Annotated in this window: 50 protein-coding genes, 3 pseudogenes and 1 riboswitch (2 of these 54 only partly in view); of the genes and pseudogenes, 39 read left to right on the top strand and 14 right to left on the bottom strand. The window is 35.9% G+C overall.

Annotated features, from left to right (window positions below; translation table 11 throughout):
- Nucleotides 1-1,317 carry the 3' portion of a glycosyltransferase family protein gene (locus BAQ49_RS17915; RefSeq protein ID WP_071746495.1) on the top strand. Its footprint begins 108 nt before the window's first position, so 1,317 of the gene's 1,425 nt are visible here — the last part of the coding sequence; the start codon falls outside the window, past its left edge; it ends in the stop codon at nt 1,315-1,317.
- A 271-nt stretch (nt 1,318-1,588) separates the two neighbouring features.
- Here BAQ49_RS17915 and BAQ49_RS34310 read toward each other — a convergent pair.
- Both BAQ49_RS34310 and BAQ49_RS17905 read right to left on the bottom strand, forming a co-directional pair.
- A pseudogene (locus tag BAQ49_RS34310) lies at nt 1,589-1,786 on the bottom strand (PCYCGC motif-containing (lipo)protein); the annotation flags it as partial.
- Nucleotides 1,787-1,858: 72 nt separating this feature from the next.
- Nucleotides 1,859-2,224 (bottom strand): YxeA family protein, encoded by a 366-nt coding sequence (locus BAQ49_RS17905; protein ID WP_071746481.1) that lies wholly within the window; start codon nt 2,222-2,224, stop codon nt 1,859-1,861.
- A gap of 112 nt (nt 2,225-2,336) precedes the next feature.
- On the opposite strand from BAQ49_RS17905, the gene BAQ49_RS17900 reads away from it, so the two are divergent.
- The 4 genes and pseudogenes from BAQ49_RS17900 to BAQ49_RS17885 all read left to right on the top strand — a co-directional run bounded on the left by BAQ49_RS17900 (nt 2,337) and on the right by BAQ49_RS17885 (nt 6,500).
- Complete coding sequence (locus BAQ49_RS17900) at nt 2,337-3,323, top strand: ParM/StbA family protein (protein WP_071746480.1); 987 nt, start codon at nt 2,337-2,339, stop codon at nt 3,321-3,323.
- Nucleotides 3,324-3,628: 305 nt separating this feature from the next.
- Nucleotides 3,629-4,500, top strand: a pseudogene (locus BAQ49_RS17895) (magnesium transporter CorA family protein).
- Between the two features lie 428 nt (nt 4,501-4,928).
- Nucleotides 4,929-5,403: pseudogene (locus BAQ49_RS34130) on the top strand (MarR family winged helix-turn-helix transcriptional regulator).
- Nucleotides 5,404-5,621: 218 nt separating this feature from the next.
- Nucleotides 5,622-6,500, top strand: coding sequence for a LysR family transcriptional regulator (locus BAQ49_RS17885; RefSeq protein WP_000423191.1), 879 nt, complete (start codon nt 5,622-5,624; stop codon nt 6,498-6,500).
- Between the two features lie 319 nt (nt 6,501-6,819).
- On the opposite strand, the gene BAQ49_RS17880 is transcribed toward BAQ49_RS17885, so the two are convergent.
- The 4 genes from BAQ49_RS17880 to ycaC all read right to left on the bottom strand — a co-directional run bounded on the left by BAQ49_RS17880 (nt 6,820) and on the right by ycaC (nt 10,746).
- Nucleotides 6,820-8,655 carry an amidohydrolase gene (locus BAQ49_RS17880; RefSeq protein ID WP_071746478.1) on the bottom strand — a complete coding sequence of 612 codons (1,836 nt, stop codon included), beginning with the start codon at nt 8,653-8,655 and terminating at the stop codon, nt 6,820-6,822.
- Nucleotides 8,656-8,668: 13 nt separating this feature from the next.
- The gene (locus BAQ49_RS17875; RefSeq protein ID WP_000806845.1) at nt 8,669-9,262 is read right to left on the bottom strand and encodes an antibiotic biosynthesis monooxygenase; all 594 of its coding nucleotides are present in this window, start codon (nt 9,260-9,262) and stop codon (nt 8,669-8,671) included.
- Nucleotides 9,259-9,903 carry a hydrolase gene (locus BAQ49_RS17870; RefSeq protein ID WP_071746477.1) on the bottom strand — a complete coding sequence of 215 codons (645 nt, stop codon included), beginning with the start codon at nt 9,901-9,903 and terminating at the stop codon, nt 9,259-9,261. Before BAQ49_RS17870 ends, BAQ49_RS17875 begins: the two co-directional genes overlap by 4 nt.
- A gap of 198 nt (nt 9,904-10,101) precedes the next feature.
- Nucleotides 10,102-10,746, bottom strand: a complete 645-nt coding sequence (gene ycaC, locus BAQ49_RS17865; protein ID WP_071746476.1) for an isochorismate family cysteine hydrolase YcaC — start codon at nt 10,744-10,746, stop codon at nt 10,102-10,104.
- A gap of 505 nt (nt 10,747-11,251) precedes the next feature.
- Here ycaC and BAQ49_RS17860 point away from each other — a divergent pair.
- The 7 genes from BAQ49_RS17860 (at nt 11,252) to BAQ49_RS17830 (ending at nt 23,326) form a co-directional block, all read left to right on the top strand.
- The gene (locus BAQ49_RS17860; protein ID WP_071746475.1) at nt 11,252-12,088 is read left to right on the top strand and encodes an alpha/beta fold hydrolase; all 837 of its coding nucleotides are present in this window, start codon (nt 11,252-11,254) and stop codon (nt 12,086-12,088) included.
- A gap of 112 nt (nt 12,089-12,200) precedes the next feature.
- The gene (locus BAQ49_RS17855; protein WP_071746474.1) at nt 12,201-13,841 is read left to right on the top strand and encodes a catalase; all 1,641 of its coding nucleotides are present in this window, start codon (nt 12,201-12,203) and stop codon (nt 13,839-13,841) included.
- Nucleotides 13,842-14,355: 514 nt separating this feature from the next.
- The gene (locus tag BAQ49_RS17850; RefSeq protein WP_244159109.1) at nt 14,356-15,933 is read left to right on the top strand and encodes a bifunctional metallophosphatase/5'-nucleotidase; all 1,578 of its coding nucleotides are present in this window, start codon (nt 14,356-14,358) and stop codon (nt 15,931-15,933) included.
- Between the two features lie 431 nt (nt 15,934-16,364).
- Nucleotides 16,365-17,630 (top strand): Y-family DNA polymerase, encoded by a 1,266-nt coding sequence (locus BAQ49_RS17845; RefSeq protein WP_071746473.1) that lies wholly within the window; start codon nt 16,365-16,367, stop codon nt 17,628-17,630.
- Nucleotides 17,627-17,971, top strand: a complete 345-nt coding sequence (locus tag BAQ49_RS17840; protein WP_071746472.1) for a YolD-like family protein — start codon at nt 17,627-17,629, stop codon at nt 17,969-17,971. The genes BAQ49_RS17845 and BAQ49_RS17840 overlap by 4 nt, the downstream gene beginning before the upstream one ends.
- Nucleotides 17,972-18,103: 132 nt before the next feature.
- Nucleotides 18,104-20,710: a phosphoenolpyruvate synthase gene (gene ppsA / locus BAQ49_RS17835; RefSeq protein ID WP_071746471.1), complete on the top strand. Its 2,607-nt coding sequence runs from the start codon at nt 18,104-18,106 to the stop codon at nt 20,708-20,710.
- A 228-nt stretch (nt 20,711-20,938) separates the two neighbouring features.
- A complete protein-coding gene (locus tag BAQ49_RS17830) occupies nt 20,939-23,326 on the top strand; it encodes an immune inhibitor A domain-containing protein (RefSeq protein ID WP_071746470.1) in 2,388 nt (795 codons plus the stop codon).
- 314 nt (nt 23,327-23,640) lie between these two features.
- Here the strand turns inward: BAQ49_RS17830 and BAQ49_RS17825 are convergent, their stop codons facing one another.
- Nucleotides 23,641-24,258 carry a TetR/AcrR family transcriptional regulator gene (locus tag BAQ49_RS17825; protein ID WP_071746469.1) on the bottom strand — a complete coding sequence of 206 codons (618 nt, stop codon included), beginning with the start codon at nt 24,256-24,258 and terminating at the stop codon, nt 23,641-23,643.
- A gap of 172 nt (nt 24,259-24,430) precedes the next feature.
- On the opposite strand from BAQ49_RS17825, the gene BAQ49_RS17820 reads away from it, so the two are divergent.
- From BAQ49_RS17820 to BAQ49_RS17800, 5 genes are all read left to right on the top strand, one after another.
- Complete coding sequence (locus BAQ49_RS17820; protein WP_071746468.1) at nt 24,431-25,612, top strand: YhgE/Pip domain-containing protein; 1,182 nt, start codon at nt 24,431-24,433, stop codon at nt 25,610-25,612.
- Nucleotides 25,613-25,815: 203 nt separating this feature from the next.
- The gene (locus BAQ49_RS17815; RefSeq protein WP_071746467.1) at nt 25,816-26,250 is read left to right on the top strand and encodes a ferritin-like domain-containing protein; all 435 of its coding nucleotides are present in this window, start codon (nt 25,816-25,818) and stop codon (nt 26,248-26,250) included.
- Between the two features lie 219 nt (nt 26,251-26,469).
- Nucleotides 26,470-26,934 carry a DUF2691 family protein gene (locus BAQ49_RS17810; RefSeq protein ID WP_071746466.1) on the top strand — a complete coding sequence of 155 codons (465 nt, stop codon included), beginning with the start codon at nt 26,470-26,472 and terminating at the stop codon, nt 26,932-26,934.
- Between the two features lie 23 nt (nt 26,935-26,957).
- Entirely contained in the window at nt 26,958-27,473 is a 516-nt protein-coding gene (locus tag BAQ49_RS17805; protein WP_071746465.1) for a GNAT family N-acetyltransferase, read from the top strand.
- A complete protein-coding gene (locus BAQ49_RS17800; RefSeq protein ID WP_071746464.1) occupies nt 27,474-28,352 on the top strand; it encodes an aminoglycoside phosphotransferase family protein in 879 nt (292 codons plus the stop codon).
- A 50-nt stretch (nt 28,353-28,402) separates the two neighbouring features.
- Here the strand turns inward: BAQ49_RS17800 and BAQ49_RS17795 are convergent, their stop codons facing one another.
- Nucleotides 28,403-30,211, bottom strand: coding sequence for an S-layer homology domain-containing protein (locus BAQ49_RS17795; RefSeq protein WP_071746463.1), 1,809 nt, complete (start codon nt 30,209-30,211; stop codon nt 28,403-28,405).
- A gap of 240 nt (nt 30,212-30,451) precedes the next feature.
- Here BAQ49_RS17795 and BAQ49_RS17790 point away from each other — a divergent pair, with 240 nt between their 5' ends.
- The 15 genes from BAQ49_RS17790 (at nt 30,452) to BAQ49_RS32660 (ending at nt 43,085) form a co-directional block, all read left to right on the top strand.
- Nucleotides 30,452-31,780 (top strand): YjiH family protein, encoded by a 1,329-nt coding sequence (locus tag BAQ49_RS17790; protein WP_071746462.1) that lies wholly within the window; start codon nt 30,452-30,454, stop codon nt 31,778-31,780.
- A 112-nt stretch (nt 31,781-31,892) separates the two neighbouring features.
- The gene (locus BAQ49_RS17785) at nt 31,893-32,480 is read left to right on the top strand and encodes a GNAT family N-acetyltransferase (RefSeq protein WP_071746461.1); all 588 of its coding nucleotides are present in this window, start codon (nt 31,893-31,895) and stop codon (nt 32,478-32,480) included.
- 332 nt (nt 32,481-32,812) lie between these two features.
- Nucleotides 32,813-33,445, top strand: coding sequence for a YdcF family protein (locus tag BAQ49_RS17780; RefSeq protein ID WP_071746460.1), 633 nt, complete (start codon nt 32,813-32,815; stop codon nt 33,443-33,445).
- Nucleotides 33,446-33,599: 154 nt separating this feature from the next.
- Complete coding sequence (locus tag BAQ49_RS17775; protein WP_071746459.1) at nt 33,600-34,748, top strand: acyl-CoA dehydrogenase family protein; 1,149 nt, start codon at nt 33,600-33,602, stop codon at nt 34,746-34,748.
- Between the two features lie 400 nt (nt 34,749-35,148).
- Nucleotides 35,149-35,385: a hypothetical protein gene (locus tag BAQ49_RS34305; protein ID WP_165616056.1), complete on the top strand. Its 237-nt coding sequence runs from the start codon at nt 35,149-35,151 to the stop codon at nt 35,383-35,385.
- A gap of 167 nt (nt 35,386-35,552) precedes the next feature.
- Nucleotides 35,553-36,230: a copper homeostasis protein CutC gene (locus BAQ49_RS17765; protein ID WP_071746458.1), complete on the top strand. Its 678-nt coding sequence runs from the start codon at nt 35,553-35,555 to the stop codon at nt 36,228-36,230.
- Between the two features lie 168 nt (nt 36,231-36,398).
- On the top strand, nt 36,399-36,950 hold the full coding sequence (lepB, locus tag BAQ49_RS17760; RefSeq protein WP_071746457.1) for a signal peptidase I: 552 nt from the start codon (nt 36,399-36,401) through the stop codon (nt 36,948-36,950).
- A gap of 156 nt (nt 36,951-37,106) precedes the next feature.
- Nucleotides 37,107-37,859 carry an IclR family transcriptional regulator gene (locus BAQ49_RS17755; RefSeq protein WP_071746456.1) on the top strand — a complete coding sequence of 251 codons (753 nt, stop codon included), beginning with the start codon at nt 37,107-37,109 and terminating at the stop codon, nt 37,857-37,859.
- Between the two features lie 14 nt (nt 37,860-37,873).
- On the top strand, nt 37,874-38,587 hold the full coding sequence (gene pxpB, locus BAQ49_RS17750; RefSeq protein ID WP_071746455.1) for a 5-oxoprolinase subunit PxpB: 714 nt from the start codon (nt 37,874-37,876) through the stop codon (nt 38,585-38,587).
- Nucleotides 38,578-39,567: a 5-oxoprolinase subunit C family protein gene (locus BAQ49_RS17745; RefSeq protein WP_071746454.1), complete on the top strand. Its 990-nt coding sequence runs from the start codon at nt 38,578-38,580 to the stop codon at nt 39,565-39,567. Before pxpB ends, BAQ49_RS17745 begins: the two co-directional genes overlap by 10 nt.
- 18 nt (nt 39,568-39,585) lie before the next feature.
- A complete protein-coding gene (pxpA, locus tag BAQ49_RS17740; RefSeq protein ID WP_071746453.1) occupies nt 39,586-40,347 on the top strand; it encodes a 5-oxoprolinase subunit PxpA in 762 nt (253 codons plus the stop codon).
- 173 nt (nt 40,348-40,520) lie between these two features.
- Entirely contained in the window at nt 40,521-41,216 is a 696-nt protein-coding gene (locus BAQ49_RS17735; protein WP_071746452.1) for a DUF969 domain-containing protein, read from the top strand.
- 1 nt (nt 41,217) lies between these two features.
- Nucleotides 41,218-42,180, top strand: a complete 963-nt coding sequence (locus BAQ49_RS17730) for a DUF979 domain-containing protein (RefSeq protein ID WP_071746451.1) — start codon at nt 41,218-41,220, stop codon at nt 42,178-42,180.
- A 16-nt stretch (nt 42,181-42,196) separates the two neighbouring features.
- Nucleotides 42,197-42,844: a pyroglutamyl-peptidase I gene (gene pcp, locus BAQ49_RS17725; protein WP_071746450.1), complete on the top strand. Its 648-nt coding sequence runs from the start codon at nt 42,197-42,199 to the stop codon at nt 42,842-42,844.
- Nucleotides 42,845-42,887: 43 nt separating this feature from the next.
- Nucleotides 42,888-43,085, top strand: coding sequence for a hypothetical protein (locus tag BAQ49_RS32660; RefSeq protein WP_131802722.1), 198 nt, complete (start codon nt 42,888-42,890; stop codon nt 43,083-43,085).
- A 388-nt stretch (nt 43,086-43,473) separates the two neighbouring features.
- Here BAQ49_RS32660 and BAQ49_RS17720 read toward each other — a convergent pair whose 3' ends face one another.
- Nucleotides 43,474-44,961: a peptide MFS transporter gene (locus BAQ49_RS17720; RefSeq protein WP_071746449.1), complete on the bottom strand. Its 1,488-nt coding sequence runs from the start codon at nt 44,959-44,961 to the stop codon at nt 43,474-43,476.
- Between the two features lie 585 nt (nt 44,962-45,546).
- Between BAQ49_RS17720 and BAQ49_RS17710 the strand changes: the two genes are divergently transcribed.
- The 3 genes from BAQ49_RS17710 (at nt 45,547) to lepB (BAQ49_RS17700) (ending at nt 49,288) form a co-directional block, all read left to right on the top strand.
- Entirely contained in the window at nt 45,547-46,272 is a 726-nt protein-coding gene (locus tag BAQ49_RS17710; RefSeq protein WP_071746448.1) for an NAD-dependent protein deacylase, read from the top strand.
- 225 nt (nt 46,273-46,497) lie between these two features.
- Nucleotides 46,498-48,672 carry a peptidoglycan D,D-transpeptidase FtsI family protein gene (locus BAQ49_RS17705; RefSeq protein ID WP_208610855.1) on the top strand — a complete coding sequence of 725 codons (2,175 nt, stop codon included), beginning with the start codon at nt 46,498-46,500 and terminating at the stop codon, nt 48,670-48,672.
- A 94-nt stretch (nt 48,673-48,766) separates the two neighbouring features.
- Nucleotides 48,767-49,288, top strand: coding sequence for a signal peptidase I (gene lepB / locus BAQ49_RS17700; RefSeq protein ID WP_071746446.1), 522 nt, complete (start codon nt 48,767-48,769; stop codon nt 49,286-49,288).
- Between the two features lie 154 nt (nt 49,289-49,442).
- Here the strand turns inward: lepB (BAQ49_RS17700) and BAQ49_RS17695 are convergent, their stop codons facing one another.
- Nucleotides 49,443-50,207: a class I SAM-dependent methyltransferase gene (locus BAQ49_RS17695; protein WP_071746445.1), complete on the bottom strand. Its 765-nt coding sequence runs from the start codon at nt 50,205-50,207 to the stop codon at nt 49,443-49,445.
- Nucleotides 50,208-50,403: 196 nt separating this feature from the next.
- On the opposite strand from BAQ49_RS17695, the gene BAQ49_RS17690 reads away from it, so the two are divergent.
- On the top strand, nt 50,404-50,895 hold the full coding sequence (locus BAQ49_RS17690) for a DUF2716 domain-containing protein (protein ID WP_071746444.1): 492 nt from the start codon (nt 50,404-50,406) through the stop codon (nt 50,893-50,895).
- Nucleotides 50,896-50,959: 64 nt separating this feature from the next.
- On the opposite strand, the gene BAQ49_RS17685 is transcribed toward BAQ49_RS17690, so the two are convergent.
- The 3 genes from BAQ49_RS17685 to BAQ49_RS17675 form a co-directional block, all read right to left on the bottom strand.
- Complete coding sequence (locus BAQ49_RS17685; RefSeq protein ID WP_071746443.1) at nt 50,960-51,730, bottom strand: DNA alkylation repair protein; 771 nt, start codon at nt 51,728-51,730, stop codon at nt 50,960-50,962.
- A gap of 33 nt (nt 51,731-51,763) precedes the next feature.
- A complete protein-coding gene (locus BAQ49_RS17680) occupies nt 51,764-52,069 on the bottom strand; it encodes an iron-sulfur cluster biosynthesis family protein (RefSeq protein WP_071746442.1) in 306 nt (101 codons plus the stop codon).
- Nucleotides 52,070-52,182: 113 nt separating this feature from the next.
- Nucleotides 52,183-53,649, bottom strand: a complete 1,467-nt coding sequence (locus tag BAQ49_RS17675) for an amino acid permease (protein WP_071746441.1) — start codon at nt 53,647-53,649, stop codon at nt 52,183-52,185.
- A gap of 112 nt (nt 53,650-53,761) precedes the next feature.
- Nucleotides 53,762-53,954: riboswitch (Lysine riboswitch) on the bottom strand.
- A 384-nt stretch (nt 53,955-54,338) separates the two neighbouring features.
- Here BAQ49_RS17675 and BAQ49_RS17670 point away from each other — a divergent pair.
- Entirely contained in the window at nt 54,339-54,788 is a 450-nt protein-coding gene (locus BAQ49_RS17670; protein ID WP_071746440.1) for a GNAT family N-acetyltransferase, read from the top strand.
- Between the two features lie 40 nt (nt 54,789-54,828).
- Here the strand turns inward: BAQ49_RS17670 and BAQ49_RS17665 are convergent, their stop codons facing one another.
- The gene (locus BAQ49_RS17665) at nt 54,829-55,731 is read right to left on the bottom strand and encodes a sulfite exporter TauE/SafE family protein (RefSeq protein ID WP_071746439.1); all 903 of its coding nucleotides are present in this window, start codon (nt 55,729-55,731) and stop codon (nt 54,829-54,831) included.
- Nucleotides 55,732-55,938: 207 nt separating this feature from the next.
- Between BAQ49_RS17665 and BAQ49_RS17660 the strand changes: the two genes are divergently transcribed.
- Together BAQ49_RS17660 and BAQ49_RS17655 are read left to right on the top strand one after the other, a co-directional pair.
- On the top strand, nt 55,939-56,736 hold the full coding sequence (locus tag BAQ49_RS17660; RefSeq protein WP_071746438.1) for a VOC family protein: 798 nt from the start codon (nt 55,939-55,941) through the stop codon (nt 56,734-56,736).
- A gap of 13 nt (nt 56,737-56,749) precedes the next feature.
- A protein-coding gene (locus BAQ49_RS17655; protein ID WP_071746437.1) for an aminoglycoside phosphotransferase family protein crosses the window boundary here: on the top strand, nt 56,750-57,671 show its 5' portion. Its footprint extends 17 nt past the window's final position; 922 of the gene's 939 nt are visible here — the first part of the coding sequence; it begins with the start codon at nt 56,750-56,752; its stop codon lies off the right edge, out of view.

Below are 57,671 nucleotides of genomic sequence, written 5' to 3'. Positions count from 1 at the left end.
ACACTTGCATTAAAGCAATATGACATATTGGCGATGCAGCCACATTTCCCGGGGTATCCTTTTTTTATTTTAGGGGGGATGATAACGCATGTTTTTATAGAAAATCCTGTGCAATCGTTAGGGATTTTTAATGCCATCATGGCACTCGGCGCAGCTTTTCCGATGTATTGGATTGCACGTTATTATGTAAGTAAAACGAGCGCTCTTATTGTTGTAGCTGTCTTACAAACGAGCGGGTATTTCTCTCTTTTAGTAACGCAGCCTATGTCAGAAGGTGCAGCGTTAGCAATCGTATGGTGGTATATATGGAGTATAGAACGTGCCTTTCGTACAAAGTGTTTTCAAGCTCAATTCTGGCCAATTCTTTTCTTTGCGCTATTAATGGGTATACGGTTATCATATGCACCGTTTGGAATTGTACTTATTTTATTATTATGGCAACAATGGCATGAAGAAAAATGGCGATTTATAATCTTATTTTGTACAGCTGTCCTTTCGCAACTAGTTTGGATTAGTGCTCTTATTTGGAACATTGGTGGCGTCACGGGGTTGTGGGAAATTTCTTTTGGATTTGTAGAAGGCCATTTTACCGAATGGGGTGGAGCAGTTACAGATACGAGTGAACCACTTATTTCACGCCTCTATCGTTTACTTTCTGAAAACATCATCTTTGCAGGAATAGGTATCCACTCTTATTATTTAGTAGGTTTCTTTTTGTTCTTTTTGTTTCTGTTTGTTTTACAATGGAAAAACATACGTTTCTACCCAAAGGTTTTGATTGCTCTGGGGATTTTCTATTTTCTTTGGAATTTATTTGGACAAAACATTGATAAACCTCGTCACTCTTATCCGATTGTAGCGATGTTACTATGCGTACTTGCTATTTCATGGTTAAAAAACAACCGTGGCATTATATTGCTTTTGTTTGCAACTAGTCAACTTCTGGTGAGTATACCGCTCATGAAAGAACAACAAGTGGAGGTACCAGCAACATATCAACTCGCGTCATATTTGGAGGGGAAACAAGAGCCGTTTATTGTATACACTTGGGAAGAGACGAGGGTTATGGAATATTTACAAGTGCCATATGAACATAAACGGTTTTACACATATTCATATTTTTTACAAGATAAAAAATATCATAAAAATGATAATATATACGTTACCAATCATCTTATTGAAGGGTTTCAAAAACAAGGGATTAATATAGAAGGACAAGTTGAAAAGGAAGCCGTCTTTTATTCGAATCCATTATTTGATCCTGTTTATCATAAAATAGTTTTATACAAATGGAAAAAGGATTCTGTTGTAAAGTAAGGTAATAAATATTGTTATACTTTCATTAAGTGTGTGGGTAGTATTTTCATATTCATCAACAGAAACAGGAAACATTATTGACATATTGTACTGGCTAGAGGGCCAGCAGCATTGCCATCAAGTAAAAAAACGTTCTTCTCAAAAATGAAAAAGCCATCCGAATTTAAATAAATAACTGTAGAGATACAAAATTTTCGTTTTGGGGATACTTCAAAATCTTAGCTTGATGGAGATGGAGGAGCCCTGATACGAAATACTCCTAACATATTCGTGATATCAAAAATATGTTAGGAGTATTAACATTAGATGTTGTTTCTAGCGTATCATCTTTGAAATGTTCACCTTTATTTTTTGTTTCTTGTAATTGATTTTGTGTTTCGTTATTCTTAGCAGGTGATGAATCATTAATGGAGCTACAACTAATTAATAGGTTTACTAACAAAACTACAGGTATGATCTTTGGTATCATAGGGTCGCCTCTCTGTAGAAATACCTTTATGTGTTATGTTTTAGAGTTTGGTAGGAACATACTAAGGAACTTTTATTTATCTTCTATTCCCAATTGTTTTCTTATTCCCTCCGGTACGTCCTTTTCAGAGATAGCATCGTAAGAATAGACATACTTTCCTTTCACATGAATTTTTAAGTAAGCTTTTCTTATAAAATCATTAGGAGTGTTCGTTCCTACTGTATATTCTTTCTCATTCCTTAATTCATCAACACCTTTTAGTGAGTACATAGCTCTTCCTTTATGATGGTAATTTGGAACACCATATCCTTTCGCAATGGCGTATACATTTTTTTCTTCAGCAATCGGATTAAATCTATCCAAATCCCCGCGTAATATGAAAGGTAGTAAGTATATAGGAAGGCTTATTCCTATTATGCAAATTACAAATTTCTTCATGAGTATTTCTCCTTTTGTTCATTTACATGATTTAGTATAGAAAAAAATTCTTATGAATATAGAGGGGAATTTCTTAAGGTTTTCTTAATAAAGTTTAACCGTGTGAAAAAAGATTACCTTGAGTATTCGACAGGGTGTAGATTCTGAGGTGACGATTAAGAGTGAAGCTTCCACACTGGCCCCTGTACCTAATCATGCTGAAAGTGAAGATTTAACAAAGGTAAGTTTTATAGACTTAGACTTTGCATACTACATGGGAAATGAAGCACATCAATCTGACGCTTCATTTCTTCCTCCATTTGACGAAGAAATAGAAAATTATTATGAAAGCGAACGGTTTAAACAACAAATATTTGGTTGCATTGCAAAGGATTATAAAGAAAATGTCGTGTTACCTTTAATTGTTACCGGGCTTCCCGTTACTTGTTTTGGTAGTCAGCATGAGCAATTACAACGTGCACTAAAAAAAGAAACTTCCGTGCAAATTGATGGGGAATTTATTAATATTACGGTGGAAAATGCTTTGATTCTTCAGCAACCGGTCGCTTTACATGCCTATTTCTTAAAAGAGGGAATCATTCAGGAACGAGATCGTATCTTAATTATTGATGGTGGATTTTGTACATTAGAAATGACAGATATGAAACAGAATATCATTTTAAATCATTATGAGACAGAACTAGGATGTAGCAAGCCTTTGAAAAATATTAAGAATATCCTGCAGAATCATGCGGGTGAAAGTAATCACTTGCATATTAACGACATGCCAAAAATCTTAGAAAAAGGATATGGAGGTCGAGAAGAAAATCCTCAGACAAGTCAGGTTGATACTTTGATTCAAAAAGAGTTGGACGCACACTTCCAAGACGTTATGCGTGTATTACAAGAACAATTTAAGTTAGACCAGTATGACACTATTATTTGGACAGGAGGAATAGTAGATATCCACAAAAAACGAATTGAAAAAATACAAGGGGAAATTTCTTCTTTCCGTATGGTAGACACTTCGAAAGAGGCTGCACTTCATGGATACTATATTATTGGAAGTCAAGTATTTGACGACATCACCAATCAATCTGCATATGAATCCAAATTATAATAACGACCGAAATGGAGTTCGTTGAATAGACGTGCCAAATTATGTAGCTTCTTTTCCACATATAATAAATTCTTTATAAGAAAAGATAAAAAATGCTTGTATAGAGGAAATGTTTAAAATTGAGAATAAAAATAGCTAATATATAGGGGGTCTTCCTTTTAACATAATAAGACCTCCTATGCCATTTATTTTGTAATTTAGTTGATCTAAAAACTTTTCCTCCAAGACATGAATACCTACATACAAATTTCATATTACGGATATTATTCGATCAAACATAAAACTATTCAGAAAGGAAGAATAATATGGAATGCATAAAAATGCCAAAATGGAGTTGGTATCATGTGAAAACTAGTGAGCTTGAAAAACTTTCTTCTATAATCCCTCTTGATGTAACATCTTATTTCTCTCAATTTGTAAAGAAAATAAGTTCTCCCTGTGAAAATGGATTATATGTTTATACGTTATCACCAAGTCAAACTTGTGTATATGGTTCGTTTTTATATGATCAAGATAAAAAGGACGCCAAAATTCAAAAATTTCTTCATTATTTCGTAGCTCATGAAATACTGATAACGGTCCAGGAAAAAGAGGAAGAGGATTTCCGAAAATTAATACATAATTTCCCTATAGGTACAAAAAATTGTAATAGTTCCGCTGAAGGATTATGTGCTATCTTATCAATGTTTATAACTCACTATTTGCGAGAGGTTGACTATTTTGAAAACCATTTTAGAAATGTATTATGGGATTTTTATCATCATAATAACATAGCAGTTTTAGAAAAGATTTATCATATTCGTCATGAATTATTTATGAACACACATGTGTTTCGCTTAATACAAGAAGTGTTACAAGGATTGGAGGAAGCTTGGTTAGAAAATATAACAAAAACTCTTTGTTATAAACAAACACACGTAAAATTAGAGCGTGGATTACAACTCGTTAAAGAGTACCAAGAAGAATTAGATACGATGATTCATTTACAAGAAGTTGTTTCTTCACATCGTGGGAAATGAATTTTAAATATATGCCTGAACTAGAATGGAAATATAGCTATTTAATTGCTCTCTTATTTATTATTTTCACAACAGGAGGTATGTATATGCGATTCAAAGGATGGACAGGTGATTTATTACGAGTAAAGAAAAAGAAATCTTTTTTTAAATCCAATTAATCCTGTTTATAAAAAATATGATAGATATTAACCTAGATATATGGTGAGTAATATTTATTAATTGAGGTAGTATCATATCCCCATCAAGTTAAAGTTTTGATGTCACCGCAATGATAGAAATGGTGAATATTTATATGAAAGATTAGAGCTCTTCTTCTTGTAGGAGGGCTCTAATCTTTGTTTAAAAACTATATCATACAAATGGGCAGACTCATTATCTGAAATTTGTCCCGATTCAATTTAGAATACGACAAAAGAGAACTTGTGTTAGAAAACAAGCTCTCTTTAAAAGAAATAACGTAATTGAGATACTTATATAGTAACAATTGTTTTCTTCTAATTCCATATGTCTTATGTTGAGAAATAAATTATAAGTGGCTTGATAAAGCTAAAATGAATGATTGACATAATATTTTGACGATAATATAATGAATCTCGAATTCAAGATAACTTGTAAAGGATTGGTAATTACGAGGGTGATTAACGATGAGAGCCTATCTTTAAAGTTATTTGTTATATTATCAAGGGAATTACAGTCAATCACTAAACGTATTGAAAAGAATATAAAAATTTATGGACTTAATCCAACAGAATTTGGAGTGCTTAAGCTACTATACAGTAAAGGCGATCAGCCTATACAAAAACTTGAAGACAAAACATTACTTGCAAGTAGTAGTATCACGTATGTAGTGAATAGGTTGGAAAAGAAGAGGTGAAAACCATGTCCTAAAGACTGCCGTGTCACGTATGCGTCAATTACTTCAGAAGGTATTGAATCGATGGATATTATTTTTCCTCAGCATAAAGAGGAGATTCGGCAAATATTTGGTAGTTTGGACTATATTGAGAAAAATGATAATGAAACAGTTGAAAAAGTTAGGATATTACGCACAGAAATTGTAAGTTTGTAGAGGCTATTTCTGTTTAGTAATATCCTAATTACATATAAATTAAATAAATAGGAGGAAAAATTAATAAGTGGTAGTAAATGTATTATAATACAAAATGAATAAATCGTATAATTTCAATCAGTACAGTAGGGAATGAAGTTGTTATATTAACGTATACATATCGTCCTTTTCATTATAAATCTTTCATAAAGCGGAGAGTGGGTATCAAGAATGGAATTACGTCATTTAGAGTATTTTATTCAAGTTTGTAATAATAATAGTTTTACTAAAGCTGCGGAAGTTCTAGGTATTTCACAGCCGACTTTAAGCCAACAAATCCGTGTGTTAGAAGGTGAACTTGATACACCCTTGTTTCATCGAGTTGGAAGAGGTATCAAAATGACAGAAGCGGGTAAGTTGCTATTTGATAAAGGAAAATTTATCATGCAACAATTTGATGACGTTTATAATGAAATTTTTGAATTAAAGGGGGTAAAAAGAGGGGTAATTACTATAGGAGGTTTATTAGAGGATCTCACTTATTTAACACCTTATATTATGAAGTTTCAACAACATTATCCTAACATCGTAGTAAAAATTATAGAATCTGAAGTTGCTGTAAATCAAATCGTTGATAAAAATATTGATATAGGCATCACGCGTAGTGCTCAAATTCCAGACACATTAACAAGCACCCTTTTGTATAGCGAAGAGCTTGTCCTTGCCATTCCAAAAAATCATCCTTTGAATGAAACATCATTTGTTTCTTTTCGAGAATTAGTAGGACTGAGTAGAATAATGGTTTCATGTAGTTGTCGTGAATCTATTAAAATATATTGTGAGAGTTTAGGGTTATCTTTATCTGAAGCAAATATAGAAACAAAATCTTCTATTTCTCTATTGAGCCTTGTATACAATGGACATGGGGTTGCTATAATACCTCTTTCACTGGTTAACTTCGTTAATAATGATACTTTGAGCATAGTTCGTATTATTGACCCAACACCAAGTCAAGATATTAATCTCATTCACTTTGATGATAAATTTTTAAGTTTTGCAGCACGTATCTTTATGCAGAAGTTAAATGAACCTAAAAAAGTATTAGTATAATAGAAATAATAATGATTATAGTGTGGGAATTAAAAATGATACATAATTCTTAGGATAAGACCTAAATTACAGTTAAAGGGCAAGTAGATTTATATGTGTGGTGTAGTCGCTTCAAAAGGGAATACCATGGACTTTTACCTAAGGGGAGAAGGGCAGACTTTGCAAGGAGAGAAGGCTGTTAAAAACAAGTCAAGTTAATCAATTAACTCTTCGGTCTTATCGCATGGTAATAGATTCCATTAGGGATATACTGCTATTTCTTTTTACATATTCTTATTGCATAAAGAAAACCACCGGGCATTATACCGGTGGTTTTGACTTAGAAAGCAAAGCAAGTACAACCAATACCCCATTTAGTTCCATCTTTTCCTATTATGGTATGAGTGTGTTGATGGAGAGGGTTACTGCAACTATGTAACTTGTGATCATGGGCATCGTGAGAAAGTATAGTGTGGGCTAGGTTAGCACCACCATAACCATAAACTCCCGTCGGTGACCAATTAGGTGATGCTGGCGGCAATTCAGGTGATAGACTTTTAAATTCATCATTTCCATAAACAACCTGCCCACCCATAATAGTGAGTAATGATTCAAGGTTCTTGATTTCTTCTTCTGGCACAGTAAAGTAGTCAGCAGACAATACAGCAATATCAGCAAACTGACCTACTGCAAGGGTTCCCTTTTTACCTTCATCACCAGAGAACCACGCACTTCCTTTTGAATATAATTCCAGGGCTACTTTTCTATCAAGTTTATTTTTTTCGTCGTATATCGAAAGACCACCAATGGTTTTTCCGGCAACCATCCAGTAAAGAGCGACCCAAGGGTTATAGCTGGAAACCCTAGTTGCATCACTCCCTGCGCCAACAGGTATACCTAAGTCTAACATACGATAAATCGGAGGAGTACGCTTTGCAGCTTCCTTTCCGTATAAATCAACAAAGTATTCACCTTGAAAAGCCATGCGGTCTTGGATAGCAATACCGCCATTTAAAGCCTTAACACGTTCCATACTACGATCTGAGATTGTTTCTGCATGGTCAAACCACCATCGTAGACCATTAAAAGGAATTTCTTTGTTGACTTCCTCAAATACATTTAAGAATCGTGTGATTGACTCGTCATAAGTTGCATGTAAACGGAATGGCCAACGGTTTTCTACCAATAGAGAAATTACTTTCTTTAAGTCAGCTTCCATCATCGTAGCTAGTTCGGGCTGTGGCATTTGAAATTTTTCAAAATCGGCTGCCGAGAATACTAACATTTCTCCGGCACCATTCATTTTATACTTATCATTTCCTTGACCTGGAGAAACAATTTTTGCCCATGAAGCAAAGTCTTCATATTCATGATTTGGATTTTGTGTAAATAGATTATAAGCAATACGCAAAGTTAATTGTTCCTTCTCGGCTAAATGTTCAACAACTTTGTAGTCATCAGGATAATTTTGGAAACCACCACCTGCGTCAATGGCACTTGTAATACCTAATCTATTTAATTCGCGCATAAAATGGCGAGTTGAATTAATCTGGTCGTCAACATTAAGTATTGGAGCTTTACCCAAACTTGAATAAAGAATAGAAGCGTTAGGATTTGCAATTAAAAGGCCCGTTGGATTACCTCGTTTATCCCGTTCAATTAAACAACCTGGAGGGTCTGGGGTATCTTTTGTGTATCCCAGTGCACGCAGCCCTGCACGATTTACAAGTGCTCTATCGTAAAGATGTAGCACAAAGACAGGTGTGTCTTCAGAAACAGCATTAATCTCTTCCAAAGTTGGCATCCGTCTCTCTTTAAATTGAAATTCAGACCAACCTCCAACTACTCTTACCCACTGAGGAGCAGGTGTACGCCTTGCCTGTTCTTTGAGCATTTCGAGAGCAATGGCAATTGAAGGCACACCTTCCCATCGTAATTCCATATTATAATGAAGACCGCCACGAATAACGTGTATATGAGAGTCATTCAGACCTGGAATAGCTCTTTTTCTTTTAAGGTCTATTTTTTTTGTTTTTTCTGTGGCGCTATCAAGAAGCTCATCTCCACCTATTGCAGTTATTAAACCATCAGTTATGGCGATAGCAGATACCTCAGGTTGAGAGGGATCAAGGGTAGTAATTTTTCCGTTATATAAGATCATATCCGGTAAATTCATATTCACACCTCGTCTACTTCCTATTATTTTGTAACCATGGATGAAATAATTTACCGAAAATCGGCATAACTACCCATGATAGCAAGGACACTATACATACAGAAACAAAAAAAGCGGACATAATAGGATTCATATGTTTTATGATAGGTCCTATCAATTTAGGAACTAACATGCTAAGAGGCCATACACCCAGAAGGGTAACGATAGACATTTTCCATTTTTGCGGTGGGACTGGCGTTTTCGGAGTAACAAACCAATAAGCCAAACTGCTTTCAGTTTTATAACTTGGATTAGTAACTTGAAATTGTTCTGCCGTTTTTAACAAATCTCGGCGAACATCTGATTCTTGCCAAGCACGTAGATGCTCATACGTATCAAAGCGAAAAATAACAGTATACTCTCTGAATTCGTTATTTGGGACTATTAGATTTACACCTAAATGCCCTGGGAATTTAGTAGCGGCAGCTTCGATTTCATGTCTCCATGTTTCAAACTGTTTTTCTTTACCCTGTTGAATTTCCCATGTAACAATCGTTGTTACTGGATCGGCAGCATCCATCGCGTTCCCTGTATAAGTCTCTTCGACAGCTACTCCTTCTTGTTTCATATTTTCCTGCTTGGAAGCGCACCATGCACCATAGTATATGCGTATTCTACACCTTGACCATAAGCACCAGTGTGTTCCTTTACAATCTCCATTACAGCATCATAAGTATCTTTGTGTGCCCAGTCACGTTGGTATTCAAGTAAAACTTGAATTGCTGTCACTGGAATTGCACCAGCTTGTTCTACACGACGCATAGCAGCGTTATGTGCTGTCAAACTAGTACCACCTGAAGCATCATCAACTGCATACACCTCATAGCCAGCTTTAATTGCTTCAAGCACAGGGAATGCAAGGCAAACTTCAGTCCAAAGTGCTGCAAATATTAATTTCTTTCTACCTGTTGCTTTAACTGCTTCAACAAATTTTGGATCTTCCCAAGAGTTCATTGAACTGCGTTCTATAATTTCATGGTTTGGGAATATGTCAAGAATTTGTGGCCAAAAATAACCAGAAAAGCTACGTGTCTCAACTGTAGTAAGAATAGTAGGTACGTTAAAAGTTTTTGCTGATTTAGCAAGCAGCATAACGTTATTAATCAATGTTTGTCTGTCAATGCTTGCAACTCCAAAAGTCATTTGAGGCTGAAAATCGATCAAAATTAATGCACTGTTCCCTGGATTTAACAATTCTAAATTACTCATAATAAAACACTCCTTTTTTAATTGTTTTAAAATGATTTTTTTGAAAAGAATATATTTTCTGTTAATTACAGTTGTAATCGTAAAAATAAAAGCTTTGCTATACTTCTTGATTTAAAAGAGAGCGCTGATTTAATCAGCGCTAAATTTATACTATCCACTTTTTAAAAAGTGATTTATAGCTATTTCTTTGGAATACATTTATGCATCTTGTTTACTAAGATCTCGCTGAGCTCCCCTATAGCTTCCAATTATATTTTGATAACCTGGAAGATTACTAGCAAGCAAATTGCCAAAACCTTCGACATCGTTGCGCCAATCGCGTTGTAATTCGCACGCTACGCTAAACCAGTTCATAAGTTGCACGCCACTATGTGCCATACGCGTATTGGCAGCATCTGCAACTTGTTTACTGAAAGTTCCTGAAGCATCAGTAACAGCAAATACTTCATATCCAGCTTTTATAGCGGAAAGTGCCGGGAAAGCAACACAAACGTCCGTAACTACGCCCGCGATGATAAGTTGCTTTTTTCCAGTTTCTTCGATTGCTTTTACAAAATCATCATTATCCCATGCGTTAATTTGTCCAGGTCGAGCTATTTTTTGTGCGTGAGGAAAGAGATCAACCAATTCTTGCATTAAAGGTCCGTTAGGTCCGTTTTCAAAACTTGTTGTTAAAATAACTGGTAAATCAAAAAACTTAGCAGTGTGAGCAAGAGCTAAAACATTGTTCTTGAATTCATCAACACCATAGTCACGTACTAGTCCGGACATAAGACCAGTTTGATGATCTACTAAAAGCACGACAGCATCATCTTTGTTAATACGAGAATAGAGATCAGTCATTATGTATTCCTCCTAAAAATTAAGTAATCGAAGAAAGTTTAAACAGTAGAATATTACCAAATTTCTTCGTTTGTTACGATTAGTTTGTAACTAAACTGACCGTTAATATGAGTTATAGCAGCATTCATAGAACATGAAGCGCTATACAAATTTATAGTATTTGAAAACGAATTGGTTAATCAATTCTAAATTATCTATAATTTGTATAGGTCGTAACTATAGTTGTTTTCACTATAAAATAGATTGATTTTACCTATACATTCTATAGATAGAACGATATTGATAGTCACCTATTTTTGTTATTAGAATTGAATAGGAGGAATGTTCAGCAAATACTTCGTGATGAAAAAGGTATAAGATGGGGAATTGTTCCATAAAGAGAAAATGAAATCATTGGAACAATAGAGTTTCATACATAGAGTTCACAATATAAATGTGCATAAATAGGTTATGAGATTCATCCGGATTATTGAAGAAAATGATATATATTAAAGGAGGTAGGAGAATGGCAAAAATTACTGTAGGAACCGAAAATCAAGCACCAATTGAGATATATTATGAGGATCATGGCACAGGAAAACCAGTTGTACTAATTCATGGTTGGCCGTTAAGTGGTCGATCTTGGGAATACCAAGTTCCCGCTCTTGTTGAGGCTGGATACAGAGTTATAACATATGATCGTCGAGGTTTTGGAAAATCATCTCAGCCGTGGGAAGGGTATGAATATGATACCTTTACTTCTGATTTACATCAACTATTAGAACAGTTAGAGCTTCAAAATGTCACACTTGTTGGTTTTTCTATGGGTGGAGGCGAGGTAGCCCGGTATATTGGAAGATATGGAACTAATAGAGTAGAGAAGGCTGTATTTGCAGGAGCTGTACCACCATTCCTTTACAAGTCAGCAGATCATCCTGAGGGTGTATTAGATGATGTAGCAATTCAAGGATTTGAAAATGGAGTAAAAAGTGATCGTCTAGCATTCCTTGATGAGTTTACGAAAGGATTTTTTGCTGCTGGAGATCAAACTGACTTAGTTAGTGAACCATTTCGACTTTACAATAGGGATATCGCTGCGGGTGCATCACCTAAAGGAACACTAGATTGTATCGCTGCTTTCAGCAAAACAGACTTCAGAAGCGATTTAGCCAAGGTTAATATACCTACCCTTGTTATTCATGGTGATTCAGATGCAACTGTACCATATGAATATAGTGGGAAATTAACACATGAAGCAATTCCTAATTCTAAAGTAGCATTAATAAAGGGTGGTCCACATGGGCTAAATGCAACGCATGCTAAAGAATTTAATGAAGCACTCCTATTATTTTTAAAGGACTGATTACAACTATATAATTGTTAATTGATAAATTATAAATAAGTTGCAATTCTATCATATTTTTCTAATAAATGGAAATACCTAAAGGTGAATAATTTTGAGGAGGTTTTCAATTATGGCAGAAAACCAGGACATGAATTCTCTAGATGAACAAGACGTGAAACGTGAAACATTGACAACACGACAGGGGCACCCTGTGAAGGATAATCAAAACATCCGAACAATTGGGAATCGTGGTCCAGCAACACTTGAAAATTATCATTTCATCGAAAAAATTTCTCATTTTGATCGAGAAGAGGTTCCGGAACGTGTAGTACATGCGCGAGGAGCTGGGGCATTTGGGTATTTTGAAACCTATGGAAAAGTTGGAGATGAGCCGGCAGAAAAATATACTCGTGCGAAAGTATTTTCAGGGGCTGGTAAAAAAACACCGTTAATGGTTCGTTTTTCTACAGTAGCTGGAGCCAAGGACTCACCAGAAACAGCGAGGGATCCACGAGGTTTTGCAGTGAAAATGTATACGGAAGATGGTAACTGGGATTTAGTAGGGAATAATTTGAAGATTTTCTTTATTCGTGATGCGATGAAGTTCCCAGATATGATTCACGCATTTAAGGTTGATCCGGTTTCGAACGTGCCGAATCCTCAGCGGATGTTTGACTTTGTTTCTCGTACCCCAGAGGCAACACATATGATTACATTTTTATTTTCTCCATGGGGTATTCCAGCAACATATCGCCATATGCAGGGATCTGGTGTGAACACTTATAAATGGGTAAATGAAAAAGGCGAAGCTGTATTGGTGAAATATCATTGGGAGCCAAAGCAGGGAATTCGAAATTTAACACAAGAAGATGCAAACAGTATTCAAGCAATGAATGTTAGTCATGCAACACAAGATTTATATGAAGCAATTGAGCGCAAAGATTATCCAGAGTGGGAGCTATTTGTACAAATTATGGAGGATGGTTATCATCCAGAACTCGATTTTGATCCTCTTGATGATACGAAGCTTTGGCCAGAGGAGCAGTTCCCCTGGTTACCAGTAGGACGTATGGTTCTTGATCGTAATCCAGTTGATTACCATTCAGAGATTGAACAAGCTGCTTTTGGTACAGGAGTACTTGTTGATGGCATGGACTTCTCAGATGATAAAATGCTACAAGGTCGTACTTTCTCTTATTCAGATACTCAACGTTATCGCGTTGGTGCAAACTATCTGCAATTACCTGTAAATGCACCTAAAGCGCCTGTTCGTACAAATCAACATCGTGGTCAAATGGATATGCGTAATCCGAAAGAGTCTGGAGAAAATCCGCATATTAACTATGAGCCATCTATGCTGGGTGGCTATAAAGATGCAAAACAAGAAAAGCATCATCCACATCAACCAACTTACAATGCGGCTGCTATGAGCGCACCAATCGATCGTCCTAATAATTATGGTCAAGCAGGTCACACATATCGTAGTTTTGAGGAGTGGGAACGAAATGAGTTGGTTAAAAATCTATCTGAAGCACTTGCAGTATGTGACAAAAGAATTCAGAATGCGATGATTGAACACTTCACACAAGCTGATGAGGATTATGGCCGTCGTGTTAAAGAAGGTATTGAAAAGAAAATGAAAGAAGCTAAAACGGAAAACAAACTTCCGGGCCGCGAAGTAAGTAAATCAAAATATGGTCAAGGTTCATTAGCTGCAAACGAAGCAACAAAAGATGCAGTAAAGAAAAGCCATGAATCAGATCCTTATTAATTAGACGTAAGCACAATAGAATATACTTAGAGGTGCCGTGAAAATGATTAGGCAGCCTTTCATACGATTACTAAAGTAATTTTATTTAAAAATATGAGAGGTACTAAATATCATAAGATAGTTGATAAACAAGTAAAAAATAAAGCTTTATAAAAGATGCTCTTGGATAAATCCAGGAGCATCTTTTTAAATGGTGATATTGAGATGTTAGGTTGATAAATCTCCATTAATTTTGGATTGAATATTCTTCTTAACAGCTAAAATGTATTGATTAGAGTTTTTTAGATTTCTTAGAAGTATTGTTATATTACTATCAAGATAATATTTTGAATAATCCTCAAAACAAAGAAATGTACATTTTTTTGAGGAAGAAATATCTTGTCAGAAAACAATGGGATTTTATTAATTTTTATAATTGGTAGAATTTTTATGGAAATAATTCTCTTAATATATTAAAATAACATCGTATTATGTCAGATTTTAATTAGGGGAGAGAAATTTTATGTAGAAAAAAATCATTCCAGTTGCTTTAGCATTAAGTACAGTTACTTTTACTAGTGTATTTGCTGCGCCTTCAGCCCAAGCAATTACAGAACCAAACCGCTACATAGATGTGCAAATGCTCGGTATTAACGATTTTCATGGGCAACTAGACACTGTGAAAAAAATTAACAATAAAGATGCAGGGGGAATTGAGTACTTAGGAGCTTATTTACGTGATCGTGAAAAACAAAATCCGAATACATTAAAGGTACATGCTGGCGATGTTGTTGGAGCAAGTACTCCTGTTTCAGCATTATTACAAGACGAACCTACAATTGAATTTCTAAATGATTTGAAATTCGATGTTGGAACTATAGGAAATCATGAATTTGATGAAGGTGTTGAGGAAATGAACCGCCTTATTTATGGTGGATACCATGAGAAAACAGGGGATTTTAAAGGAGCAAAATTCCCATATGTTGCCGCAAATTTCTATAATAAATCCACTGGTCGTTTATTTTTACCACCATTCACTATAAAAAAGGTACAAGGAGTTCCTGTTGGATTCATCGGAGTCGTAACAACGGATGTTCCTAACCTTGTTATGCCTACTATGCTAAAGAATGTAGAAATTACAGATGAAGTTGAAGCTATTAACAAATCTGTAAAGCAATTAAAAAAACTAGGCGTTAAATCTATCGTTGTTCTTGCGCATAACGGGGGGACAACAGATGGGAACGGTGTAACAAATGGTGATATCGTCCGATTAGCAAATGAGACTGATCCGGAAGTCGATGTTATTTTTGGTGGGCATAGCCACACTTATGTAAATGGAACTGTTAATAATAAACTTGTCGTACAAGCAAATTCTTATGGTATGGCTTTTGCTGATGTTGATGTAAAGATTGATCGTAAGACACAAGATATTGTTGAGAAAAAAGCAGAAATTGTTACAACTTACCATGAAGGCATGGAGCCTGATAAAAAAATAAAGAAGAAGATGGAGAAATATCAAGCAAAAATCGCACCTCTTGTTAATGAAGTTGTAGGTAAGTCTATTGCTCCACTAGATCGCAAACTCAATACGGCTGGTGAATCTACTCTTGGGAATTTAGTTGCTGATGCCCAGCGTACAACAATGCAATCCCAAATTGCACTTATGAATCCTGGTGGTATTCGTAATGACTTAGATGCTGGTGATATTACATGGGGAGAGATATATGGTATTCAACCATTCGGAAATCAATTAATAAAGGTAAATTTAACGGGTCAAGACATTCGTGATATTTTAAATCAACAATGGCAAAAAGACATAACAAGAATGCTTCAAATTTCAGGGATCCAATACACTTGGGATGCGAACAAACCTAATGGAGAAAAAGTAACAAGTATTCGCTTAACAGATGGAGAAGAAATTATTCCTTCTAAAACTTACAGCGTCGTTGCGAACGCATTTCTAGCTTCAGGTGGAGATGGATTTGTATCCTTTAAAAACGAGAAAGATGCTGAAACAGGACCAACTGATTTTGAAGCATTAGTAGATTATATAAAAAAATCAAAAGAACCAATTCAGTCTGTTATTGATGGAAGAATTCAAAAAATAAATTAGTTTTTTATTAATCTCAAAAACAAATAGATTACCTGTGCGCTATACTTTTTAGTGTGCAGGTAATCTATTTTTTATGGGTTTGAAATAAAGTCTTACTGTGGCCAATTAATAGTGACGGTGAATTTTGCCCCTATGGAACATTAAAATCAGATGATCCAAACAGTTAAAACTACATCTTTGGACAAGTTAAAAAGGTCAATTTATATAAATTATGTTTTGATAATAAGGGTTTAATTGGTTTGTTTTAGTAGTTATATACTTATGAGTTAATTGAAATTCTAGCGGTTTTGTATACAAAGTTTCTCCTGCCTTAAATGATAGCGCATAGATATGACGGTTATTTTAACCAAAATTTTCATAAAAATACCTTTAAAAAGAACAAGAGTTCGTATATAATAGGAACTCTTGTTCTTTTGTTAGGGGGGATTACCTTGTATGATTATTCTCTTTTACCGAATCGTACTATTCTTTGTGTAGATCTTCGTAGCTTTTATGCAAGTGTTTCCTGCATTAAAAAAGGACTGGATCCACGTTATACAAAATTGGCCGTCGTAGGGGATGCGAATCAGAGCGGATCAATCGTATTAGCGGCAACACCGCCATTAAAAGCATTAGGGATAAAGAAGATGGCAAGATTGTACGAAATACCGAAGCGACCAGATATTATTATTGTGAATCCAATTATGCATACGTATATGAAGTGTTCAACTTACATAACTGGTTTAGCTTTACAATATGTTGCACCGGAAGATTTCCATCAATATAGTATCGATGAGTTTTTTATGGACATGACCGCAAGTATTCATTTGTTTGCGAGTAATCCGCGTGAGTTTGCATTAAAGTTTAAGAGAGAAATATATGAACGTACACGGATTGAAAGTACGGTTGGCATTGGTCCGAACTTATTATTGAGTAAAGTAGCGATGGATGTGGAAGCGAAAAAGAATAAAGACGGAATAGCGCAGTGGACATATGACGATATACCCGAGAAGTTATGGAGCATTAGACCGCTCAGTAAATTTTGGGGTATATCGTATAAAACGGAAATGAAATTGAACCGGAAAGGTATACATACAATTGGAGAATTAGCGCAGTATCCTTTGAAATATTTAAAACAATCGTTTGGTGTAATAGGAGAAGAATTACATTTACATAGTAACGGGATTGATTTTAGCAGAATAGCAGAAAAATATGTTCCCGCAACAAAATCTATAGCGAAAAGCCAAATATTATTACGCGATTATTCTGTAGACGAGTTCGTCATTATTTTATTAGAGCATATAGAAGAGGTTTGTTACAGGTTGAGAAGAGAAAAGAAATATGCACAAACGATCCATTTTTCAGTTGGATATAGCAAGGAATATGGCGGAGGAATACGAAAGGCACATACGTTAAACCGGGCAACAAATTTAACGATGGATATTTACAATGTTTGCACATATTTTTTATACGAAGGTTATACAGGAGAGCCGATTCGTTCGTTAAGCGTCTCATTAACAAACTTTATTAATGAAGGAGAGGAGCAAATTTCACTTTTCGATAACATTATACAAAGAGAAAAAGAAATGAGATTAACGAAAGTTATGGACGAAATTCGAACACGATTTGGTAAAAACAGTATTTTACGTGGAATTTCCTACACAAGCGTCGCAACAGCAAGATATAGAAACACATTATTAGGAGGACACAAATCGTGAAAAATGCTAATATGCCAAAAGGAAGAGGGATGGTAAAGTGGCAACCGTTTGCCAGTATGCCAGAGCAGTTTGCAGTGATTAAAGAAATGATGTACGAGCAAACGAAAGTCCCACGTCCAATCTTAACGCAAGATGCGAAAGAAATGATTGAAAATAAGCTGTTAATTTCATATTTAGGTGAGGAAGAGGTTTTACTTACATATTATAAAGATGGCTATCTATATAAAAATTACATAACAGTAGCTGATATAAACCCATTAAATGAGACAATTACTTGTACAGATGATGCTTTTCATAATCAAAGGATATTTAAGTTTGGTGATGTAATTGAAGTGAATTAGAGGTGGAGAAATAAAAATAATCATCTCTTCCTAACTTAATTATATCATGTAAATCAAGTTCAAAATAGACTGTTTATTCGTATTTACTACTGCTACAATCAAGAACACACGCATAGTAAGGAGAGATGGTAAATGAGTTCTTTCGTTCTCGATTTTCAGGAAATAGAAAAAACGCAGCTTTCACTTGTTGGTGGAAAAGGATTAAAGTTAGGAGAGTTATCTAACATGCAAGGGATACAAGTGCCAGAAGGTTTTTGTGTTACAACGGTAGGATATGAAAAGGCCATCGAGCAAAATGAAGCGTTTCAAACTTTGTTGAATCAACTAGCAGTAATAAAAACTGAGGACCGAGATCAAATTGGTGAAATTAGTAAGAAGATTAGAGAAGCCATTATGTCAGTGGAAATTCCAGTTGATGTAGTGGAAACGGTAGCTCAGTATCTCTCTCGTTTTGGAAATGAACATGCTTATGCAGTGCGTTCCAGCGCTACTGCTGAAGATTTACCATATGCCTCGTTTGCTGGTCAACAAGATACGTATTTAAATATCATTGGAAAAGAAGAAATTTTGCAGCATGTAAGAAAGTGCTGGGCTTCTTTATTTACAGAGCGAGCGGTTATTTACCGAATGCAAAACGGTTTTGAGCATAATCAAGTTTCTATATGTGTTGTCGTTCAAAAAATGGTTTTCCCGCAGGCTTCGGGAATTTTATTTACTGCTGATCCGATTACTTCTAACCGAAAGGTGTTATCGATCGATGCCAGTTTTGGGCTTGGTGAGGCATTAGTATCAGGACTGGTCTCAGCCGATAATTATAAAGTAAAAGAAGGCGAAATTACCGGAAAGATGATAGCGACTAAAAAATTAGCTATCTATGCTTTAAAAGAGGGCGGAACAGAGACGAAACAGATTGAGACGGTTCAGCAAAAGCTTCAAACATTGCCTGAACAACAAATATTACAGCTAGCACGTATCGGAAGAAAGATTGAAGCTTATTTTGATTGTCCGCAAGATATTGAATGGTGTTTAGTTGGTGATACATTTTATATTGTTCAAAGCAGGCCGATAACGACTTTATATCCAATTCCAGAAGCAAATGATCAGGAAAATCATGTGTATGTATCGGTCGGTCACCAACAAATGATGACCGATCCTTTGAAGCCATTAGGAATGTCTTTATTCCAGTTAACATCCTTTGGACCGAGGTTTCAAGCTGGAGGAAGGTTGTTTGTAGATGTTGCGCAAAGATTGGCTTCGCCTGCTAGTAGAGAACTTTTATTAAATACAATAGGGAACTCGGAGCCGCTTATTAAAGATGCATTAATGACTGTAATAGAGCGAGATGATTTTATCAAATTGTTGCCGGATGATGAAAAAGAAAAGAATCCAGGTAAAAGTATGCCACTTGCAAGTGCGCAACCACAAATCGAAAACGATCCAGCAATCGTTACGGATTTAATAAAGAATAGTCAAGCTTCGATAGAAGAGTTAAAACAAAACATGCAAACGAAATCAGGATCAGATGTACTTGATTTTATTTTAGAAGATATCCAGCAATTAAAGAAAATATTATTTCACCCGCAAAGTATGGCTGTAATTATGGCAGGTATGAATGCCTCATCATGGATCAATGAAAAGATGGAGCAATGGCTAAGTGAAAAAAATGTAGCCGACACACTTTCACAATCTGTACAAAACAATATTACGTCAGAAATGGGGCTAGCATTATTGGATGTTGCAGATGTGATCCGGCCGTACCCAGAAGTCATTGAGTATTTACAGCATATAGAGGATGATAGCTTTTTAGATGAATTAGTTAAGTTTAAAGGCGGGGAAAAAGCTCGAGATGTAATCTGTGCATTTCTGAATAAATATGGAATGAGATGCAGCGGAGAAATCGACATTACGAAAACACGCTGGAGTGAAAAGCCAACTACAATTATCCCAATGATTTTAAATAATATAAGAGACTTTAAAATTGGTGCTAGTAAGCGGAAATTTGAAGAAGGGCTGCAGGAGGCTTTGAAAAAAGAAGAAGAGCTATTAGAGCGATTACAGCACTTGCCGGATGGCAAACAAAAAGTAGAAGAGACGAAACGAATGATTCGTAACATCCGTGATTTTATCGGTTATCGTGAATATCCAAAATACGGCATGATTAATCGCTATTTCATATATAAGCAGGCAATATTGAAAGAAGCCGAGCAACTCGTGCAAAATAGTGTTATTAATGAAAGAGAAGATATATACTATCTAACTTTTGAAGAACTTCACGAAGTCGTCCGCACGAATAAACTGGATTACGAGGTTATTAATAAACGGAAAAATGAGTACAAATTATATGAAAAACTAACGCCTCCCCGTGTTATCACGTCTGATGGAGAAATCATTACTGGGAAGTACAAACGAGAAAATCTCCCGGTTGAAGCAATCGTAGGTCTGCCTGTTTCTTCAGGAGTGATTGAGGGGAGAGCACGTGTTATTTTAAATATGGAAGATGCGAATTTAGAAGATGGAGATATATTAGTTACTGCCTTTACTGACCCTGGATGGACACCATTGTTTGTGTCTATAAAAGGGTTAGTTACCGAAGTTGGCGGACTGATGACACATGGAGCAGTTATTGCACGTGAATATGGATTGCCAGCAGTCGTCGGGGTAGAGAATGCTACAAAACTAATAAAAGAGGGGCAACGAATTCGGGTACATGGAACAGAAGGGTATATTGAGATACTGTAATTGTACTTTAGATAAATAAAAAGATCATCCACTATATATAGTGGATGATCTTTTTATTTTTTTAGCCAGCTACTATCACCTGAAAAATCGATAAATCAGAATGTACACCAATCTAAAATAAAGAATATTTTCAAAAATATTACAAATTAAGACAATATCTTGTAAGATATCAGAATTTTCATTATTATATGAATGTTAGGTATAATAAAATATTGGGGAGGAATAGGGATGAAGAAAAAGCCTTTTAAGGTGCTGTCTACACTTGCGGCGACAGCTGTGCTTAGTTGCACATTTGGATTTGGTAGTCAATCTGTTTATGCGGCAACGCCGTCTCATACAGGAACTTTAAGTCCAATTGATGAAAATTTAATTCAAGAGGATCGTTTAGCAGATGCGCTCAAGAAACGCGGTGTAATTAGTGAATCTGCGTCGAAAGAAGACACATTAAAAGCTGTTGAAAACTACGTAGAGAAGAAAAAAGGCGAAAATGCTGGAAAAGAACCAGCAGCGGGGGACAGTGTTACGAGAGAAGCTTCTGACTTTTTGAAAAAAGTTAAAGATGCAAAAGCAGATGAGAAAGAAAAAGCTGATCAACCGGCTATTGGCCCAGTAGCTGGACAAGAGCCGGTTAAAGGGGGATTAAACGGCAAAGTACCAACTACTTCAGCAAAGCAAAAACAATATAATGGTGATGTTCGTAAAGATAAAGTTCTTGTATTGTTAGTAGAGTTTGCTGACTTTAAGCATAACAATATTGATCAAGTACCAGGTTATATGTATTCAAATGATTTTAATCCAGAACATTATCAAAAAATGTTATTTGGTGATGAGCCGTTCACACTCTTTGATGGTTCAAAAGTCCCAACATTTAAACAATATTATGAAGAGCAATCGGGTGGTAGTTATACAGTCGATGGGACAGTAACAAAGTGGTTAACAGTTCCTGGTAATGCAGCGGATTATGGTGCAGATGCAGGGGATGGTGGTCATGATAATAAAGGACCAAAAGGACCTCGTGATTTTGTAAAAGAGGCATTAAATGCAGCAGTAGAAAGTGGTATTGATTTATCTGAATTTGACCAATACGATCAATATGACAATAATGGTGATGGCAATAAAAACGAATCAGATGGTCTTATTGATCACTTAATGGTCATTCACGCTGGAGTTGGGCAAGATGGAGGCGGTGGTAGACTAGGTGATGACGCAATTTGGTCACATCGTTGGAACCTTGGAACACCATATCCGATTGAAGGAACAAAAGCAAATGTTGATAACTGGGGCGGTAAAATGGCAGCATACGACTACACAATTGAGCCGGAAGACGGAGCAGTTGGTGTATTCGCACATGAATTTGGTCATGATTTAGGTCTTCCAGATGAGTATGATACGAAGTATTCAGGAGCAGGTGAGCCAATTAACTCTTGGTCTGTTATGAGCGGCGGCAGCTGGGCTGGTAAAATTGCGGGTACAACGCCACCGAGTTTCTCTCCGCAAAACAAAGAGTTCTTTCAAAAGAACATGGGTGGAAACTGGGCAAATATTGTAGAGGTTGATTATAATAAATTAAATCGCGGTATCGGTTTGGCGACGTACTTAGATCAAAGTGTAACGAAATCAAATCGTCCTGGCCTGATTCGCGTTAACTTACCAGATAAAGATGTAAAAGGTATTCAGTCTGCATTCGGTAAGAAATATTACTATAGTACAAAAGGTGATAATCTTCATACAACAATAGAAACACCAGTGTTTGATTTAACAAATGCAACACTGGCGAAATTTGATTACAAGTCATTGTATGAAATTGAAACAGATTATGACTTCCTTGAAGTACATGCAGTGACAGAAGATGGTAAGAAAACGTTAGTGGATCGAATTGGCGAAAAGAATGTGAAAAATGGTCTAGACACAACGGATGGTAAATGGGTAGATAAGTCATATGACTTAAGCCAATTTAAAGGTCAAAAAATAAAACTAGTATTTGAATACATTACAGATGGTGGTTTAGCACCGAACGGTTTTACTCTTGATAACGCTACATTAACTGTAGATGGAAATGTTGTGTTCTCTGATGATGCAGAGGGCGAAGCGAAATTAAAATTAAATGGTTTCGTTGTATCAAACGGTTTTGATAAGAAGAAACATAACTACTATTTAGAGTGGAGAAACTACGCTGGTGCTGATCAAGCGTTAAAATATAGCAGCGGTGTACCGTATAATACAGGTCTTGTTGTATGGTATGCAGACTCTAGCTTTACAGATAATTGGGTTGGTCTGCATCCAGGAGAAGGTTTCTTAGGGGTTGTTGACTCTCACCCAGAGGCAATTGTTGGAACGCTAAATGGCAAACCAACTGTTAAAAATAGTACACGATACCAAATCGCAGATGCTGCGTTCTCCTTTAACCAAGCGCCAGCGTGGAAAGTTGTATCTCCAACACGCGGAACATATGATTACAAAGGGTTACCAGGTGTAACGAAGTTTGATGATTCTAAATTGTATATGAACGATTTAATTCCAGATGCAGGACGTAAATTACCGAAGCTTGGACTGAAATTTGAAGTAGTTGGACAAGCAGATGATAATTCTGCAGGTGCAGTTCGTTTATATCGTTAATAATGGAGAAGCTGTTGAAGAGGATTCCTTTCAACAGCTTTTTTCATAGGAACATACATTTTAAGTTATTAATAAAGTGAAACTTTAATCAGTGGGGGGTTATTCATCCCCGCTGATTATCAGCCCGTACCAATCGGGCGTTTACGGGCAGTTGATCTCTCATCTAACTTCTTAGCTCCAGCCGAATTTTAAGGTGGGAGTCTTACTGTCGGCAAATAGCGGGATAAAAGTAATAGTAACTATTCAGCTATACATTTCATTTAGAAGTTTGTTGATGTTCAGATTGATTAATGCATACTCCTATGCAGGCAAGCTTATTTCTTCCAGCCAGCTGCATAAAAAGGTCCATGAACTGCGATTGTTGATAAAATGTGAGCAATTTCCTCCGGCGTTTCTTTTTGCCCACTATTTAACCATTGCTGAATGACACCTATATGAGCAGATGCCATATAAGAAGCTAAGTATTGGCTTGGGACAAGTAAATTCTCTTTCTTAATAAGAGCATCATTTGTATCTTCAAACAGTGTTTTCCACATAAAGTCTTTCAGCTTTGTTTGGAATGATAAATCTCCTTTTGGGCTAAGTACAGCTTTTATAAAATCACTATTTTCATTTAGAAATTCAAGTATAGAAGCGATAAGTACAAATGGAGTCGTTGGGGAAGGATTTGATCCAAGATCCGCAATAACTTCCGGAAATTTCTTCTTTGCAATGCTAGACATCTCGTACATAATTTCTTCTTGGCATCTCGTCATTAAATCAAATTTATCTAGATAATGTGTATAAAACGTACCACGGTTTATGTTCGCTTTCGTTGTAATATCTTTTACTGTAATGGCGTCAAAGCCTTTTTCTTCAATTAATTCCACAAATGCATTTCGTATTGCCGTTTTCGTACGAATCACGCGTAAATCTAAATTACTATCTCGCAAAGTGTGTCCCTCCTAAATTTTCTTCAACATATTTATCAAATGTGTCTTATAACCGACACATTCGCGGTTTTTGATTATTGTATAAGATTCAACTCAAACATATAATTTTAAAAAGATATAACCAACACGTTGTTCGTTTATTGTAACTGAAATTAAAGGAGGGGAAAAGAACATGTTTAAAAATAAACTATTATTATTATCACCAGTCATTGCACTACTTATTGTCTTTATTTTTTCATTAACATTATTCCCGACAGTTCAACCACAGCCAAAAAATTTACCAATTGCAATTGTAAATGAGGATCAAGGAGTAGAAATTCCGAATCAGCCTAAAATGAATATGGGGCAAACAATCGTTGATACGATGAAAAAATCATCGAAATCAGATGAAGAACCTGCGGTGAAGTGGGTAGAAGTAAAAAATAAGGAATCGGTTCAAAAGGGGTTAAACAATCAAGAGTATTACGCGGCATTAGTCATTCCGAAAGAATTTAGTGCAAAACAGGCATCATTACGAACACCACAGCCATCTTCACCAGAGATAGAAATATTCATAAATCAAGGAATGAATACAGCTGCATCAACTATGGCAGGGCAAATGTTAAATGCGATCGTTGATAATATGAATACTACTGTTCGTACACAACTATTAGACGGATTGAAAGCGAAAGGAGCTATGTTAACAGCAGAACAAGCTTCAAATTTAGTAACACCTATTACAAAGAAAGTAACAAATGTGAATGAAATCGGCAAAAATAGTGCGAACGGTAACTCGCCAATTTCTTTATTCCAACCGCTATGGATTGCAAGTTTAGCGAGTGCCGCAATTATCTTTATTGCGATTCATAAAATGCCAGTCGGCTCACGAAAAGAAAACTTTGTATTAAAAGTAAAACAAATAGTAACAGGAGCTGTTGCGGCGCTTGTAATTGGATTTGGTCTTACATGGATTGCAGATGGAATGGTAGGGTTAAATATTTCGAATGTAACGGATACGGCGTTGTTCTTATCTATTACAGCGTTTAGTTTCTTCTTAATGATTACAGCACTGCTCTCATTAGTTGGACTAAATGGGATCGGATTATTCGCTTTATTGCTGTTCTTCGGAGCACCATTATTATCGCTAGCGCCTGAGTTGTTGCCCTCATTTTATCAAGACTGGGTTTACTCATGGTTACCAATGAGATTTATGATCGAAGGACTAAGAGAAATCTTCTTCTTCGGAAAAGGTTTAAGCTGGAATACACCAGTTACTGTCCTCGTTTGGATTGGTGTAGTAAGTATGGTTATTATTCTAGCAACTGCTTTCAAACGTAGTGTAGTAAAGGGACATAAAACGGAAGTGAATGCTTAAAAGATAAAAAACGTTTCACTCGTAGTGAAGCGTTTTTTGATGAGATCATTAGGAATCGTTAAGGGAATTAAGAAGCGATAGATAGGCTTTTTCAATATGTTAAAAGTGATTGAAGTATTCGTGTTTGCGGTTCTTTTTTTGTATACATGCTCCTACTATTTCGAAATGCATAAAATGTTATGCGAAATTATGGAGGGGATACGATGTATAATTCGAATTATCATGATTGGTATAGGCAGAATGATAAGTTGATAAGTGATATTGAAAAAGCTATAAACGGAGAGTATAGCGCTATAAGCTGTTACGCAAAATTAGCTAACATGGCTCCAAATCCAGTAGAACGAAATCAGATTCTTGAAATTCGTAATGATGAAATAAAGCATTTTCAAAACTTTGTCCAAATTTATACGAACTTAACTGGCAGGCAGCCTAAACCACAGATTACCGAAGACTGCCCGAATACGTACTTACAAGGATTAGAATTCGCTATACAGGATGAGCAAAGGACAGTAGATTTTTATTTGGAGATTTCAGATGAAGCATCAGATGCATCTATGAAAGATTTGTTGCGCAGAATAGCTGCAGATGAACAAAATCATGCGGTGTGGTTTTTATATTATTTTGTGAAGTCGAAATGAATAGCTGATGTGACGAACATATTAGAAATTATTTTAAAACGTAGTGCAGTAATTGAATGCAATACTTAAATATAAGTAGAAGGAAACCGTTTCACAGTAGTGGAGCGGTTTTTTATTGCGATGAAATGCAAGTTACATAGGATTGACAAAATATAGTGTTTGAATTTGGTATATAATGTATGAAATGAAAACGGAAATAAATAAGTTAGGAGCTAACAAATGAAAAGAGGAATTTTTGTAGATGTTCCAAATGGATATGATAATTTACTTTGGAAAGTATTAAAGCCAATGCAAATTTCTTCATTTGATTGGTGGGTGGGAAGTGAGGAGTCATACTTAGTAGCACGTGGTGGATTGGATGATGCGTTATTTCCAGAAGAACCAAGTGTAGTGGAAGGATTAGATTTGAAAAAGTTAGTTAAAGACAACATATATTATCTCATTTTTGCAGATTTAAAGGCATATCCAAAAGGAGAAGCAGCAGTAGATATTGAAACATATGAAGAGTTTAAGGAGAGTAAGTGTGAAGTAGTCGTATTAGTGGTGGATAGTCAATACATACAAATTTATGCGAAAGATCAAAAAGCGATTAAATTGATGTATGAAAATGCAATGAATCAAGGTTTTTACGTTGAATACGTTACAGACGAAAATGATGGTAGAACACGTTTATCCGTTTGGTAGTAATATGAAAGGGGAACGACAATATGGAGAGAAATACTGTTAAAATTTATAACATTCGAATTGCTTCTGAAGAGGAAAGCGATAATATTATAATTCTATTAAAAGAAGTAGCACAGTGGTTACAAGATAAAGAAGTAGATCAATGGCAGTATCTTTTAGGTGGAGAAGCTACGGCTGAAATACTAGAAGGTATAAGAGAGAAATATACGTACGTTGTTACAAAGGAAGATGAAATAGTTGGTACGGTTACAGTATCTCCTAAACAAAATGAATGGGATGAACGTATTTTTGGTAAAGAGGAAGTTTCTGATTCATTATATATTCATAGATTTGCGGTGAAACGGAAGTATAAGAGGAATGGAATAGGAGAATGGATGTTACAGTGGGTAGAAGAGAATGTACAAAGGGATAAAAAGTATTTGAAGTTAGATTGTATTGGGCATAATCGTACGCTAAATGATTTTTATAAGAAAAATGGTTTTGAGTATGTTGGGAGTACGGATGGGCTTAGCAAGTTTCAAAAGAGAAGGGGAATGTGAATGCATCCAATTAACGTAAGTTTAGTTGAAAAGTTAATACAGGAACAGTTTCCTGAATGGGCACATTTAGAAGTGAAACCTGTAAAGCTTAGCGGGCATGATAATAGAACGTTTCATCTAGGCGATCAGATGAGTGTAAGATTACCAAGTGATGCAGCATATGCACCGCAAGTAGAGAAGGAAAACAAGTGGCTTCCTATATTAAGTAAGGAACTTTCTTTACCAATTTCTTCCCCAATTGCGAAGGGGAATCCGTCTGAAGAATATCCGTGGTCTTGGTCTATTAATAAGTGGGTAGAAGGAGAGACAGTTACGAAAGAAAATGTACATGACTTAAATGAATTCGCAACGGATTTAGGATCATTTCTAGTAGCATTGCAATCAATCGATGCGAGTAACGGACCAATAGCGGGTGCACATAATTTTTATCGAGGCGGATTGATATCTGTATACGATCAAGAAGCGAGAGTGGCTATCGAAAATAATAAAGATGTTTTTGATGAGGCATTATTAAAGCATTTTTGGAATTTAGCACTTCGATCAACGTGGGAGCGCAAACCAGTTTGGGTGCATGGAGATATAGCGCCAGGGAACTTACTCGTTAAAGACGGAAAGCTTAGTGCAGTAATTGATTTTGGGATATTAGGAGTAGGAGATCCTGCTTGTGATGCAGCGATGGCTTGGACATTCTTTGATAAGAATAGTAGAAACATATTTAAAGAAATATTACGTATGGACGAAGAAACGTGGAATAGAGCGAGAGGTTGGGCGCTTTGGAAGGCGTTAATTACATATGATGCGAATAGGGATAGTAATGGGAAAGTAGCCGAAGAATCGTATCGTGTAATTCAACTAATTGTTGATGATTTTGAGATGTAATAGAAAAAGCCTATTTTGAATCATATGATCGAAATAGGCTTTTTACATTATTAATCGATACTTAAAGCTTTTTTACCCATTTGATTATAACTGTGCTCAAATCGGGATTTTACCATTGGTTGGTCTTTTTTACCGTCTAATGGGTCATTATAGTAAATGTTACGATCATCTACACCAGTTATGATAATAGTATGTGCATTTCTGTATCCATTTACGGTCTTTCCTTGAGGTGTTTGCCAAGTATGTTCTAGTTGCGGAGCAGTTATTTTGTTCCCTACCCACGCTACAACTGGTTTACCATTACGTACATAGCTTTCTAATACAGAGAAATCCTGTCCTGTTAAATCTGTACCTCTTGCATGTTTATCAAGTAATTGTTTCAATGGTGCTGGGTTAATAGAGTAACCATATCTCTTTCCACTTACGTCACCAACGAATCCGATGTCTGGATCACCCCAAACTGTAACTTTTCCGTTTCCATCAGTCATGCGTCGCGTTGTATCAAATGGCATTTGATTCGCAAAGTCTACTTTATTTAATGAACGTCCTGTGTAGTATTCTAAAAGCATTTGTAGTGAAACAACTGTACTTCCTTTTTGTAGTTCCGGTAATTGATTAATGGCAGGAACGTCTAAGAGAAGTTTTGGACGTAAGAGATAAGACATATTTACCCATTTTGGTCCTTTGTCTGTACGAATTTGTACCCATCCGTCATCTCTCTTAGCTAATTCTTCTATGCCACCTTGTGGAGCATACTTTCCAGATACTTTAGAAGAAAAATTAGGGCTATCGTAAGCGAAAAATGTTCTTGGTATGTACGTTAGTTCTTTTCCTTCACCCTCTTTTAAGTATGGATTCATCCATTGAAGACCTTCGCTAGTGCGAATTTTTAACCAAATGCTATTTTCTTCAACGACTGTTACAGTTTGAGGGGGATATTTCCCAACCACATATCCTGTCCTTGACGGTCTATCAAAGGTAACGAAATTTATATCAATATAAACTTGTTTTTCTTGTAATGGTGTCCACTTTAAACCATGATCTGTAGCAATTTTAATCCATCCGGTTTCTGATTCGTCGAATACAGTAACGGTTTGGGCGGGATATTCAGCAATTATACCTGAATGTAGAGAGGATTCAGGATATATAAAATAATTTTGTTTCATAGAAACTTGCTTTAATTGAATTTCTTTATCTTTTGATTGATCTGTGCGAGCAACTAAACTTGCAGCTTCTGCACGGGTAATAGTGTTATCTGGATACCAATGACTACCACCATAGCCCGCTGAAATACGAAGAGCAACAAGAAGATTGGCCGACTTTTCACTCCAGTGTCCTTTTAAATCTTGAAATACAGTAGGTAATAGTTCAGTAGATTTTTTATCTAAGTTATATGAATGAGCAAGCATAGAAGCCATAGCAGCTCTCGTTAGCTTTCCAGAAGGATTGAAATCCCCATTACCTACTCCTTTAATAATCCCAGCTTTTTCAACTGCAGCAATATAAGGAGTAGCCCAATGGTCTTGCGAGTCCTTAAATGATGGTTTAGCTGAAGTATCTATTTGTAAGTTTAATATTTTTGCCATAATAATTGCGGCAGAAGCTCTATCAATTTCAAGATTAGGTCCAAATGTACCGTCTGGTAGACCAGATAAAACTTTTTTCTTTACTAAATAATCAACGGACGGCTTTGCCCACCCAATAACATCGGGAAACTGATAGTGGCTATCGTCTTCATGAATTTCAGGCTGCGCATTATTTTTTTGTATTACAGTTTCACTCACAGCTAAAGAACTAGATGGAGCGATGAGGGCGCCAAGAAGTAGCGCACTTGCCATAGTTATTTTTATTGTTTTCAATTGTACATTCTCCTTTTATATTATGTATGTTAAGTTAATGAATAAATTAACAAAAGGGAAAAATTTGTTACTAATTATGTGTTTTTAATATGTATATGTAACATTTCTAAAGAACATTATATGATAATTTTTGGAGACTGACAATGAAAAAGTAAGATTATTACTTGCTTAATTTTCGATTAATAAGGAGGGATTCAATATAATTATACAGAATATTTAGATAATAGGAGGTGTCGGATTTTGAGTGAAATTGAATTAAAAAGGAATGTAATTAAGACAGGGCGAGAGAAGGGGATTATTCTTCGGTTTATACTCGCTAGTTTAGTTGGGGTGTTTATGTTTTTCGTACCAGTTAGGATAAACGGTACTTCGTCAATTATGATTGATCATATCGTATCGTGGATTCGGACTTCAGTTCCTTCTGTAGTACCATATTACGCATTACTTGTAATGATAATTGGTGCGATTTACCCATTTTATACGAAGAAATGGAATGCATCTATTGTAGATATTTGTTTTTCTATTTTAAAAGTAGTAGGTGTTGTTTTTGGCGTACTATATTGTTTGAGAGTAGGGCCAGCTTGGTTCTTCGCGCCAGACGTTGGACCGTTTTTGTATGAGAAATTAGTTATATCAGTAAGTTTACTCGTTCCAATCGGCTCGGCTTTTTTAGCGTTATTAGTCGGGTACGGATTGCTTGAGTTTATCGGCACGTTTTGTCGTCCGATTATGAGACCGTTATGGAAAACACCTGGGCGCTCAGCAATCGATGCGGTTGCTTCCTTCGTTGGGAGTTATTCGTTGGCGCTTCTTATTACTAACCGCGTGTACAAAGAAGGGAAGTATACAACGAAAGAAGCCGCGATTATCGCTACAGGTTTTTCTACAGTATCCGCAACATTTATGATCATTATCGCAAAAACATTAGACATTATGCATTTATGGAATGTTTATTTTTGGACTACTCTTGTTGTAACATTCATCGTGACCGCTATCACCGTAAGAATCCCACCTCTTAGTAGAAAACCAGATACATATATTACGAAAGAAGGGTTCCCAGAGCCCGTTTATAAAGAGAAAATGTTAGAGCGAGCTTGGGAAGATGCATTAGAAGTATCGAAATCTGCGCCAAGTATTATGAAAAATATCGCAGTGAATTTAAAAGACGGATTTATTATGACAATGGGAATTTTACCATCGATTATGTCAGTAGGGCTAATTGGAATCGTCTTAGCAAAGTTTACGCCAATATTTGATTGGATTAGTTATATTTTGTATCCATTTACATGGGCTTTACAACTTCCAGAAGCGGAACTAGCTGCAAAAGCGGCATCAGTTGGTATTGCAGAAATGTTTTTACCTTCTCTTTTAGTTGTAAGTGCACCGCTTGTTACAAAGTTTGTTATTGCGGTTGTGTCCGTTTCATCCATTTTATTTTTCTCCGCATCAATCCCTTGTATATTATCGACAGATATTCCGTTAAAAGTATCTGAACTTATTATTTTATATGTGCAAAGAACGATATTCACGTTGCTAATTATTACGCCGATTGCATACATACTTCTATAACGAATGAACTCGCTTTAAAGAAAAGCGAGTTTTTTACGCTGTTTAATATATTATATATTAATAATACGTTATTGTTTTGTATGATATAGTTACAAGAGAGGAGGAGGAATAAATGGAAATTAATCATGAAAGAGCAAAGTTACGGTTAATGGATAGCAATGATGTCGAAAAAATGTTTTCAATCGTGGAAGGAAATCGAGATATTTGGGCGTATTTAATCTCTAAAATGGATACTGTTCAAGATATGCAGCAATATGTTCAAAAGGCGATAAAAGCTTATGGGGCAGGGAAGGATTTGCCATTTGTTGTTGTGGATCAAAAGACGAATGAAATAGTAGGGAGTACACGCTTATATAACATTTCAGTTGAAGATAAGACGGTGGAATTAGGGAAAACGTGGTATGACCCAAGTGTGCAACGTACGAGTATGAATACAGAATGTAAGTACATGTTATTACAATATGCTTTTGAAAAGTTGCATATGCGGAGAGTACAAATTAAGACGGATGCACGAAATGAAAAAGCACAAAGAGCAATTGAAAGACTCGGCGCAGTAAAAGAGGGTGTACTTAGAAACGAGAGAAAATTACCGAGTGGGCATGTTAGAGATGCAGTTGTATACAGTGTTATTGCAAGTGAATGGCCAGCTGTAAAGGAACGGTTATTAGAAAAATTAGAATCGTATAAAGAAAAACGATAATTCATATTAAGAAAGGTGTATTGATTGTCTAGTTGAAAAATATACCTTTTTTCTTACAAAACAGTTACGTCTTTTATTTACTTTTGTTTCATCATTCCATTATGATAAAAAATTCGTTACAATGTAGTTGTATGGTAATAAACTTATAAATTACATAAAGGTAAAGAAAACCGCAAACGAAAAATGAATTGATAATCCTCAATTTTAAATGAAAACCCTTTAATGAACATATATGACAAGAAAAATTCCTTCTTTTAAACAAATTCAAACAAAATGATTTGATATATACGTTTTTATATAGAAGTATGGATGATGTGCGGAGGCAGTTATAAATGAAAGAAAATAAGAAGAGTAAGAAAAGAAGAATCTTGCAAGTATTCTTGCTTATGATTTGTTCTATTATTTTATATGTAAGTTATGCAGCTTACGATATCTGGAGTTATCGCTTTAAAACAGATGATGGAGTGAAGACAGATGCTGGTATCGTGCTGGGAGCAGCTTCATGGAACGGAAAACCATCTCCTGTATTTAAAGAGAGAATTAATCATGCAATTTCTTTATATAAGAATGGTAATATTAAAAAGATTATTTTCACAGGTGGTACAAAGTTTGAGGCAGAGCTTGAAGAAGCTCGTACTGCTAGAGTGTATGCATTGAAACAAGGAGTAAAAGAAGAGGATATTTTAATTGAAACAAAATCCCTTTTCACAGAGGATAATTTAAAGAATGCAAAGCAAGTTGGAATAGAGAACGGAATACACACCTATACGATTGTAAGTGATCCACTTCATATGAAACGTGCGATGAGAATTGCAAAACATATTAAAATTGAAGCGTATGCATCACCAACTCCAACGTCAGCGTATAAAACGTTAGATACAGAGATTCCATTCTTTTTTAAAGAATTATGCTCGTATATTGGATATGTAACCTCATTGCCATTAAAGGCATTGAAAGGAGATTAATATAAGGAAAGAACCTATCTTTAATAGGGAATTTTCTTATTGTTCAAAAACATTGTATTTTCATCGGAATAGTGAAACAATAAAGAGGTAGCTTCATATAATCATAATGACAAAATGAACGGTTTATGAATCGAACATAAAAGGAGATTATAGTATGGCACTCTCATTTGTTGAAACAGAAGAACAATCTTTCATTATTGAACAAATAAATAAATTGATTCCGAAGTTCATGGAAAGAGAGCATCAATTAAGTGAATTAGGATCATTTCCGTATGAAAATATGAATGATTTGAAAGATATCGGATATACGAAATTAACGTTACCGAAGGAATTTGGTGGTAGTGCAATTTCTTTATATGACTTCGTTTTATTTCAAGAGAAAATCGCGGAAGGCTGCGGAGCTACTGCATTATCGATTGGCTGGCATCTTGGTATTGTGAAAGAGCTAGCGGAAAATCGCTCTTGGAATGATGAGATGTTCAAATGGTTTTGCGAAGAAGTGCGTAATGGTGCGCTCTTTAACCGGGCAGCAACAGAGCCGAAAACAGGGAGTCCGACGCGTGGTGGTAAACCAGAAACAATAGCGATTCAACAAGGCGAGAAGTGGGTTGTAAATGGAAGGAAAACTTTTACAACGATGGCGCCAATACTTGATTATTTTATTATTTCAGCGAGTATTGAAGGCCGGGAAGAAGTTGGTGAGTTTGTCATTCCGAGAAATACGCTCGGTGTATCCATTGAAGAAACATGGGATAGCGTCGCGATGAGAGGGACTGCTAGTCACGACCTTATCTTACAAAATGTAGAGATAGAAAACCGCTTTTTTACGGATGTATGGGGCGGGAAAATGAAACAAAAGGGTATTGGCTGGTTGCTACATATACCAGCATGTTATTTAGGAATTGCACAATCAGCAAGAAATTATGCAGTTCAGTTTGCGGTATCATACAAGCCGAACAGTTTAAATCATTCTATAAGTTTATTACCGAATGTTAGAAGATTAGTTGGAGAATTAGAACTTGAGCTTATGCAAGCTCGCGTCTTTTTATATCAAATTGCGAAAAAATACGATGAGGCAGAAGATAAATTATCATTGCAAGCAGAATTAGCAGCAGTGAAATATGCTGTAACGAATGCGGCAATATCTATTGTAGATAAAGCAATGCGCATCGTAGGAGCGAAAAGTTTATCAGAAAAAAATCCGCTTCATCGTTACTATTTAAACGTCAGAGCAGGACTACACAATCCGCCGATGGATGATGCAACACTATCTATGCTGGCGGATGCGGCGTTTCGGTCGTGATGAAGAAATAAAAAGTCTGTTCCGTTCTGGAGCAGACTTTTTATTGTCGGTGAATTGATACTCTATGTTGAGTCATTGATATATTTAGAGTTGTGATAGATATATTCGAAAAATCGTTGATATAATTCCGTGTACTATGTCATTGTTCTATTGTGGCTGTACTTCAAGATTCGTACTACTTTCAGAAACGTCTTGATTATGTGCAAATAATGAATAATCACCTGGTAAAGGATTGGCGATTAGTGAACGTAAAGTGAAGGATTTACTTTCATTTGGCTGTAACGTGTGTTTTACTAAACGATCTTCTTTGAATTTAATTGAATAGGTAAAACTGTTTGTACCAGTATTTTTAATTGTAATATGTAAGTCACCTTGGCCGCTAAAGTCAAAGCCTGTACCTGTGTCACCTTTGAATGTATGTGAATTATTAAATGAAGACGAACGAAATGTTTGGATTTTTTCTTTATTACTTGATGAAAGGGTAATCGTTTCTTTTTCTATACTTGAAGATGAGGAATCTAGTTTTGTATTTTGCTTTGTTAATAAAGTAATCGTGCAAAGTGATGTAATTACAATAAATGAACTAGAGATAACGAACCGTTTTTTGCAAGAAATATATATTTATATCTTTTTATAAGAATGTAAGAATATATAATTCCAAGAAAAACATAACATATATTTCATTTATTGTTAATTTAAAAAATCTTTCTTTTCATTCTTCTTTTTGTAGTTTTATAGTGGAATGCTATGCTTCTTATTTCGCCTACTGTATAATGAAAAAAAAGCACGAAAAGAGGTTATCTCATGCTAGAGGTTATTGCAACTTGTTTAGAAGATGTGAAGCGAATTGAAAAGGCTGGTGGAAATCGAATTGAACTCATTTCATCATATACAGAAGGTGGTTTAACACCGAGCTATGCTTTTATAAAAAAAGCAGTAGAAGCAGTGAAAATACCAGTTCATGTTATGATTCGTCCGCATGCAAAGTCTTTTACATATACGGAAGAAGAAATTGAAATGATGAAAGAAGATATTATCGTTGCACAGAAGTTGGGTGCAGCAGGCGTTGTATTAGGTGTATTAAATGAACAAAATGAAGTAGATGAAGAGAAATTGACAGAATTATTATCTGTTGTAGATGGCATAAATGTAACGTATCACCGTGCGATAGATGATACAGAAAATCCAGTGGAAGTGATGAAAACTTTAAAGGGATTTCATAAAGTGACTCACGTTTTAACTTCGGGTGGACAGGGAAGTATAGTCGATAATATTCCAGTGCTTACAGAGATGCAAAAGGTAAGTAATGGTCAAATTCAACTTGTTGTCGGAAGCGGAGTAACGAAAGAGAATGTAAAACAATTGCTAGATGAAACTGGAATTTCTCAAGCTCATGTCGGTACAGCGGTAAGAGAAGGGAAATCATGTTTTTCTGAAATTGAGTCTAATTTAGTACAAGAATTAGTTCAAATGATAAAGTGAAACTTTAATCAGTGGGGGGGCATCCCCCACTGATTATTAGTTGAACCAATCAGGCTTTTACGAGCAGTTGATCCCCACCTAGCTTCTTTGTTTTCGCTGAATTTTGAGGTGGGGTCTTACTGCCCGTTAATGCGGGATAAAATAAACACTTAAGAAAGAGGAGAAACGATGAAGGAAAATACGAAGAAAGAATTATTCTCATGGGCTAAAACGATAGGATTTACCCTTGTATTAATCGCTATTATTCGCGGTGTTTTATTTACACCGTCATTAGTACAAGGTGAGTCGATGATGCCAACTTTAGAAAATAATGAGCGAGTTCTCGTTAATAAGATTGGTTATAGTATAAACGGATTAGACCGTTTTGACGTTATCGTCTTCCACGGAAAAGAAGGATACGATTTAGTAAAACGAGTAATTGGTTTGCCAGGCGATACAGTTGAGTATAAAAACGATGTTTTATATGTAAACGGAAAAGCGATGGAAGAACCATATTTAAAAGAATTTAAAGAAAAGGCGTCTGGTCGTGTATTAACTCCTGATTTCACGTTAGAACAAATCACAGGAAAAACGAAAGTGCCCGAAGGCCAAGTGTTTGTTTTAGGAGATAATCGTGAAGTGTCTAAAGACGGTCGTATGTTTGGATTTATTTCAGAAGATGAAATCGTTGGAAAAGGACAAGCTGTTTTCTGGCCGCTGAAACAAGTGAGAGCGTTATAAAGTAAAGCAAAAGTATGGGAGAAATATTCTTTCATACTTTTTTGTTTGCGAAAAATATATTGATAGAATTGATAGAATATTTTATAATTTTAAATTATAGGTTTGTTTCGAAAAACGGAATTGGAGTTCCGAAATTCGGAACGAAAAGGAGATAGGATGAGTATAAATAAAACGGCAGTTAAGACAATGGATATTTTAGAGTTGTTTTATGAGCATGAGGAGCTAAGTTTGACAGAGATGGTTCAGCTTACGAACATGCCGAAAACATCTGTTTATCGTTTAATTGGTTCGTTAGAAGAAATGGACTTTTTACAAAAAACAGAAAAGGGCAAGTATCGTCTCGGAGTCGTTTTTTTACGATTTGGCCAACTTGTTTCACAAAGGTTATCCGTAAGAAATATTGCGATTCCTTATATGAAAGAGCTTAGGGATAGTTTGGGGCAAGCAGTAAATTTAATTATTCAAGATGGTAATGACGCAATTTACGTTGAGAAGATGGAAGGAGTTCAGCCAGTACGTGTTTATACAGCGGTTGGAAGAAGAGCACCGCTTTATGCGGGTGCATGTCCGAGAATTTTACTATCGTATTTTTCTGAGGAAGAGAAAAGAAAGTACGTAGAAGAAACGGATTTAAAGCAGTTTGCAGATGGAACGATTGTGAATAAGGAGCATTTACTAGAAGTGTTACATATGGCAAAACAAGCTGGATATACAATTAGTTATTCTGAACTTGAAAATCATACAGCGGCTATAGCAGCTCCAATTTTTGCAAGTGATGGAACGGTTGTAGCAGGCATTAGTATTTCGGGATTGGCAATTGAGTATAGCGAAAGTAACATTGCGTATTTTACTGCCAAAGTGAAAGAAACAGCGAACCGCATTTCGAAAGAACTCGGCTTTTTGACATAGAAAGAGGGAGTGGGATGAAATTTTCTGCGTTAGGAGATCAAGCAATTATTGTTACATTTGGTGAAGAAATTGGGATGGATATATACGAAAAAGTGCAACGATTATTTCAAGCATTGAGTCGGCATCCGTTTGCAGGAATGGTTGAATGCGTTCCGTCGTTTACTTCATTAGCGGTTTATTACAATTTGTACGAAGTATGGAAGGAAAATGATAGAAATATAAGACCATATGATTACGTTTGCCAGTATATACGGGAGCTGTCTGATTCTTATAAAGAAGAAGTGAACCGAGATGTGAAACATATTTCTATACCAGTGTGTTATGGGGGAGAATATGGACCTGATTTAGAAGAAGTTGCGCATTATCAAGGATTACAAGTAGAGGATGTTATTCGAATACATAGTGAAACAACATATTTCGTGTATATGTTAGGCTTTACGCCTGGCTTCCCTTATTTAGGGGGATTATCAAAAGAACTAGAAACACCTAGAAAAGAAACACCACGGTTACAAATCGCTCCTGGTTCAGTAGGGATTGGCGGAAATCAAACGGGTATTTATCCGCTCGAAACACCAGGAGGCTGGAATATTATCGGCCGAACGCCTATTTCTCTATTTAATCCAAAAGAAGAAACACCAACATATATTCAAAGTGGTATGTATTTACGATTTATACCAATAACAAAGGAAGAGTACGTATCGCTTGAGGGGGCTAAAGAATGGATGTAGAGGTTTTGCATGCAGGAATGTTTACAACAGTCCAAGATTTAGGACGATCTCATTATCAACAATATGGTGTACCTGTTGGCGGTGCTATGGATAAAAATGCACTTAGGCTAATCAATATGTTAGTCGGTAATGAAGAGAATGAAGCGGGACTCGAAATGACGATCATGGGACCGAAATTGTTAATAAAGAAAACGACATTGCTCGCGATTGGCGGTGCAGATATGGAACCGTTATTAAATGGAGAGCGAATTCCGTTATGGCGCCCTATATTAGCTGAAGAAGGAAGCATGCTTTGCCTCGGAAAAGCGAAAAGCGGTTGCAGAGCCTATGTGACTTTTGCGGGCGGTATAAATATTGATCGTACGATGGGAAGTAAAAGTACTTACATACGTGCTGCTCTTGGCGGTATTGAAGGGAGAATGCTGAAAAAAGGAGATTATTTTCAAATTGGTACAGGATCAGAAGTTACGAGTCGTTTTATTCAAAACTTACAAGAAGAAGCCCGTATAAAAACGAAGTGGGCAATTTGTAAAGATACTCTACCAAAATATAAGAAGCATCCTATTCTTCGCGTTATAACAGACTTTGAATACGATCAATTTACAGAAGAAAGTATAAAGTCGTTTTTTTCGAAAGAGTATAAAGTATCCAATTATGCTGATCGAATGGGATATAGGCTTGACGGAGATGTTTTAAATAGAGTGGAAGAGATAGAAATTTTATCGAGTCCCGTTACATTCGGAACAATTCAAGTACCGAATGGTGGACAACCTATTATATTAATGGCAGATAGACAAACGACAGGTGGTTATCCGAGAATTGGAAATGTAGTTTCAGTAGACTTACCTCTTCTAGCGCAGCTGAAACCAGGAGACTATGTAACTTTTGAAAAAATAACTATGGAAGAAGCTGCACAATTATATATAAAGCAGGAAACAAGTATGTGTCTATTAAAGAAATTTATCGCTTTACGAAGCTGAGATTAGGGGGAAAACATCGTGACTACAATCGATTTAAACTGTGATTTAGGAGAAAGTTTTGGAGCTTATAAAATGGGGAATGATGATGAAATTCTGCCGTTCGTTTCCTCTATAAACGTTGCATGTGGTTTTCATGCTGGTGATCCGTCCGTTATGAGGCAAACGGTTGAAAAAGCTCTGCAGCAAAACGTAGCAATAGGCGCACACCCTGGATTTCCCGATTTAATTGGATTTGGAAGAAGGAACATGCATGTTTCAGCAAGTGAAGTATACGATTATGTTTTATATCAAATTGGTGCATTAGACGGATTTGTTAAAGCTGCTGGGGGGAAAATGCAACATGTAAAACCGCACGGTGCCTTATATAATATGGCGGCAACTGATTCGGAAATTGCAGATGCAATCGCAAAGGCAATTTGTCATATTAACCCTGGATTATTACTTTACGGATTAGCAAATAGTGAGGCTTTTATAAGGGCAACAGAAAAATATAATATAACTCTCGTACAAGAAGCTTTTGCTGATCGCACGTATAAGCAGGATGGAACTTTAACGAGTCGTACAGAAGAAAATGCTCTTATAAAAAATGAGGATGAAGCGATAAAACAAGTACTTCAAATGGTAAAGGAAGGGTATGTAGAAGCTGTTAATGGAGGAAAAGTAGCAGTTCAGGCGCAAACGATATGTTTACACGGTGATGGGGAGAAAGCAGTCCAATTTGCGGAGAGAATATACAGAACATTCGAACTTAACGGTATTTCTATAAATGCACCGAAATAAAGTGAAACTTTAATCAGTGGGGAGGTTCATCCTCCACTGATTATTAGTTGAACCAATCGGGCGTTTACGGGCAGTTGACCTCCCATCTAAATTTCTTTGCCCCAGCCGAATTTTGAGCTGGGAGTTTTACTGCCCGCAAATAGCGGGATAAAAAATGAGGGGAAGTGCTGGAAATGATTAAATTAATTGGGATACTACTTGTTGCAGTTGGGTTTTTATTTAGATTAAATACACTGTTAGTAGTAATGGTTGCAGGTATTGTTACTGGTATGGTTTCAGGCTTAAGTTTTTATGATGTAATCAGCATGTTCGGTAAATTTTTCATAGAAAACAGATATATGTCTATGCCTATTATACTAACTTTACCGGTAATCGGAATTTTAGAGCGTTATGGTTTAAAAGAAAGAGCAGAGGCACTTATAACGAAATCAAAAGGCGCAACAACTGGAAGAGTATTAATGTCCTATTTTACGATAAGAGAATCATCAGCAGCACTAGGTCTTAATATTGGTGGTCATGCGCAAACAGTGAGACCACTCGTTGCCCCGATGGCAGAAGGAGCTGCGCAAGGAAGATACGGTAAACTCCCTGAAAAATTGAGAGAAAAGATTAAAGCAAATGCAGCCGCCGCGGAAAATACAGCTTGGTTTTTCGGAGAGGATATTTTCATCGCAACTGGAGCCATTTTATTAATGAAAGGGTTCTTCGATTCAGTAGGTATGCATGTCGGTGTATGGGATATGGCACTTTGGGGTATTCCAACTGCAATATCTGCCCTTATTGTAAGCTGGATCAGGTTTAGAAGGTTTGATAAGTATATAGAGAAAACGATGAAGGCAGCAGAAAAACAAGAAAAGGAGGCTATATAAGATGAACATCATAACAATGGATACAATTTATTATGTATTAGGTATAATCGTTGCATTTATCGCTGTTCGTATTGCATTTGATCGTGAGCATCCAAACAGATTGGGTTCTAGCTTATTTTGGGCATTGTTTGCAGTTACATTTTTATTCGGAAATGTAATCCCTTCGTTTTACGTTGGTTGTATTGTGCTCGCTATGGTCGTTTTAGCTTCATTGAATAAAGTAACAAAATCCGAGGAGAAAGAAGTACCAGTACAAGAACGTGTGAAACATGCTGAGAAATTAAAAAATAAAATTTTTATGCCTGCAATATTAATACCTATTTTTACAATTATCGGAACGTTAACGTTAGGGAAAATCAAATGGGGAAATGTCGCACTGGTTGATCCAGATAAAGTAACATTAGTTGCATTAGCGTTAGGAGCATTACTCGCATTCGTTGCGGCGATGCGTATTACAAAAGCGAAAATAACAACGCCTGTCCAAGAAGGAAGCAGATTACTACAGGCTGTCGGCTGGGCTGTTATTTTACCACAAATGTTAGCAGCGCTTGGCGGTATTTTCGCGAAGTCTGGCGTAGGACAAGTCGTTTCTGATTTAGTAGGACAAGTGTTACCGACAGAGTACCCGTTCGTTGCTGTTATGGCATATTGTTTAGGAATGATGCTGTTTACAGTCGTAATGGGGAATGCATTCGCCGCGTTTGCAGTAATCACTGGCGGAATCGGCTTACCTCTAATTGTACAAATGCACGGCGGGAACCCAGCAATTATGGCAGCGCTCGGTATGTTTGCTGGATATTGCGGAACGCTCATTACGCCAATGGCGGCAAACTTTAATATTGTTCCGGCAATGCTTTTAGAATTGAAAGATAAGAACGCTGTTATTAAGGCACAAGTACCAATTGCTCTTTCCATTTTCATTATTAATATGTTTATCATGTACGGTCTTGTATATCGTTTCTAATTAGGAGAGTGAAACTATGAAAACAGTATTATTAACAGGATTTGATCCGTTCGGCGGAGAAAGTATCAACCCAGCTTGGGAAGTCGTAAAAAGTTTACATGAAAAAACAATTGGAGAATACAAGATTATAAGTAAACAAGTTCCAACTGTATTTCATAAATCAATAAGCGTATTAAAAGAGTATATAGAAGAGCTAAAGCCTGAAATGATTATATGCATTGGACAAGCTGGGGGCAGACCAGATATTACGATAGAGCGTGTAGCAATTAACGTTGATGATGCAAGAATTGCTGATAATGAAGGAAATCAGCCGGTGGATATGCCGGTTATAGAAGAAGGACCTATTGCGTATTGGTCTACACTTCCGATGAAAGCAATTGTGAAGAAACTTCGTGAAGAAGGTATACCAGCTTCCGTTTCACAAACTGCAGGTACATTCGTTTGTAATCATTTATTTTATGGACTCATGCATGAACTAGAGAAACATGATAAGAAAATAAAAGGTGGATTTGTTCATATTCCGTTCTTACCAGAACAAGCGAGTAACTATCCAGGGCAACCGAGTATGTCACTTTCTACTATTAGTAAAGGGGTAGAATTGGCGATTGAGGTAACGACGGAAGTTGAAGTAGATATTGTAGAGTGCGGGGGTACGACGCATTAAGTAAAATGAATTGTACAACACCTCCTGTATGAATTAAGCTGGAGTGAAATATCCTAGGAAGATTAGCAGGACAAATGAAGAACTGTTACAGCCTATACAGAGTTTAGATCCTATCTTAAAAAGAAGAATCATATATCTATTAGATGTTATTAATGTTGATCAAGTATTTCAAACCTATGAAGATGCAGTATTACGTAGATTAGAAGAAAAGCAAGTAGTGGTTCAACTAACTGAGGTTTAAACATAGGCGTAATATGTTTTTCATATATATCCCTTTAGTAATCTTTATTTTATTTGTATATATAGCAATGAGAAAACTCCAGCTCATCAGTATTTTAAACCATGAATGAGTTGGAGTTTTGGTCTTTTATTCGCAAATTTCCCGTTCATCGAGTAAATCGATGACGCAGTCTTTATGTTTAAGAAGCTCCTCTTTAGATAAATAGTCAGCTCTCTTACCAAGTTGCATTAGTCTATTAGGTATGTTTTGTTTTCCTAGAAATATCATTGCTCCAGCACACATTATATTGCGTTTGTTTGGCGATTGCTATGGTTATAGAAAAAAAGAGTAACCCGTTTGGCTACTCTTCACATAGAAACTTGTATTTGTTCATTTCAATAAGAGACCGTTATTGAAGTCCCTTCATGAAATTTTGGATTTTTGATGATAATGCAAACAGCAGGATGCTAACTAAAATGGAGATAGCACCAATAACACCAAAGTAAATTGCTTCTGTTGCAGGATTATACAGTTTAACAACTTGGGCATTTATTGCTTGCGCAGACGCAGTTGATAAGAACCATAAGCTCATGGTTTGCGAAGAGAAAGCAGCTGGAGCCAGCTTCGTCGTTATTGATAACCCTGAAGGAGATAAACAAACTTCTCCAATTACAATTAAAAAGAAGCTAAGGACTAACCACATAGGATTCACTAAGGAGTGAGTACCGTTGATTAAAGCCGGAATAATCATAACTAAGAATGATAAACCTGCAAATAGCAATCCAATAGCGAATTTTTTTGCCGTTGAAGGCTGCTTCTTGCCTAACTTTATCCAAACCCATGCAAAAATCGGGGCAAGCGTTACGATAAAGATTGGACTTAATGATTGGAACCAAGCGGAATGCAATGTAATTCCATTGAACTGTAATTGAGTTCGTTGATCCGCGTATGTCGCTAAGATAATAGCACCTTGTTCTTGTATAGACCAAAATATTGTAGCTGCAATAAAGAGTGGTATATACGCAAGAAGACGAGATTGCTCTATTTTTGTTGTTTTAGGACTACGATACATATAAATGAAATAATAGGCTGGAATAACAATCCCTAAGATACTAATCAGGAATGTAAAACGATTTATAGTTAACAACCCAGTTGGAATTGTAACCACACCTAGCAATGTTAATACAACCAGACCAACACTGAAATACTTAATAGTCTTTTTTCTTTCCGAATCTGATAATGGATTAGGTACTTGCGTACCGACTAGACCAAGGTTTTTCTGTTTTGTTCCAACAAATACCCCTAACCCAATTGCCATACCAATTGCCGCAACTCCAAAACCAAGGTGGAAATTATATTGCTGACCTAATGTTCCGACAACTAAAGGTGCAAGTAAGGCACCTAAGTTAATACCCATGTAGAATATACTGAACCCGGAGTCACGACGCGCATCTGTTTTACTGTATAAACTTCCTACGATGTTCGATATGTTAGGCTTTAACAACCCTGTTCCTAGAATTAAGAATACCATAGAGATAAATAACGCACTTTTACTACCCGGTAAAGCTAAAATAAGATGGCCAATCATAATTAAAAAGCCACCAAAGAATACGGTTTTACTTGGACCAAATAAACGATCCGATATCCATCCACCGATAATACTAGACATGAACAGTAAGGAACCGTAAATTGCCATTATCGAGGTTGCGGTAGATTGATCAATTCCTAATCCGCCTTTTGCGACCGAATAGTACATATAATACAGCAAAATAGCTCTCATTCCGTAATGAGAAAACCTTTCCCAAAACTCAGTGAAGAATAAAGTGAATAATCCTTTTGGATGCCCAAAAAATCCTGTTTGAGGAATACTTTGAACAAGTTCGTTTTTTTCTTTCATAATGTTAATATTTCCCCTTATTAATTTTTTATATTATACAAGTATAACTTAAGGGGCTCCCAGTAGTCCATAACTATCTAAGCCCATCGAAGAAGAAAAGCATCCTTCTGGCTACTTTCTAAATGAATTGAAAAAATCGTCATTTGCTCATTAGACACACCTTTCACTGAATCTACCTCTAAACAATCCAAAATTGATGGTGAGAGTGCTTTAGCTACTAAGAATGCTACGCCGTTACAAACAAGTGTATATTGTTGACTTAATGGTATATGAGGCGGAATAACGTATGTATCTGGAACACTCAGTAATCTTAAGCATTCTCCATAACATAATCAGTTGTGAATTTATAAGATAAACAATTATTCTTAAAGCTGGTTTGAATTTTTGAAAGGTTTTATGCCAGTTTGGGGAATTAAAATTAAATAACTTTATTTTAATTGAACAGTAGTTATCTTGGAAACTTTAATTACGCCCAAAAAAGTTTGATTTTAGTTAATGCAACGTAGTAAGTAAAATGAATTGTACAACACCGTCTGTAAACAACTGGTATAATATAGTATAGGAAAATACATAGAGGTGATTTTTGTGCAATTTGAAGAAGTACGTTCAATTTTAGAAAAAGCAAAGAAAATTACAGTATTAACAGGTGCTGGTGCAAGCACAGAAAGTGGAATCCCTGATTTTCGTTCAGCAAATGGATTGTATGCTGATGCAAATGTAGAGATGTACTTGTCGAGAGGTTATTATAATAGAAATCCGAAAGAATTTTGGAAGCATTATAAAGAAATCTTTCAAATAAATACGTTTCATCAATATAAACCAAATCGTGGGCATCGCTTTTTAGCGGAACTAGAGGAACAAGGAAAAGATATAACGATTTTAACGCAAAATATTGATGGTTTGCATCAAGTAGGTGGTAGTAAACATGTAATTGATTTACATGGAACACTTCAAACTGCACATTGCCCGAAGTGTAAAACGGGGTATGATTTACAATATATGATTGATCATGAAGTGCCGCGCTGCGGGAAGTGTAATTTCATACTAAATCCAGATGTTGTTTTATACGGAGATACGTTACCTCAATATCAAAATGCGATCAAACGTTTATATGAAACAGATGTACTTCTCGTAATGGGAACGTCACTCAAAGTACAGCCTGTCGCTTCGTTCCCAGAGATCGCAAAGAGGGAAGTAGGTGCAACAACGATTTTAGTAAATGAAGAGTTAACAGGGCAAGAATATAATTTTGATTTTGTTTTTCAAAATAAGATCGGCGAATTTGCCCAAGGGTTATCTTCGATTAAATAAGTTTTTGTTTTCGTAAAGAAACTGAGGTGAATGATGTCCACCTCAGTTTTTTGTATGCATTATATTCATGTTATTACGTACTAAGGGGAATGGTAATAAATAGGGTGTAAAATACAAAAACTGAAAATTAAATCTTTTATTTCTTTTGTAACTAATATAAAATTCTATATATATCATATAAATAAATTTAATACATAATGATTTTTGCGCAGAAATGTTAATAGAATGAAGCGAGGGAGCAAAATGAGACAGAAAAAGGAGAAGCAGAAACAGTCGAAAAAGAAAAAGACTCATATTCCGTTTCGGTTAAATGTACTATTTTTTATCGTTTTTCTTTTATTTTCAGCTATTATTATTCAATTAGGTAAAGTACAAATTATTGACGGAGAAACGTATCGAAATGAAGTGAATAAAAAGGAAGATGTAACGGTGAGTACTCCAGTTCCGAGAGGGAAGATGTTTGACCGGGAAGGAAAAGTTATTGTAAATAATAAACCGTTACGAACAGTTACATATACGAAGATGAAAGGAGTGGACTCAAAAGAGGTTTTAATAGTGGCAAGAAATTTAGCAAAGCTAATTGAAATGCCACAAGAAGATATGGACAAGTTAACAGAGACAGATAAAAAAGATTTTTGGATGCAGTTAAACGAAAAACGCGCAGCAACAAAAGTAACGAAAGAAGATGAGAGTAAATTTAGGAAGCAGGAAATAGAAGGAAAAGAATTAGATAAAAAAGTAGAAGAGTTGAGACGAGAAAGAATTACACAAGAAGAACTAAACGAGCTATCGAAAGAGGATATAGAAGTACTAGCAATTAAAAGCAAAATGAATGCGGGATATAAAATGACGCCACAAATCGTCAAAAAAGATGTAAGTCAAAATGAATATGCGGTAGTGAGTGAAAGATTATCGATCTTGCCAGGCGTAGATACGACTGTGGATTGGGAGCGCGAATACCCAAATGACAAAATACTACGTTCTGTACTTGGTAGTGTTTCGAGTGAAAATGAAGGGTTACCAAGGGAACAATTAGACTACTATTTAGTACGAGATTATAACCGAAATGACCGTATTGGTAAGAGTTACATCGAAAAACAATACGAAGATGTATTACATGGAACGAAAGAACAGTCTAAAAATATTACTGATAGAGCTGGAAATATTATTCGGACTGAAAAAGTGACACAAGGAAAAAGTGGAAATAATTTAATGTTAACAGTTGATATGGATTTACAGAAAAAGGTGGAGGAAAGTCTTGAAAGGAATTTAAGAGCATTTCATTCTTCTGAACCGATGATGGATCGTGCATTCGTCGTTATGATGAATCCGAAAAATGGTCAAATTCTATCATTAGCAGGAAAGAAAATTGTAAATAAAGACGGCGGGATGCAAATAGAAGACTACGCTTTAGGAACGATGATAAGTTCTTACGAGTTAGGATCAACTGTGAAAGGAGCTACGGTATTAGCTGGATATCAAACAGAAGCGATTAAGCCATATACGCATTTTTTCGATGCACCAATGTACTTTAAAGGAAGTTCGAAGCCGAAGAAATCGTGGAAAGACTTTGGAGATATTGATGATTTAAGAGCATTGCAAGTTTCATCCAATGTCTACATGTTTAATACGGCGTTAAAGATTGCGGGGATTGATTATGTACCAAACAATCCGTTAGATATTAAACGAGAAGCGTTTAATAAAATGCGTTATTATTTTAGACAATTTGGTTTAGGTGTGCCAACTGGTATTGACTTGCCAAATGAATCGATTGGTCAAATGGGTAGAACCGATAATATACCTGGTTTTTTACTTGATTATGCCATTGGACAATATGATACATATACGCCGCTGCAGCTTGCTCAATATATTTCAACGATTGCAAATGGCGGTTACCGAATGAAACCACAAATTGTACAAGAAATTAGAGAGCAACCAAATAGACCAGAGGAAGTCGGGAAAGTTATGCAATCGATGGAACCAGTCGTGTTAAATCGAGTGGATATGGACCTTTCATATATAAATCATGTGAAAGAAGGATTTAGAAGGGTTTTCCAAGAGGTAGATGGGACCGGTGCTGGAACTTTTAAAGGATTACCTTATAAACCGGCTGGAAAAACAGGAACAGCAGAGACAGTGTACGGTGGAGAAAGTGATATTGGAAGAGATGAAAACAACTATCGAAAAAAATGTTATAATTTAACTCTCGCCGGGTATGCGCCATATGACGCTGATCCGGAAGTCGCTTTTTCTGTTGTTGTGCCATGGGTGAATAATGATAAATCAGGTATTAATTCTACAATTGGTAAAGAGATTTTGGATGCATATTTTGATTTAAAAGCGCAGAGATCGGGTGTAAGTCTAGTCCCAGTAGCACAACAGCCGAGTACGGCACAGTAAAAAAAATTCAAATTGTAGTATATCACTGCGCAAATGAACAGGTGCAGTGATATATTTTTGAGTTGAAAAGTGTTTTGATAAGGTGGGAATAGATATGAAAGAGGAGATTAAGAGAGGTTGGGGGAAATACATACTATTTATATTTGTCATGGTAGTAATGTACCAGTCTTTTACTTTATGTAAGGTGGAAGGAAAATCGATGCAGCCGACTTTACATGAAGAAGACTACGTATTTGTAAATAAAGCTGCTGTACATTTTTCTAGCTTACAGCACGGAGAAATTGTCATTATTAAGGAAGAGGATGAGTCGAAATATTATGTGAAACGCGTAATAGGACTTCCTGGTGACATAATTAACATAACGAATGGAACTGTATACGTAAATGACAAAAAGCAAGATGAACCTTATATAAATAAAGATTTATATAATAATACACAAGTGTTTTACAACTTTCAAAAGACAAGAATTCCGCCAAATAAGTTATTTGTAATGGGAGACAATCGTGAACAAAGTAAGGATAGTCGAAATGGTTTAGGGTATATTGAAGAAGATAACGTTATTGGCAAGGTGGAATTTGTGTATTATCCTTTTTCAGAAATGAAAATGATAGACTAGTTTAGTATTTTTATTTTATTTTCCTCAAAAACAATCAATGAATTAATATGTAAAACATCTCGTTTCACAATAGGAAAAGATGAGTTAAAATACTAAGGAAAAGCCAAATCCTTTAATGGGATTTGGCTTTTTGTAGGGAATGCTAATTCAAGGTTTACTCTTCATAATATGCTTTAATAACAAAGCGGTGTTGCTTCACATCGAAATATCCTTTTTGCAAGATAATTTCATGTATACGATACAATTCCTCGGTATAGCTGTCTACTGTAAAATCAGGAATTTGCCACGGAATTGCTTTTAAGTAATAGACAACAGCACCGATATCATAAAAACGTTGAAGAGGGAACTCTTCCTTCGCTTCTAAAATAGTAAATCCATTCCCCTTTAGTTCATTACATGCCATTTTGAGTGACCAACTTGAAAATTCGCTATTCAGTGGTGTGCCAAACTGTTCATTAAGTTCCGCACAATCAAGACCACCGACTTGTTGGGTAAGAAATGTTCCATTAGTGGAAAGAATTCTTTTCACTTCAGAAGCAGAATAGGATTCATGTTGATTCACAATTAAATCAAACTGACCATCTTGAAATGGTAAAGCAGTATCATCGGTCACTTCTACAACTGTAATTCCTAAAGGCTCTAATTTCTTTCGTGCAATTGGTACGTTCGGAGCATAGCCTTCAGTAGCGTAAATAGTTGGCGGGAACGGTTGTAACATAGATAAAAACTCTCCGCCGCCAGTACCCATATCTAGCATTGATTTTGCACGTTGCATAAGCTGGAAGGCTGTACTACCGTACGACCATGATAAAGGCTCGCTATTCATACGGCCAGTTTCTGAAATGAAAGAAAAATCCCAGCCACTAAAGTTTGCATTTGCACTTTCTAATAGTACCAAAAATAATGGATCACGTTTCATATTATGTCCTCCTATTTCGTTAATGAATGATATAGTAAGAAAAGAGAAATGGAGGACCTCTTATTAAAATAAAGCGGTTTTACGTTTCGTGTTCAAATAAATTCATACAAATTCGCTCCTTGCGAGAATGGTTATTTATATATTCGGGATAATCAAGAGGAAATCCTTTGAAATTATAAGGGAAGGCAGTTGTTTAATGAAAAATTGGATGGAGTTTACAGACAAAGAGTATGACCAAATATGGGATAGGATAGATAGTGAACTTGAGTTTTCACCAAGTGTTTCTATATTCCCATCATTTAAGGTGCCAAGTCCTTTTGTGACATATGATATTTCTCATTACTTCGGAGAATCGGTAGATTTAAATGTATATGACGATCTGGAAGAAAAAGCATTACTAGTTTTTAAAGAGAATACAGTATCGGATGAATATATAATGGCACTTGATTGGCAACATGAATGTTACTGGGTAAATCCACATTTAAAGTTCGATAGAAATGAATTTGATGAGTGGACAATCCCGATTTTTCCAAATGGAGATTACTATTTTTTTATTCAGAAGGACTATAAGTGGGGCTATTTAGGTCACCCTTGGGAGAAGAGTATAACGATATTTGGAAAAGAATTAATAGAGAGCTTTGAACAAAGTAAACCAGAAATGTTTCAAAATATTTTAAGGCAGGGATAATGTTTTAAAGAGAAAAAACGCTTATACCTCATCTTTGAAGCATGAGCGTTTTTGTTTAAAATACTTAAAAATAAAAATCTGTTGGTAAAGTACCATTTTTTATCACCGTTCTTAACCCATGTTTCATAATCCAAGGGTTAACAGGAAGTTTGTTATCGCGTAATTGTTGTAACCATTGAAAAACGAGTTCTTTATCTTCTTTTGTAATATCGTTAATATGATTGGCTACTGATTTTTGGACATATTTAGAAGGGTCATTCATTAATGGCTCAAGAAGCTTTAAATTATTTCTAAAGTCACCTTTCAGAGCTCCTATTTTTTTTGCCCAAGGAAGTCTTGGTCTTGTACCTTCGGAAACTAATCTCCTAATGTGGCTGTTTTCGTCATGAATCCACTGTTGTAGTATGTCCAGTGTATTTTCATGATATTTTTCAAGAAAAGGCCGAATTGCATATTCAGCAGTATTCCTTTTCGTTATTTCATACATGGCGTTGAAAGAGGATTCAAAATCGTTAAGTCCATATTTTTCGACGTATTTTGCAATAGGCATGTACATATAACCATTTGTAAATGTGCCTACTTCTGTTGTGTTTTCTGGTCCCAATGTTTTCAGTAATATATGGATTACTTCATTAAAATCTTTTTGTAATGCATAGTGTAATTCATCTGCTATTACTTCTATACGTTGTTTCAACTCTAAATTTTCAACTTTACTTGTTACAGAACCTACAAAGTTTTTCTTAGAGAAATTAGGATCATGTTTAGAAATAGAATCAGCCATTTTTTCTGCTAATTCTTTGTTGAATAAAAATTTTAACGGAACATATTTACCCATTTTTTCACCCCATTGGTCAGATAAAAACAATGTTTATTTTTTAATCGACAATCCATACACCAAAGTCTCACTAGGAGTCGTAATACTAAAACCTGTCGTTTTATAATCAAGTTTCACAGTATCACCAGTGTAATCTGTCGTGAATGAATCCATTTGTACGATAAGATGTGCATCTTCATATACAACATCATCCGCATTATATGTATCCCAAATTAAATCAACATCAACGAAAATGCTACAAGAGTTTGTCATCGTCCCTCTAATGCGAATAATCTTTTTGTCTTCACGTTCTAATCTATGTATAGCAGCTTTTGCTTCATCAGTAATACGAATGTTCATGTAATCCCAACCTTTATGTATATTTCCTCTATTATCGCAAAAACAGTGGCAATAGGGAAGGGAGATGAATTGCAATAAAAAACGAGCAAACAAATTTGTTTGCTCGTTTTATTTTATTTTAGTTCACATTTATCAAGTGGAATTACTTTCGTTTTCTTCGTAAATTTATATCCTAACCACAGTACTAAGAAGAGTGGTAAACCGATGTAAGAAACGAGTACACCGTTCCAATCGATAGATGCTCCCATAAATGCTCCGTAGTTTTGTCCTAAAATAACGATAACACAAAGTGTAAATGCAAAGATTGGACCGAACGGGAACCATTTTGCTCTATACGGTAAATCTTTTAAGTCTTTCCCTTGTGCAACATAAGCTTTTCGGAAACGGTAATGACTAACAGCAATTCCTACCCAAGCAATAAATCCTGACATACCAGAAGCATTTAATAACCAAATGTATACAACACCGTCACCGTATAAAGAAGCGATGAAAGCAACGCTACCAACAACTGATGTTGCGATTAATGCGTTAACAGGTACACCACGGCTATCTAATTTGCCTAAGAACTTTGGTGCTTTTCCTTGACGAGCTAAATCCCAAAGCATACGAGTTGATGCATACATTCCAGAGTTACCAGCAGAAAGTACTGCAGTTAAAATAACAGCGTTCATAACAGAAGCAGCGAAGGCAACGCCCGCTTTTTCAAATACTAGTGTAAATGGACTTACTGTTACATCACTTGCTGCAAGGCTATCAGTCGTATAAGGAATTAATAAACCGATAACGAGGATTGCTAAAATATAGAATAATATAATGCGCCAAAAGATAGAACGAATTGCTTTTGGAATATTGCGTTCTGGATCAGCAGTTTCACCAGCAGCCACTCCTAATAATTCAGTTCCTTGGAATGAGAAACCAGCAGCCATAAATACACCGATAATTGCCATGATACCGCCATTAAATGGTGCATCTGCAACAGTGAAGTTTTTAAAACCGACAGCTTCGCCGCCCATAATTCCAAAAATCATCATAAAACCGACAATTAAAAAGATTATAATTGTAACTACTTTAATAAGTGCAAACCAATATTCAGATTCACCAAAACCTTTAACAGATAAATAGTTTAAGAGAAAAATAATAGCTAAACATAATCCACTCCAAATGAGGGAAGGAGTATCAGGGAACCAAAATTTCATAATTAATGTTACCGCTGCGAGTTCCGCCGCTATCGTAATCGCCCAGTTATACCAATAGTTCCATCCAAGTGCAAAGCCAAGTGATGGATCAACAAATTTTGTTGCATACGTACTAAAAGATCCAGTAACAGGCATGTAAGCTGCGAGTTCAGCTAAGCTTGTCATTAAAAAGTAAACCATAATTCCAATTGCGGCGTATGCGACTAGTGCACCGCCAGGACCAGCTGAATGGATCACACCACCGCTGGCAAGAAATAGTCCGGTACCGATTGTACCACCGAGAGAAATCATCGTAAGGTGACGAGATTTTAATCCGCGTTTTAATTCACCTTGTCCTTGTGTAGTTTGCGTTTTAGAGGTAGATTGATTTGTTGCGCTATTCATGTTCAACACTCCTTTTCTTGTAGGTTAGGAAGGAGCGGGGGAGAAAAATACAAAAAACCGCCAAAAGAATTAGGCGGAACGTTTCACAAATAACCACCCCATCATACCCTTCCGTTAAGATAGCACCCCACGTCTACACGGTAATTTTGTAAACGTGACAGTTCTGTTCCTTTCGGAGACAGCCCCAGCTCATATTTCCAGAGAAGAAATATAAACTTCGGCAACTTTTCCTTTCAAACGGAGTTAGTGACATTCTCTGAGTCTCGTCCGTTTTACTTTTAAAAGTCGCAACCTCTACCTCATCGGATTGATGAGGATTTATATATTGCTAAGATATTTAATATATGGCAATTGTAATGATTTTCTGAATATATTGCAAGGAATTTTGTTAGGAAAAGTCAAAAAATATAGGTTATTGTATAGGAAACGCTTGCAAAACTCCACCCGAACCTACTATTATGTAGCAATAAGCAAAGAAAAAATTGTTATACAAATGTTTCGCAAAAAATAATGAAAAACCCTTTAAAATTAAAAGAAAATTCAGAAAATATAATTCGACATAACTATCAAAAGGGGATTATTCCTTACATTTGTTTCAAAAAATAAGTATAAATCCGATAAAAAGAATGAATATTCTTTTTATTTTTGGTAAAATTGAAATATTGTTTAATTGAAAAGGGGACATCATTATGAAATTAGAAACGGAAAGATTACATATAGTACCGTGTACGGAAGAATGGATTCAAATTGCGAAAAATCAAGGCTACGATAGCGGCCCGCATATTGTAGGACATATAGGAAATGTAAAACAAGATGAGTCTTTATTACCGTGGGGCCCGTGGTATGTTATTCGGAAAGAGGATGATGTTGTTCTAGGTGATATAGGATTTAAAGGGAAATCAAACGAGGAACATACGGTAGAAATCGGTTATGGATTTATTGAGAAATATTGGAATAAAGGGTATGCAACAGAAGCAGTTAGTGAATTAATGAAATGGGCTTTTCAAGCAGGGGAAGTGGAAACGATTATAGCGGAGACACTCCTTGATAACTATAGCTCCATTCGTGTATTAGAGAAATTACATATGAAAAGAGTAAATAGTACTGAAACGATGGCCAATTGGAAAATAGAAAAATAAAAAATACCGCTCGAAGTAAATCGGGCGGTATTATTATTAATTATGGCAGCATTTGTTTTTGATCTGTTGGATAGCTATTCGTCGCTTGTTTCGAATACTTTGAATGGTTACGAACAGAAATGAAAATGGAGATAATAACGACAAGACCAACTGCAACATAAGAAAGTGTAATAATAGTTGGATCAACTTTAAATGATGTAAGTAATGTACGTATATTCGTAAAGATAATAAGTCCGCCAACGAGTACGCCAAGTAAATGCGACGGAACGATGCGTACTAACCATGCGGCAATTGGTGCGGCAACAATACCACCGAGCATGAGAGAAAATACCCAAATCCAGCTTATTTGTTCCCAACCAAGTGAGATGAAAAAGCCGATTGTTGCAGCGAGTGAAACAGGAAATTCGCTCGTATCTACAGAGCCAATAACTTTTCTAGCGTCATTTCCTCTTGCAAGAAGAACTGGTGTCGTAATAGGTCCCCAGCCACCACCGCCAGTAGAATCAACAAATCCTGCAAAAAGGCCAAGCGGCACAAGTTGCTTAGCAGGCATACGCTTATTTGAAGCAACAATTTGTTTTTGAATGATGAATCGTAATAAAATATAAACCCCTAAAGTAAATAAAAATAAGGAAATGTACGGTTTAATTAAATTACCAGGTAAATTACTTAAAAAACATGCCCCGACAAAAGCACCGATAGCTCCTGGTAATGTAAGTCTAGAAACTGTATATTTATCAACGTTTCCGAATCGTATATGAGATGCACCGGAAGCGGCAGTAGTGACTACTTCAGCTAAATGAACTGATGCAGAAGCAACAGCTGGTGCGATACCAAACATTAATAATAAAGAAGAAGACGTTACCCCATACGCCATTCCAAGCGCTCCATCGATCAATTGAGCGAAAAATCCGATAATAGCAAAGATAATTAATTTCTGCATAAATAATCCCCCTGTAATAATAAATGAAAAAAGCACTTTTCCCGTGTGAGAAAAGTGCCTTTGGTTTTTCCAATCAGCAATAATTAAATTTGTTTCATTATAATACATATTAATCGTATAAATCAACTAGGTTTTAAAGTTTTTTGAATTGAACGAAAGAAAAATAAAATATACAATAAAAGAATGGAGAGAAAGGGGAGAAAGAATATGTTAGCATTTGATCATCTCGTTCACGCAGTTCATGGCACACCGGAGGAAGCGGCAAAACAAATGCAGGCACTAGGTTTTCATACTGCGTTAGGCGGTGAGCATACGACTTGGGGTACTTGGAATAGTTTATGCTATTTTGATTTATCATATATAGAATTTTTAGCAGTTCAGCATGAAGAAAAAGCGAAAGAAGCAGAAAATCCATTAGTACAAGAAACAGTAGTGAAATTACAAAGTGGAGAAGGAATGCTACAAATCGCAATTCGAACAGATGCAATTGAAGAACTAGCAGTTAACTTAAGCAAACATGGGTTACATACGATAGGACCATTTGAAGGGAAACGGATGAGAAAAGATGGCCGACTTTTAGAATGGAAAATGTTATTTGTAAAGCAAGAAGAGAGCGAACCGAAATTACCTTTCTTTATACAGTGGAATGAAACGGATGAAGAAAGAAGAAACGATTTACGTAAAACAGGAACGATCACTGAACATAAAAATAAAGTACAACAAATTGAAACGATTCATTATGCGGTGAAAAACGTTCGAGAAACAGTTCGGAAATGGAAAGAAATAATGGGACTAACAGTAAGCTCAGTCATAAGAAATGAAGAGTGGAATGCTGAGTGTCAAAGCGTATCGTTTGGAGATATTCATGTGCAGTTTTGCGAACCAATGGGAGAAGGTCCAGTTCAAGATCGTTTGAAGGACCAGGGCGAATATCCATTTGCAGTGGAGTTTAAAGGGGAAAATAAACGAGAGCATGAAGTGTTAGGTAGTTTGTACGTATATTGATAGAGGTGAGTTTGTGGAAGAAATGTTAAGAGAGATAGAAAGAAAACTAGAGTGGTCACGTATTGTAAAATGTACAGCTATTACAAAAGGATTTTCACATGAAGAGAAATATAAAGTTGAATTAGCGAATCGAGAAACGTATTTTGTCAAAGTGTGTGATTCTGCTAATTTTGAACGAAAACAAGAAGAATATACGTATATGAAACAGTTGGAGTCATTACATATCCCGACGCCAAAATTAATTCATTTCATAAGACTTGAAGAATTAAATAAATGCGTTCAAATATTTGAATGGACCCGAGGTGAAAATGGAGAAGAGAGTTTAGGTAAGTTATCGGTGAAAGAGCAGTATGCTGCGGGGAAAAGAGCTGGAGAAGTTTTAAAGAGAATTCATGCAATAGAAAAAGAGAATATCATTGATTCGTGGGAAACGTTTCGGTGGAACAAGTACGAGAGATACTTGAAAGCATTAGCAGAATTTGAGGTAGACTTTCTTGATATGAAGCCAGTATTAACCTTTGTAGAGGATCATAAAGACTTATTGAAAAATCGTCCTATCACATTTTTACACGATGATTACCACCCAGCAAATAGTATGATTCATAATAAGGAGTTTATCGTTATCGATTTTGGTGAATATGATTTTGGCGATCCAATACATGATTTTTATAATGTAGCGATTTTTACTACAAGAATAAGCAAACCATTTGCGGTTGGTCAAGTTCACGGTTATTGCGGAGGTGAACCATCACTCCATTTTTGGAAACTGTATTCATTATATGCAGCGATGACATTCCCAGCGGATATCGTATGGACAAACCGAAGCACGCCACATTTAGTAGAGGATATGAAAGAAAGATTGAACCGAATTATAGAAGAACATAATCATTTTTCATCATATATTCCGAAATGGTATCAATCATATCATATGGATA

Source organism: Bacillus proteolyticus (assembly GCF_001884065.1).
In the GTDB taxonomy this organism is placed as follows: Bacteria; Bacillota; Bacilli; order Bacillales; family Bacillaceae_G; genus Bacillus_A; species Bacillus_A proteolyticus.
Note: the sequence above shows the minus strand (reverse complement) of the source record. Positions and strands in the feature narration are given on the sequence as shown.

Coding starts and splice junctions, on each gene's coding strand:
- BAQ49_RS17780 (WP_071746460.1), top strand. CDS start 32,813: ATGAAAGAAAATAAGAAGAGTAAGAAAAGAAGAATCTTGCAAGTATTC.
- BAQ49_RS17815 (WP_071746467.1), top strand. CDS start 25,816: ATGTATAATTCGAATTATCATGATTGGTATAGGCAGAATGATAAGTTG.
- BAQ49_RS17820 (WP_071746468.1), top strand. CDS start 24,431: ATGTTTAAAAATAAACTATTATTATTATCACCAGTCATTGCACTACTT.
- BAQ49_RS17810 (WP_071746466.1), top strand. CDS start 26,470: ATGAAAAGAGGAATTTTTGTAGATGTTCCAAATGGATATGATAATTTA.
- BAQ49_RS17660 (WP_071746438.1), top strand. CDS start 55,939: ATGTTAGCATTTGATCATCTCGTTCACGCAGTTCATGGCACACCGGAG.
- BAQ49_RS17705 (WP_208610855.1), top strand. CDS start 46,498: ATGAAGCGAGGGAGCAAAATGAGACAGAAAAAGGAGAAGCAGAAACAG.
- ycaC (WP_071746476.1), bottom strand. CDS start 10,746: ATGACTGATCTCTATTCTCGTATTAACAAAGATGATGCTGTCGTGCTT.
- BAQ49_RS17745 (WP_071746454.1), top strand. CDS start 38,578: ATGGATGTAGAGGTTTTGCATGCAGGAATGTTTACAACAGTCCAAGAT.
- ppsA (WP_071746471.1), top strand. CDS start 18,104: ATGAGTTCTTTCGTTCTCGATTTTCAGGAAATAGAAAAAACGCAGCTT.
- BAQ49_RS17800 (WP_071746464.1), top strand. CDS start 27,474: ATGCATCCAATTAACGTAAGTTTAGTTGAAAAGTTAATACAGGAACAG.
- pxpB (WP_071746455.1), top strand. CDS start 37,874: ATGAAATTTTCTGCGTTAGGAGATCAAGCAATTATTGTTACATTTGGT.
- pcp (WP_071746450.1), top strand. CDS start 42,197: ATGAAAACAGTATTATTAACAGGATTTGATCCGTTCGGCGGAGAAAGT.
- BAQ49_RS17860 (WP_071746475.1), top strand. CDS start 11,252: ATGGCAAAAATTACTGTAGGAACCGAAAATCAAGCACCAATTGAGATA.
- lepB (WP_071746446.1), top strand. CDS start 48,767: ATGAAAGAGGAGATTAAGAGAGGTTGGGGGAAATACATACTATTTATA.
- BAQ49_RS17880 (WP_071746478.1), bottom strand. CDS start 8,655: ATGAATTTACCGGATATGATCTTATATAACGGAAAAATTACTACCCTT.
- BAQ49_RS17720 (WP_071746449.1), bottom strand. CDS start 44,961: ATGAAAGAAAAAAACGAACTTGTTCAAAGTATTCCTCAAACAGGATTT.
- BAQ49_RS17830 (WP_071746470.1), top strand. CDS start 20,939: ATGAAGAAAAAGCCTTTTAAGGTGCTGTCTACACTTGCGGCGACAGCT.
- BAQ49_RS17870 (WP_071746477.1), bottom strand. CDS start 9,903: ATGAGTAATTTAGAATTGTTAAATCCAGGGAACAGTGCATTAATTTTG.
- BAQ49_RS17755 (WP_071746456.1), top strand. CDS start 37,107: ATGAGTATAAATAAAACGGCAGTTAAGACAATGGATATTTTAGAGTTG.
- lepB (WP_071746457.1), top strand. CDS start 36,399: ATGAAGGAAAATACGAAGAAAGAATTATTCTCATGGGCTAAAACGATA.
- BAQ49_RS17765 (WP_071746458.1), top strand. CDS start 35,553: ATGCTAGAGGTTATTGCAACTTGTTTAGAAGATGTGAAGCGAATTGAA.
- BAQ49_RS17905 (WP_071746481.1), bottom strand. CDS start 2,224: ATGAAGAAATTTGTAATTTGCATAATAGGAATAAGCCTTCCTATATAC.
- BAQ49_RS17875 (WP_000806845.1), bottom strand. CDS start 9,262: ATGAAACAAGAAGGAGTAGCTGTCGAAGAGACTTATACAGGGAACGCG.
- BAQ49_RS17735 (WP_071746452.1), top strand. CDS start 40,521: ATGATTAAATTAATTGGGATACTACTTGTTGCAGTTGGGTTTTTATTT.
- BAQ49_RS17775 (WP_071746459.1), top strand. CDS start 33,600: ATGGCACTCTCATTTGTTGAAACAGAAGAACAATCTTTCATTATTGAA.
- BAQ49_RS17690 (WP_071746444.1), top strand. CDS start 50,404: ATGAAAAATTGGATGGAGTTTACAGACAAAGAGTATGACCAAATATGG.
- BAQ49_RS17685 (WP_071746443.1), bottom strand. CDS start 51,730: ATGGGTAAATATGTTCCGTTAAAATTTTTATTCAACAAAGAATTAGCA.
- BAQ49_RS17680 (WP_071746442.1), bottom strand. CDS start 52,069: ATGAACATTCGTATTACTGATGAAGCAAAAGCTGCTATACATAGATTA.
- BAQ49_RS17675 (WP_071746441.1), bottom strand. CDS start 53,649: ATGAATAGCGCAACAAATCAATCTACCTCTAAAACGCAAACTACACAA.
- BAQ49_RS17730 (WP_071746451.1), top strand. CDS start 41,218: ATGAACATCATAACAATGGATACAATTTATTATGTATTAGGTATAATC.
- BAQ49_RS17855 (WP_071746474.1), top strand. CDS start 12,201: ATGGCAGAAAACCAGGACATGAATTCTCTAGATGAACAAGACGTGAAA.
- BAQ49_RS17665 (WP_071746439.1), bottom strand. CDS start 55,731: ATGCAGAAATTAATTATCTTTGCTATTATCGGATTTTTCGCTCAATTG.
- BAQ49_RS17695 (WP_071746445.1), bottom strand. CDS start 50,207: ATGAAACGTGATCCATTATTTTTGGTACTATTAGAAAGTGCAAATGCA.
- BAQ49_RS17885 (WP_000423191.1), top strand. CDS start 5,622: ATGGAATTACGTCATTTAGAGTATTTTATTCAAGTTTGTAATAATAAT.
- BAQ49_RS17670 (WP_071746440.1), top strand. CDS start 54,339: ATGAAATTAGAAACGGAAAGATTACATATAGTACCGTGTACGGAAGAA.
- BAQ49_RS17785 (WP_071746461.1), top strand. CDS start 31,893: ATGGAAATTAATCATGAAAGAGCAAAGTTACGGTTAATGGATAGCAAT.
- BAQ49_RS17805 (WP_071746465.1), top strand. CDS start 26,958: ATGGAGAGAAATACTGTTAAAATTTATAACATTCGAATTGCTTCTGAA.